We start from the raw sequence: 57,671 nt of genomic DNA on the forward strand, positions 1-57,671 counted from the left end.
CCAGCGGCTAAACTACGCGCCTTCCATGCAAAACGTTGCGCTTTCAACGAGGGTGGCAAAGCGGGGAAATGACTGCATTTAAGGCCTTGCCGCGAAGTCAATCCTGAGTATTGCATCGCTCCAGGTTGGCATTTCACAACGCTTTTCCCACTTCGCGTCCACTCCCAATGGACGACCTGGAATCGGCGTGCAAGCATCCGTCCCGTTGTGTGTTTCCGAACCCGAAACTGCCCACCAGGTTCGCCGTTGAACCTGTAATCGCAGTTCGAAAAAATGCCTCGTTTGAATATTTAAAAGCCCGGAGATCGTAATGAAAAAGCAACTCATCGCATTGGCTGTATCCGCAGCATTTGCCGCCCCTGTATTCGCCCAAAGCAGTGTCACGTTGTATGGCGTGATCGATCAAGGCATTAACTACACGAGCAACGTCGGCGGCAATCATGAGTTTGAGATGGCGAGCGGCTATGCGCAGGGCAGCCGTTGGGGTCTCAAGGGTTCGGAAGATCTGGGTGGCGGCCTGAAGGCCATCTTCCAGTTGGAAAACGGCTTCAACGCGAGTAACGGCGCACTCGCCGAAGGCGGCCGCCTGTTCGGCCGTCAGGCTTACGTCGGGCTGGCGGACAACACGTACGGTACGGTCACGCTCGGCCGCCAGTACGACTCCGTAGTCGACTACTTCGCGCAAACCACGGCTAACGGCAACTGGGCCGGCTACCTGTTTGCCCACCCGTACGATAACGACAACTCCGACAACTCGTTCCGTCTGGACAACGCCGTCAAGTACGCGAGCCCGAATATCGGCGGCTTCCAGTTCGGCGGTGCGTATGCGTTCAGCAACGACACCAACTTCGCCAACGACCGCGCCTATAGCTTCGGCGGCCAGTACACCAACGGCGGCCTGCTGGTGGCCGCCGCGTATATGCAAGCCGACAACCCGGGTGTGACGACCGGCGGTGCGATCACGACCAATGACGCGAGCTTCATCGCCGAGCGCATGCGCGTGTGGGGCGCCGGCGTCAACTACACGTTCGGTCCGGCCACAGTGGGTCTCGCGTACAGCAACTCGAACTACAAGAATCCGACGGCGAACGGTTACATCAGCACGACCGCTCCCCTTGTGACGGGTGCGACGCTCAACACCCTCAAGTTCCAGAACATCGAAGTGAACGGCAAGTACCAGATCACGCCGACGTTCTACGTGGGCGCGGAGTACGTCTACACGATCGAGAGCTTCGATGCGTCGACGGGTAACCTGAAGCCGAAGATTCAAACGGTGGGCCTGATGGCTGACTACAACCTCTCGAAGCGCACGGACGTCTATATCCAGGGCGTGTACCAGAAGGTCGGCGGCGACAAGACCAACTCGGTTCTGGACGATGGCTTCGTGCTCGGTACCGACGCACCGTCGTCGACCTCGAGCCAGACCGTGGTCCGGGTTGCCCTGCGCCACCAGTTCTAAGTTTTTCGCACGACCACGCGGCATCACGTGATGCACTACGTGTGACGTGATGTCTTTTGTTGGCTCATCGGGTATCGCGAGGTACTTGATGAGCTTTTTTTTGCGCAGCACAAAACGCTGACCTTCAATCCGGCAAGCGTTTAATTCTGCTGTACGCGCTTCGCGGCCACCGTCCTCAAAGGCGCACGGCCTGCCAAACCGGGCTCACAACGCCTCGTCGCCCGTCCATCCGCCCGCCGCGGACGCTGCAAAGCCCATCCCACCGGCCTGACAGCCGCATGCCGCCACGCGCGCAGCAATTCATGCTGTGAAGCGCCCTCAAAACGATTCGTTTCGCTTGCGCGCGATGCCGAATCAGGACATTCCGTTAATTTTGCGGTGCTTAAATTCACTCAACCCGCAACGTTCTCGCTTTGACGGGTGAAGCTGCCTACACAAACCGTATTCATTCTTCCCTTGGTCCCAGGAGTAGATTCCATGAACGACGACGAAATCAAACGAGCCGGTTTCAGCCGCCGCGACATGATGCGTGTATTGGCAGCGGGCGGAATGCTCGCCACGGGGGCCACCGGTATGCTTGCAGGCGCAACGAGCGCCTTCGCCGACACGCCGAAGAAGGGCGGCAAGATTCGGGCTGCCTACGAATCCAGTTCGACCGCGGACACGCTGGACCCGGCCAAGGGCTCGACCGGCGCCGACTACATCCGCTTCTTCATGTTCTATAGCGGCCTCGCCCAGTTCGATGCCAGCCTGACGCCGCAGCCGGCGCTGGCCGAATCGTTCACCAGCAGCGACGCGAAGGTCTGGACGCTCAAGCTGCGCAAGAGCGTGACCTTCCATGACGGCAAGGCGCTGACGCCGGCTGACGTGGTGTACTCGCTGATGCGCCACAAGAACCCGGCGACGGCGTCGAAAGTGAAGTCGGTGGCGGACCAGTTCGACGAAGTGAAGGCGAGCGGCCCGGATGAAGTGCAGGTCACCTTGAGCTCGCCGAACGCCGACCTGCCGGCGATTCTCGCCACGCCGCAACTGGTCATCATCAAGGACGGCACCACGGACTTTTCGACGGCCGTGGGCACCGGACCGTACAAGGTGAAGACGTTCAAGCCCGGTGTCAGCACGGTCGGCACGCGCAACGACAACTACTGGCGCCCGGGTAAGCCCTACCTCGACGAGGTGGAGCTGATCGGGATTGGCGACGACTCGGCGCGCGTGAATGCGCTGCTTTCCGGCGACGTCCATCTGATCAGCGCAGTCGATCCGCGTGCGACGCAGCGCGTGGCGGCGACGCCCGGCTACGCGATCAAGGAAACCAAGTCGGGTCTCTATACCGACCTCATCATGCGGCGCGACAACGCGCTCACCGGCAACCCGGATTTCGTGCAGGGCATGAAGTACCTGTTCGACCGCGAGCAGATCCGCACCGCAGTGTTCCGCGGCTATGCAGTGATCGGCAATGATCAGCCGATTCCTCCTGGCCATCGCTACTACTTCGCCGGATTGCCGCAGCGTCCGTACGATCCGGACAAGGCCAAGTTTCATCTGCAGAAAGCGGGCGCCGTGGGTCTGACGCTGCCGCCGATCTACGCGACCTCGGACGCCAACGGTTCGATCGAAATGGCCGAGATGATGCAACTGTCGGCGCAGAAGATCGGCGTCAACCTGACGGTGAACCGCGTGCCGCCCGATGGCTACTGGTCGAACCACTGGATGAAGCATCCGCTCGGCTTCGGCAGCATCAACCCGCGTCCGAGCGCCGACGTGCTGTTCACGCAGTTCTTCAAGTCGGATGCGCCGTGGAACGAATCCGGCTGGAAGAATCCGCAGTTCGACCAGTTGCTGATCTCGGCACGCTCCGAAACGGACGACGCCAAGCGCAAGCAGATGTACGCTGACATGCAGACCATCGTCAGCAACCAGGGCGGCATCGGCATTCCGTCGTTCATCAGTCTGCTCGACGGTTACGACAAGCGTCTCAAGGGTCTGGGTTCGATCCCGACCGGCGGGATGATGGGCTTCTCGTTCGCCGAAAACGTATGGTGGGACGCCTGACCTGCCTGCACCTGTCGATCTGCCAGACAGGTCACGCGTTGACCCGGCTTGCCGGTGGCGAACCCCAGGGTTCGCCACCGGCCTTTGCAATCCTCGTAGGAGGCCCGTGCGATGAACCAGACCATTGCAGCGCTGATTGTGAAGCGCATTGCGCTGACGCTGCTGATTCTGCTGATCGTGTCGATGATCATCTTCACGATTACCAACCTGCTGCCCGGCGACGCCGCGCAACAGGCGCTCGGCCAGGCGGCGACGCCGGAGACGGTCGCGGCCTTGCGGCTGCAGTTCGGCCTCGACCAGCCTGCCTACCTGCGCTATCTGCACTGGCTCGCGGGCCTCGTGCGCGGCGACTTCGGCCTCTCGCTGTCGAGCAATCTGCCGGTCAGCGAGATGATTGCCGGCCGCCTGCCGAAGTCGCTGGAACTGGCTGCGATCACCACGCTCGTCTCGGTGCCGATTGCCATTTCGATGGGGATTCTCGCCGCCGTGAAGCGCGGCTCGCTGCTCGATCGCATCATCAGTCTCGGCACGCTCGCGCTGGTTGCGACGCCCGAGTTCCTGATCGCGACGTTCGCGGTGCTGGTGTTCGCGGTCAAGCTGCATTGGCTCTCGGCCCTCTCGTATGGCGGCGAGATCGACAGTTTCCATGACTTCATGCGCGCCTATGCGATGCCCGTCATCACGCTGTGCTGCGTGATCGTCGCGCAGATGGCACGTATGACGCGGGCCGCGGTGATCGAACAGCTCGGCTCTTCGTATGTGGAGATGGCGATCCTCAAGGGCGCCCGCCCGGCACGCGTGGTGCTGCTGCATGCGCTGCCCAACGCGATCGGCCCGATTGCCAATGCGGTGGCGCTGAGCCTGTCGTATCTGCTGGGCGGCGTGATCATCGTCGAGACGATTTACAACTACCCGGGTCTTGCCCGCCTGATGGTGGACGCGGTCAGCAACCGCGACATGCCGCTGGTGCAAGCCTGCACGCTGATCTTCTGCCTCGGCTATCTGATTCTGGTGCTGCTCGCGGATCTGTGCGCGATCGTTTCCAACCCGAGGCTGCGGACATGAACCTCCATCATCCGTCACCTGTCGATCCTCGCTCGCCGACGCAGGCCGACGCAGGCCGACGCGGCGCTCATAAGGAGTCCTGCCATGCCCGCCTCTCATTCACCCGCACCGTCCGGGGGCGGTGGCTCTGTCCCGCCGCCGCTGGCCAAACGCGCCGCGCGCCGTCGTGTGCCTTCGCTGTCGTTGAGCGGCTGGATCGGCGCGGCCATGGTGGCGCTGGCTCTGCTGGTGGCGATTTTCGGGCCGTGGCTCGCGCCGAATCCGGTTGGCGCGATCGTGACGCAGGACGTGTTCGCGCCGTTCAGCGCCCACCTGCCGCTCGGTTCCGACTACCTGGGGCGCGACATGCTGAGCCGCATCATGTACGGTACGCGCCTCACCGTGCTGCTCGCGCTGGCGGCGGCGCTGTTCGCCGCCGTGTGCGGCACCGGGCTCGGCTTGCTGGCGGCGGTCGCGGGCCGCGCGGTCGACGAGACCATGAGCCGCGTACTCGACGCCGTGAGTTCGATTCCCACCAAGATGTTCGCGTTGATGATCGTCGCGGCGTTTGGGTCGTCGCTGACCTTGCTGGTCCTGACCGCAGGAATCAGCTACACGCCTGGCGCGTATCGCATTGCGCGTTCGCTGGCTGTGAACATCAGCGCGCTCGAATACGTGCAGGTCGCCAAGGTGCGCGGCGAGAACGCGATCTATATCTGCTGCGTGGAGATCCTGCCGAACATGATTCATCCGATGCTCGCGGATCTCGGCTTGCGTTTCGTGTTCGTGGTGTTGTTGCTGAGCAGCCTGAGCTTCCTCGGGCTCGGCGTTCAGCCGCCGTATGCGGACCTCGGTTCGCTGGTGCGGGAAAACATCGCGGGGCTGGGTGACGGTGCGCCAGTCGTGCTGATGCCGGCCATCGCCATTGCGATCCTGACGGTCGGCGTCAACCTGCTGATCGACGGGCTGCCTGGGCGCGGCAAGCGCCTGCGTTTGCGCCGTGCCGCGGAGGCTCGTTGAGATGAACAGCACACCTGCCAATCTGGTTGAAGTGCGCGGTCTACGGGTGGTCGGCAGCAGCGAGGGCCGCCCGGAAACCACCATCGTGAACGATATCGACTTCACGGTCGCTCGTGGCGAAGTGCTCGCGCTGATCGGTGAATCCGGCTCGGGCAAAACGACCATTGCGCTCTCGCTGATGGGACATGCCCGCACCGGCTGCCGGATCGCCGGCGGTTCGATCCGTGTCGGCGAGTGCGACGTGCGGGCATTGTCGCCTGACGCACTGGCTTCGCTGCGCGGCCGCAAGGTGGCCTATATCGCGCAAAGCGCGGCGGCGGCCTTCAATCCGGCTCGCACGATTCTCGATCAGGTGATCGAAAGCGCGCTGATCCATCGGACCATGAGCAAGGCCGCGGCGCAGGCGAAAGCCGTCGAACTGTTCCGTGCGCTGGCATTGCCGGAGCCGGAGCTGATCGGCAAGCGTTATCCGCACCAGGTGTCGGGCGGGCAGTTGCAGCGGCTGCTGGCGGCAATGGCGCTGATCACGGACCCCGAGCTGGTGATTCTCGACGAGCCGACCACGGCGCTCGACGTCACTACGCAGATCGACGTGCTGCAGGCGTTCAAGCGGGTCGTGAAGGAACTCGGCACGACAGCCGTGTATGTGTCGCACGATCTGGCGGTGGTCGCGCAGATGGCCGATCGCATCGTGGTGCTGAGCGACGGCGCGATCCGCGAAGTGGGCAGCACGGCGCAGATTCTCCATGCACCGGCGCATGCCTATACACAGAGCCTGATTGCAGCAGTCATGCCGACGCCGCGCGGGGCGCGTCCCGAAACGCGCGCTGTTACGAGTGCGGAAGCGCGCCCGTTGCTGGAGGTCAAGCGTCTCGTCGCCGGTTACGGCAAGGTCGACGCCAAGGGTTTCCCGGCCGCACGCATTCTGGATGATGTGGATCTGGTGATTCGTCGCGGCAAAACCGTGGGCGTGATCGGCGAATCCGGATCGGGCAAGACCACGCTGGCGAAGGTGATTGCGGGCCTGGTGCCGGTGGCGAGCGGCTCGTTGCTGCTCGATGGCGAGCCGATGCCCAAGCGTCTGAACCGGCGCACCAAGGAACAATTCCGCCGCATCCAGATCGTGTTCCAGAACGCGGACACGGCGTTGAATCCGGTGCATACCGTTGAGCGGATTCTGTCCCGCCCGCTTGCGTTCTATCACGGCATGAAGGGCGAGCGCGCGCGTCAGCGCGTCGCCGAACTGCTCGATCTGGTGCGTCTGCCGGCTGCACTCGCGACGCGCCGCTCGGGCGAACTGTCGGGCGGTCAGAAGCAGCGGATCAACCTGGCGCGTGCGCTCGCTGCCGAGCCGGATCTGATTCTCTGCGACGAGGTGACGTCCGCACTCGATACCGTGGTGGGCGCGGCGATCCTCGATCTGCTCGCCGATCTGCAACGCAAGCTCGGCGTGTCGTACCTGTTCATTACTCACGACATCGGCAAGATGCGTGCCATCAGTGACGACATCGTCGTGCTGTATTCCGGTCATCGCGTCGAGGCGGGCGACCGTGCGGCGCTGTGCGCGCCGCCGTTCCATCCGTATGCGGATCTGCTGATCTCGTCGGCGCCGGAACTGCGCGCGGGCTGGCTCGATGAGGCCTCCATCCGCTGTCACAGCGAGTTGCCGCCAATCGGGCCGCGTGCGGAACACTCGGAACTGTGTACGTTCCTCGGACGCTGCCCGTTGCGTGTCGATGGCTTGTGCAACACCACGGCGCCGGCGCGCCGGCAATTGTCGAATGGTGCTGAAGTACTGTGCCATCGCACGGAGGTCGATCTGACCAGCCTGCAGCAGATCCCGGCGTTGCGGGAAGGCACGGTAGTGTGAGAAAGGACGCCGTGCGTTCATGCTTGAGCCGGATGTGCGACATGGATTGGCGTTACGCATCGAATGGCAAAGTGCAGCGGGCAGCGCCGAACTAAAGGAAAAACTTCATGGGCTTGAGAATCGGTGTGGACATCGGTGGGTCGTTTGCCGACTTCGCAGTACTGAATGACGAAACGGGGGAGCTGAAAACGCTAAAGGTGTTTTCCCGGCCCGACAGCCCTGGCGCCGAGGTGTTGCGCGGCATGGAAGGTCTCGCCGAGCGCTATGGCGTCGATCCGCATGAAGTCGACTATTTCACGCATGGCACCACCGTCGGCGTCAACGCCGTCGTGCAACGCAAGGGTCTGAAGCTCGGCCTGATTACGACGCGGCACTTCGAGGACGTGCTGGATATTGCCCGTCTGAAAGGTCCCGACATGTACAACCTGATGTCGAAGCGACCCGCGCCGCTGGTGCCGCGTGAGCGCGTCTTCGGCATCGTCGGGCGGTTGACGGCGGACGGCACGGTCGAGACACCGGTGGACGAAGCCAGCGTGCTCGACGCGCTCGACAAGCTGAAGCGCGCGGGCTGCGAAGGCGTGGTGGTGTCGCTGCTGCACTCGTATCGCAATCCGGTCCATGAGCACGAGGTCAAGGCGATACTCGAGCGCGCGATGCCGGGCTTCTTCGTTTCGTGTTCGTCCGACGTATGGCCGATCATTCGCGAGTACGAGCGCACCTCGACGGCGGTGATTGGCGGGTATGTGCAGCCGAAGGTGTCGCACTATCTGTCGTCGCTGCAACATGCACTGCGCGAGACGGGAATCGCGGCGGACATGAAGGTCACCAAGTCGAACGGCGGCGTGATGAGCGCTGAGACCGGCAAGACCAACTGCGTGCAGATGATCCTCTCAGGCACCGCATCCGGCGTGATCGGCGCCGCTTACGTTGCACAACTCTGCGGGCTGCGGCACTGCATGAGCCTCGACATCGGCGGCACGACCGCGGACGTTGCGCTGATCATCGACGGCGAGCCGCAATACGCCACTGGCGAATACATCGGCGATTTCCAGATTCATATTCCCTCGGTTTCGGTGTCGTCTATCGGCGACGGCGGTGGCTCGATTGCGTGGGTGGACGACTTCGGCGTGCTCAAGGTCGGACCGGAGAGCGCCGGTTCGAACCCAGGACCCGTGTGCTACGGTCGCGGCGGCACGCGCGCCACCATCACCGACGCCTTTGCTGTGATGGGCGTGATCGGCAACGCGAGCCTCGGCTATAACTCGGTGAAGGTCGATCACGACGCGGCCTGCCGCGCCATCGACGCGCTGGCCCAACGGCTTGGCTCGGATATCTACAAGACGGCGGAAGCGATCGTTAACGTGTCGGTATCCGGCATGTATGCGGGCGTGAGCCGCATTGTGTCGCGCTTCGGGATCGATCCGCGTACTTTCTCGCTACTGCCGTTCGGCGGCGCTGGGCCGATGCTCGCGTGTTATTTCGCGCGGGCGCTCGGCATGGAGCAGGTCGTTGTTCCCACGACGCCAGGTGTGCTGAGCGCACTCGGCGGCCTGATTGCCGATACGAAGAACGATTTCGTCAAGACCACCTACTACGACCTCGACGCAGCCGCGCTCGATGCGCTGCGTGACGATGCGCACTCGCTCGAAACGGCCGCACGCGCGTGGATGGCCGCTGAGACCGCCGCGCCCGGCCATGCCGGTAATGACCGCGCGGCGCGCATCACGGTCTCGGCGGACATGCGCTACAAGGGCCAGTCCTTTGAGATCGACACGCCGCTCGAACTGGCATGGCTGCAGAACCGCGACATTGGCGCGCTGAGCGAGGCTTTCCACCGCGAGCATGCACGACTCTACGGCCATAGCGATCTGAAAGCGAAGATCCAGGTGGTCGCGTTGCGTCTCGTGATTGCATCGGTGACGCCCAAGCCGGCATTGCGGCCTATCGAAGCAAGCGAGCAGCCTCCGGTTCCGGATGCCACGGTGAAGGTCTGGATGGACGGCGCGTTCCGCGATGCGGCGCTGTTCCATCGCGCGAAGCTGCTGGCCGGCCAGCAACTTGCGGGGCCGGCCGTGATTGCGCAGGACGATTGCACGACCTGTGTGCTGCCGGGTTTCTCGGGACGTATCGATGCCTACGGCAATCTGATCCTTACCTATGTTGGCGCGAACTGATACGGAGCGGGGCATGCAATTCGACAAGGCAGTACTGCAGATTTTCGCCAACTATTGCGTCGCGGCAGCGGAGAGCATGGCGTACACGCTGGTGCGCACCGCACACTCGACCTTCGTGAAAGAGACCGAGGACTTTTCGTGCGCGATCACGACGCCGGATGGACTCACGTTTGCTTCGCCGAAGACGTTGGGCGCGACCTGGTATGTCGGCCTCGACTACGGCCCGGTGATTGGCATGATCGACCACTACGAGCCGGGCGATATCGGCATGACGAACGACGCGTACAGCGGCTTCGTCGCCACGCACACGCCGGACATCGTGCTGTGGAAGCCGGTGTTTTACGAAGGCGAGATTGTTTGCTTCGTGGGCGGCCACATCCACAACACCGACATGGGTGGCGCCGTGCCGGCTTCGTTGTCGCGCACGCTGACCGAAATCGAGCAGGAGGGCATCCGCTTTCCGCCCACCAAGATCGTGCGGGGCGGTGTGCTCGATGAAGAGCTGCTGCGCATCATGGCGGCCAATGTGCGTGTGCCGGACCAGAACGTCGGCGATCTGCATGCGCAACTGGCGTCGCTGCATACCGGCGAGCGACGCGTGCTGGAGATCATCGAACGCTTTGGCATTGACGGCTTCAAGGCGGGCATGCAGGCGCTGCTCGATTACTCGGAGGAACAGGCGCGCACCATCATGCGCGGCATTCCAGACGGCGAGTACTTCTTCGCCGAGTATGCGGATGAGGACTCGGTACGCGGCAAACCGATGCGCGTCGCGCTGACGCTGCGTGTCCGCGATGGCAGTGTCGAGTTCGACTATACCGGCAGCGATCCGCAACTGCAGTCGTCGCTGAACATCCCCACGGGTGGCCGCGAACGTCATGCGCTCGCGCTGGTGGGCTTCGTCTATGTGCTGTACACGCTGAATCCGGAGATTCTGCTTAACAGCGGCATGCTGCGGGTGGCGCGTTGCGTGCTGCCGGTGGGCACAGTCGTCAATGCGCAGCGGCCGGCGGCGGTCGGTATGCGCAGCCTCACCTGCAAGCTACTGCACCTGCTGACATTCGGCGCATTTTCGCGCGCGATTCCGGAGCGACTCGCAGCGTGCCCAGCCGGCGGCCTGTCGATTCTCAGCGTAAAGACGATGGACCGGCAGGGCGGTACGGTGATGGCGTCGATCGGACCGATTGGCGGCGGCGCGGGGGGCATGTCATTCGACGACGGCGAGGACGGCTCCGGCGCCAACAATGCGTTTTTGCGCAATACGCCGGTGGAGATCAACGAGGCGGAGGTGCCGATTCGCATCACACGCTATGGCGTGGCACCAGGTTCGGGCGGCGCGGGCCAGTTTCGCGGCGGCCAGGGCCTGGTGATGGAGTTCAAGGTATTCGCACCGAACACGCTTGTGACGGCGCGCAACCGCGACCGCACGCATTTTGCTTCGTGGGGCGTGCGCGGCGGTCATGCGGGCGCGAATGCGCGCTTCACGAAGAACCCGGATACCCCGCATGCGGAGCAACTGGGCAACACGGACCTGGTGATCTGCAATCCGGGGGACGTAATTCGCCTGGTTGGCGCAGGGGCTGGCGGTTACGGCAGACCGATTGATCGCGATGTCCAACGGGTATGCGACGACGTGCGACGGGGTTATGTCACCGAGCAGGAAGCGCGCGAGGTCTATGCGGTGGCGATTGTCGACGGCGAGATCGACGCACGCGAAACGGCGGCGCTGCGCGAGCAGGCGCAGACGTTGGCGCGCGATATTGAAGTGTTGCCATTCGAGTTCGGACCATACCGCGAGGCCTTCGAAGCGAAGTGGACGCGCGAACGTTACGCGGCCCTCACGCGCATTTTGTCGGGCGTACCGGTGCAATGGCGCTATTTCATCAAGCACCGGATCTTCGATGCGCTGGACGCGCATGTTGAAACGGAGGGCGTGAATGCCGAGGCGATCGACCTGATCTTTGCAGACCTCTGTGCATCGTGGCCCGAGTTGCGGCGCGCGAGTTGAGGGGGAGTCGAGAGAGTGGGCCGTCAGCAGAACAAAATTCGTACTACTTCAAAGAGAGTCAATTGATGTCACAAAGCATTTCCACGCATGCTGTACAGAGCGAGTGCTTTAACGAACCGCAGGGCGAGGGCACGTTGCTGTCGTTGAGCCCGGAGCGGCTACTGCGCGGTCAACCCGAGCGTCGGGACTGGCCGGTATTCGAGCGTGCCGATGGCAAGGTCAGCACGGGTATCTGGAGCGGCACGGCGGGCGCATGGCGGATCGACTTCCCGGAGGGGCAGTTCGAATTTTTCCACGTGTTGTCGGGAATCGGCGCAATCGTGCCGGACGAGGGCGAGCGCAAACCGTTTGGGCCGGGCGACGCGGTGATGGTGCCGGAGGGCTTTCGGGGCGTGTTTGAAGTGACGGAGAAGGTCACGAAGCAGTATATGTTTGTGCAGAATATCTGAGCGCGGGCCGACATGAAGTAGAAGCAGCCTGTGATGGCGTTGCGTGCGCGCGGCATTCGATCATGAGCGATTCGCCTCAAGGAACACAGCTAATACGAGATGCTGTAGCGGTTATATTAGCTCTCCCTGAATCAATGCCTGTCGCCCCGGTTGGCGACCCGTTTCCCATGACCTATCACGCCGTCACAGTCACGTTTGAAAACATTGGAGGAGTCGTTATCCAAAGAGACAGAAACGGTGCTGCAAGGACATCGTTTAATGTCACCGTCACGGGCAAACGTCAGTACGCGGTACAGATGCGCGGTGAACCACGGCTTGAAAACGGCATGGTCGTGACTGCGGTATTGCGTGACACGGACAACTGGCAAACGTTGGTGGGCTGGCTGAATCACGCGACGGGCGAGATTTGCGGTATCGATTCGCCAGCGAGGTCTTTCGCGTCATTCGTGATTGCTCTTCTGATATCGGTTCTCCTTTCTATCAGATGGTTGGGCGAAGCTGTTGGGGAAAAACACGGTGCCACCGGCCCTGTCATCTGGATTCTCGCGGTGATGGTCATCGACGCGTGGTTGCTATCCTCCTGGCGGAAGTCGGCGACGGTGTACAAACTTCTGAAACCCTAAGAGAGATGCCCACACGAAGCGGGCGTCACTCTTCATCTTTCATCTGTGCGGATCTGCGACCTATATGCTGCGTCCGACAGTCGCTGTGTCGACCCAATCTCTTGCTGCTTTGCGCCGCAGGATCAGCACTGCACCGAGGCGTAACCACACGCAAAGCGCAATCAGCGCGATAGCCCATAGTCCCAATGCGTGCAGATATGGGCCGCCGGCCACATATCCCTACAGCAACTGCCCAAGCCGAACCACGGTCACCCCTGGCCTAAGCTGCCGCAACGACGGCATCACCAGCACGCAATTGTCATAGGGCGTGACCACAGCCTCACCCTCATTCCAACCAATAACAGTCCCGGCCTTGGCAAACATCTCCAATCCGGTAAACGCATCCGCGAAGCGAAAATCCATACTCTTGGCGACCACAGGTTGAGTAACACGAATCACACGTATAGCATCAGGTTTCGCCGCAAACCAATCAGCCGGAAGATCACCAACATCAAGCGCACCAGCGAGCACGAGAAACCGCGCAGTACAGTCCTTCGCCACAACAACAGCCGACGGCTCCCAATGCTGCCCACACTCCACGAGCAGCGCATTCCGCGAGCTAAGCGGATCACCAAACCCTTCATAGTCCCGCATGCGCCGCCCTTCCGGATGCCCTTCATCACTGATGACAGTACCCGGAGCCCCCAAGGCGCGAGCGAGTTCAATCCCCTTGTCCAGCGGACCCGAAACGATCAGTGGGGCGCTACGCTCATGCATGGAATGCAGATCAAGCAGTAAATCCACTGTATCGATCACCGGACGTAGAGCGCGAGCCCGCCTAAGCTCGCTGGAATCGACGCTAGCGTCATCAAGCTTAGCTGCGGTCCAAACACGATTAAAATCCTGATCGACAAAACGCGACGCATCCGGCTTCGCCGCATCAAAACTCAGGTAAGCGTCGACATTGGAGAAGCCAAGCGTGAGCTTGCCACGCCGCGGCTTGACACCCAGATCGAGCAACGCCTTAACCGCAATAGCGCCGCACACTTCATTGCCGTGCGTGAGCGCGTTGATCATCACATGAGGGCCGTCCACACCGCTGTCAAACGTGTAGACATACGGAATACCGGTGTTACCAGCGGCATAAGGGCGGAGGTCGGGGAATTCGACGTCGACCGGGTAGGCATGGTCCTGCTGCGGGGAAGGGGTTGTCATGAGCGTGTCCATTCGCAGTCGATAAGAAAGTGGCCTTCGCCGAAGCTCAAACCAGGCCACCCTGGCAAAGATATTTGATGTGCTGGTAATCGTCGAGCCCATAGCGCGATCCTTCGCGACCATAACCCGATTCTTTCACACCGCCGAACGGCGCCGCCTCGCTGGCGACGGCACCCTCGTTGATGCCGATCACGCCGCTTTCGAGCCGGCCGGCGACGCGCCAGATCCGGCGCACATCGTTCGAATAGAAGTATGCCGCGAGTCCGAACGGCGTGTCATTGGCTTCGCGCAGCACATCGGCGTCGCTTTCGAAGCGGAACAACGGCGCGACCGGGCCGAAGGTTTCCTCATGGAACAGGGCCATGTCGCGGTTGGCGTCGCCCAGAACAGTGGGTGCGTAGTAATACGGACCGTCGAGACCGTCACCTTGCAGACGACGCCCGCCGGTCAGCACCACAGCGCCATGTGCTAGAGCGTCCTGTACGTGACGCTCGATCTTGTCGACAGCACGCGCATTGATCATGGGGCCGATCTGCGAATCGTCGCGCGTGGCAGGGCCCGCCCGCAGCGCCGAGACCCGCTCAACCAGCTTGCGCGCGAACGCATCGTACACGCTGTTCTGCACGTAGATCCGATTCGGGCACACGCAGGTCTGGCCACCGTTACGAAACTTCGACGCCATCAAACCGTCGACCGCAGCGTCGAGATCCGCGTCGTCGAAGACGATAAACGGCGCGTTGCCGCCCAGTTCCAGCGAGAGCTTCTTGAGCGTGCCGGCGGACTCGCGCGCCAGATGCTTGCCGACCGGCGTCGAACCGGTAAACGTGATCTTGCGTACACGCGAATCGGCCAGCCAGTTCGAGACGGTGGCGGGCGTGTGCTCGCGCGAGGCGCTCACCACATTCAGCACGCCAGCAGGCAGCCCCGCTTCCTCAGCCAGCCGCGCGAGGGCGAGCGCCGTGAGCGGCGTGTCCTCCGCGGGTTTGGCGACCACGGTACAGCCTGCGGCCAGCGCCGGCGCAATTTTGCGGGCGATCATCGCCAGCGGGAAATTCCACGGCGTGATGGCAGCGACCACGCCGACCGGCTCCTTCACCGCCATCATCCGTTTGCCGGGCATCAAGGCGGGGAGCATGTCGCCGTAGCTGCGCACGGCTTCTTCCGCAAACCATTCCACATACGACGCGCCATACGCCACTTCGCCGCGCGCCTCAGCCAGCGGCTTGCCCTGCTCGCGCGAGATGATGCGCGCCAGGTCCTCGGTATTGGCGACGATCGCCGCATGCCAGCGCTTGAGGAATTGCGCGCGTTCGCGGGCCGTGCGCTCGCGCCAGCCGTCGAACGCGGCGTGGGCGGCATCGGTGGCGGCCCGGGCGTCGGCTTCGCTGCTGTCCGGCACGCTCGTAAACTCGACGCCGGAGGCCGGATCGTTGACGGGGTAGCGGGCGCCGTCGACGGCATCGCGCCACTCACCGGCGATGAAGTTGTGTGTGCGAGAGAGTTCGGGACGCTTCAAGGTGAGTGGCATGACGACCGCCGGAATGGGAGTTAAGGATAACGAAAGGATAGATTGATGCCCTGAACCCGACGCGGTCGACACAGACCCCCGCAAGGCCACGCCGCTCAGTCTGTCAACGGAAACAGGCTCTCAATCGGGTAATGATTCTTCACGAACGGCGACTTGATCACGACATAGCTGAAGTACTTCTCAATGCCGATATTGCGTTCCAGCAGATCTTCCATCACGGTCTGGTAATGCACGACGCTGCGCGTGACGAACTTGAGCAGATAGTCGTAGCCGCCGCTCACGAGATGGCACTCGGCGATTTCGTCGACGGTGCGAATGCTGGCCTCGAACTTGGCGAAATCCTCGCGGCGATGATCCTGCAAGGTCACTTCGGTAAACACGAGCTGGATGTCGCCGAGTTTGTTCAACTGCAGATGCGCGCCATAGCCCGCGATATAGCCCGCCTTCTCGAGTCGCTTCACGCGAATCAGGCAGGGACTAGGCGATAGGCCGACCGCGTCCGCGAGGTCGACATTGGTAATGCGGCCCTTCTTTTGGAGCTGGGACAGGATGCGCAGATCGATGCGGTCCAGCTTCATTGAACTAGCATTAGTTGACACGGAGGCGATGACCTATGGAAGCGCAGTGACGGGACTATCGTAGCACGCCCCGTCACGGAAAAATTTCACGGCAAACCCTTACGCAGCAAGCCTTTCGGCGGGTTACACGGCGCGCTGCAAGGCCGTTGGGCGAGGCCCGGGGCAAAATCCCGGGCACTGCTTCAGGCAACGCTGGCCCGCACCTCGGGCGCTTCCAGCACCGTATCGAGCGTTTGACGCAGACGCTCGAACAGGATGTCGAATTCCTCGCGCTGGTAGCACAGCGCGGGCGCGAAGCCGAGGATGTTGTCGTTGAAAGCGCGGAAGATCAGGCCGTTGCGATAGGCGGTCTTGGCGATCCGCTCGCTCAGGTTCAACGCGGGATCGAAGCGGCGCTTGGTGGTTTTGTCCGCCACCAGTTCGAGTGCGCCGAGCAGGCCGCGGCTGCGCGCATCGCCCACCAGCGGATGATCGAGCAGGTCGCGCAGGCCAGCTTCGAAGCGCGGCGTCTGAGCCACGCCGTTCGCGAGCAGCCCGCCTTCGTGATAGAGCCGCAACACTTCGAGGCCAATCGCCGCGCTCACCGGATGCGCCGAATACGTCTGGCCGTGACCCACGGCCGAACCGGTGCCCGCGCCATCGGCGATGCCGTTGTACACGGCGTCGGACATCAGCACGGCGCCCATCGGCGCATAGCCGGCGGTGAGTCCCTTGGCCACCGTCATCAGGTCCGGCTCGACACCTTCGGCGGCACACGCGAACAGCGGACCGGTGCGGCCAAAGCCGGTGATGACTTCGTCGGCAACGAACAGGATGTCGAGCTCGCGGCACGCATTGCTCATCGCCTTGAGCCAGCCCTTCGGCGGCACGATCACGCCGCCCGAGCCCTGCACCGGCTCGCAGAAGAATGCGGCTACGCGTTCAGCGCCAAGCGCTTCAACCTTCGCACGCAGTGCGGCAACCGACGCGTCGATCACCGCCTGCGGATCGTCGCCCACCTCGCTGCGATACAGATACGGCGACGGAATGTGATGCTGGTTAGACAGCGGCACATCGAAGTTCTGATGAAACGAGCTCAATGCGGTCAAGCCCGCGCCCACCGACGACGAACCGTGATAGCCGCGCTCCAACGCAATGAACTGCTTCTTCTGCGGGCGGCCCGTCGCGTTGTAGTAGTTCGTGATGTAGCGGATTGCGGCATCCACCGCATCCGAGCCGCCCAGCGTGAAGTACACGTGACGCAGCGAGTTCGGCGCCAGCTCGACGAGTTGTTCGGCGAGCCTGATAGCCGGTTCGCAGCCGAAGTGGAAATAGCCGGTCGCATAGGGCAAGCGGCTCATCTGCTCGGTCGCTACCCGTACGATGCTTTCGTGACCGTAGCCGGTATTCACGCACCAGAGGCCCGAGAAGGCATCGAGTAGTTCGTTGCCGTCGATATCGCGCAGCCAGGCGCCGCGCCCCGACTCGAGAATCGTGACGCCGCGCTGCTCATGCGCGCGCAGGCTGGCTACCGGATGGATCAGATGTTTGCGGTCGGATTCGATCAGTGAGGACGTGGACATGGTATGGAGTGCGTGAGTTGTGCGCGCAGCAATGCACGAAGTGCCGGGAAGGTGCGCGCAACGCGTGTCGCGGGCGCGAACCGCATGCAAACCATGGTAGCGGGACAGAAACAACGAAGACGCGGGGATTCGTCGCTGCTGGAAGGCGGGAATTGTGTTTTTGCGGGCGGCGCAGCATTTTGTGCTGCGCGCGATAGAGGGATGGATGCGGGCACAACGGTTTGAGACGCGCACCTCCATGGCGGCGCAGCGTGCCTGATGCACGCTGCGGGTGCGTCAATATCCGCGGGCGCGGTCCACCAGACCGATCAACGGCTGGCCCGCACGGTGACGACGCAGATTGTCGAGCACGACTTCGACCGCGCTGTCCGGCTGGGTCATGCTGGCAACGTGCGGCGTCAGCATCACGCGAGGGTGATGCCACAGCGGATGATCTGCTGCGAGCGGTTCGGGGTCCGCCACATCCAGCACGGCCGCGCTGAGTTGCCCGCTTTCCAGCGCCTGCAGCAGATGATCCTGCTGCAGATGACCGCCGCGTCCCGTGTTGATCAGCGCCGCGCCGCGCGGCAACTGTGCAAACAACTCGCGGTTCAGGATATGGCGCGTGGCGTCGGTGAGCGGCAGCAGGCACACCAGAATGTCGGTGCGGGCCAGAAATGCCGGCAGCGTTTCCGCGCCGGCGAAGCATTCGATCCCATCGAGCGTGCGCGGCGAACGGCTCCAGCCGGCACATTGAAAGCCGAAGCTGGCGAGACGCGTCAGCACGGCCTGGCCGAGGACGCCAAGACCCAGCACCCCGACGCGCCGTTCGCTCGCGACGCGTGTGCGCAGCGCCTGCCAGCGGCCCTCGCGCTGCTGCGCGGCATAGGTGAACCAGTCGCGGTGCAGTGCGAGCGTGGCGAGGGTCACGTACTCGACCATCCCCGCTACGATGCCCGGTTCGATCATCCGCACTACCGGCAGATGCGCGGGGATCGCCGAAAGATCGAACTGGTCGATGCCCGCGCCGACCGAGAACACCACTTCCAGATTAGGGAAGCGCGTGGCGAGGTCATGCGGTGCTTCCCAAACTGCGAGGTAACGCACTGCTTCGGCGTCGGCCGAGGCACTGCCGTCCGGCCAGATGCGAAACGGTATCTGCGGCGCTTTTTCGGCAAAGAGGCGCGCCCACTGCGCGCCGCGCACCGGGTCGGCCTTGTAGAGGAAGGTCATTCGCGGCGTCCGTTGAGGTCGGGTAGCGCTTAACCGAGCGCCTGGTTGGTGATGGCGAAGACCCGCGCTACGCCCTCGGGTTGTGGCGCGTCGCCGCGCACCATGGTGACGACGGCGTCCACCTGTTGCAGGCCGAGGTCGTCGAGCCAGTCGGAGAGGCCGGAATCGCCGGTGACGTCGATACGCACGAACTTTCCTTCGTTCGACCCAACCAGGTGACTGATCAACGCCTGGGCGCCTTCGATATGCGGCGCCACCAGCGGCCCGATCACCTGACCGCGGCCGAAGCGGCGCAGCAAGGCGAAGCCGACCGGCTCGCCATCGCGATCGAGCACCACGCCCTCTGCGACGTTCAGCAGTGCGGCGAGCACCTGGGTGCGGTCGTAGCCGGCCGCGCGGTTCAATAGGGCCGAGAGCCGATCTGGGTCGCGTGCGCCGAGCGGACGGATGCGCTCACCGGGCGCCAGTTGCACGGCCGGCGGATGCGCACCGCCCGTCCCCTGGTGTTGATGGATGCTGCCGACCGCCTTGAAGCCGAACTTTTCGTAGAGCGGCTGGCCGGCGCGGGTGGCGTTCAGGAAGGTGGTGCGCGTGCCGAGCGCATCCATGGTGCGCGTCATCAGATCGCGGCCGATGCCGCGGCCTTGCTGCTCGGGCGCGACGATCACCATGCCGAGCGAGGCGTGGTCCGCGCCGAATTTCCAGTGCAAGGCCGTGCCGAGGAGGCCGTCGTCGTCCTCAGCGCCGACGCCCGAGCCCAGATTGAGCGCGAATTCCCAGTCTTCGCGGCGATGCGGCCATTTGACCGCCACCGACAGTTCGTGCGCGGCAGGCAAATCGCCCGCCGTCAGCGGCCGAAACCGGACGGGTACTCCAGCAAGCGGTTGAGTCACTTTCCACTCCTCTTCAATATGCCTGCGTAATGTCGCACTGCGTGGACGTGGCGGCTAGGACGATCTTATTGCGGGAGGGATACGGCATCCTCCACTGCGCCCACCCCCCACAACGCACACATCGCACGGTCGCCCCCGGCCATCATGGCAGCAAATGCTGCGGCATCGCCCGTACCATGATTCGCATCTCGTCTGCGAACTGGAATGGACACAATGGACAGCTTCGATCCCGCTCTGATTGCCGTGCGCAGCGCGCACTTTATTGGCGGCCGCTACGTGGATGGCGCCGCCGCGCTCGATGTGCTGCGCCCGTCGGACGGCGCGGTGTACGCCGATCTGCCGGTGGCCGACGCCGAACTGGTGGATCGTGCTGTCGAAGATGCGTGGCACGCCTTCAAAACCAGCGACTGGGCCCGCCGCGCGCCGCGCGAACGGGCCCGCACGCTGCGCCGCTGGGCCGATCTGATCGAGGCGGATGTCGAGACGCTGGCGCGTCTGGAGTCGGTCGGCTCCACCCGGCCGATTCGCGATGCGGCGCAGTGGGACGTGCCGTTCACCGCCGAAGGCATCCGCTTCTACTCGGAGTTCGCCGACAAGATCGGCGGCGAGGTCGCGGCGACGCGCCCGGATCATCTCGGCATGATCGTCGCCGAGCCGTACGGCGTGATCGGCGCCATCGCCCCGTGGAATTTCCCGCTGGTGATGGCGTCGTGGAAGATCGCGCCGGCGCTGGCAGCAGGCAACGCGGTAGTGCTGAAGCCTTCGGAGATGACGCCGTTCTCGGTGCTGCGGCTCGCTGAACTGGCTATCGCTGCCGGCATTCCGCCGGGCATCTTCAACGTCGTGCAAGGCGATGGACGCATCACCGGCGACGCGCTGGTGCGTCATCCGAAGATTGCCAAGGTGACCTTCACCGGCTCGAGCCAGACCGGCGCGGCCATCATGACGGCGTGCGCGCAAACCGGCACCAAGCCGGTCACCCTCGAACTCGGCGGCAAGAGCCCGCAAATCGTCTTCGCGGATGCCCCCGACCTCGATCTGGTGGCACGCCGCGTCGCTGGAGCGATTGCGGGCAATGCCGGGCAGGTGTGCGTCGCCGGCTCGCGGCTGATCGTCGAGCGCTCGGCCGCGCCGCGCCTGATCGACGGCATCGCATCCGCGTTCGCCGCGTTGAAGCCTGGCCACACCTGGGCCGCCGGCACCACGCTGCCGCCGATCATCTCCGCCAAGCAGGCGCAACGTATCGAAGGCATCGTCGCACGCAGCGTCGAGCAGGGCGCGCAGATCGCAGCGGGTGGCAAGCGGCTGCCGGTCGATGGCGAAGGCGCTTTCTACGCGCCCACTATCCTGACCCATGTGAGCGCGACGTCCGAAGCGGTGCGCGAAGAAGTGTTCGGCCCGGTCTTGACCGTACAGACCTTCGACAGCGAAGACGAAGCACTCGCACTCGCCAGCCACGAAAAATATGGACTCGCCTCGGGTGTGCACACGGCGGACCTGAGCCGTGCGCTACGGGCGATGCGCAGTATCGAAGCGGGCACGGTGTGGATCAACCGCTATGGACGTACCGCCGATTTCGTCATTCCCACCGGCGGCTATAAGCAGTCCGGGCTCGGCAAGGATCTGGGGCGCCAGGCGTTTGAAGCGAATCTGCGTTTCAAGAGCGTGCTGATCGATCTGAACCAGGGCGCTTGAGCTTGCTACATCTCTTCGCGCTGGAGAGCCTGGCGCGCATGCTTGCCAAACCTCATACATAAGCCGGCGCAGGTGCAGCACGATCTGCTGCTGAAAGCGCGGTTTCCAGCGTGCCAATACGGCCGCGTCGCTTCCCGACGCGGCCGTTGTCGTTTCTGCCGGCCGTCGCGCCGACCCATCGGACGCCCCGCAAAGCCTTGCATCGTCTCGCTCCGGACGTCCGCACCAGGGCATACCCGCACCATGGGAACGCATCGCGGGCACCCCCTGAGTGCCGCCGCATAGTGTGCTGAGTGAGCAGCAAAAAACGGCGGATTGTGTGTTCGGCGGCGTCCATAACACGACAACCCCGATTTTTTGGGGTGGTGTAATTCATTTCAGTAGCCGTTGCGGCGCCAGCAACGACCGCTTCTTCGCTCTGCCCAACGCTGATACTTGCCGACCACAGGACATAGACATGACCCGCTTCAGGCCCAAATACATCACCTTCGATTGTTACGGCACGCTGACCCGCTTCAGGATGGGCGACATGGCCCGCGAAATCTTCGCCGACCGCGTCAACGCCGAGCAAATGGATCAGTTCGTGCGCGACTTCGCCGCCTTCCGCTTCGACGAAGTGCTCGGTGCATGGAAGCCGTACCAGGAAGTCGTGAAGAATGCCGTGCGCCGCACGCTCAAGCGCTGGAAGCTCGCCTACGACGACGCCGAAGCTCAGCGCTTCTACGACGCCGTGCCGACCTGGGGTCCGCATGCCGACGTGCCGGAAGGCCTCGCCAAGGTGGCGAAGGAAATCCCGCTGGTGATCCTGTCGAACGCTTCGAACGACCAGATCCAGAGCAACGTGGACAAGCTCGGCGCGCCGTTCCATGCGGTGTACACCGCGCAAATGGCGCAGGCCTACAAGCCGCGTCTGCAAGCCTTCGAATACATGCTCGATAACCTCGGCTGCGGCCCGGAAGACATCCTGCACGTGTCGTCGAGCCTGCGCTACGACCTGATGTCGGCCAACGATCTCGGCGTGAAGAACAAGGTGTTCGTCGCCCGCGGTCACGAGCCGTCCACGCCGTACTACAACTACACCGAGATCAAGGACATCGGCGGCCTGGCCGGCGTCGTCGGTCTTTAAGCAACGAAGCGCGAAGGCACCTGATGAAGCTCGATTCGTACTGGCTCGATACCGCTCCGCCGTTTTTGCACGGGCAGCAAGGCCCGGTTGAGGCCGGCTCCGATGTGGTGGTGATCGGCGGCGGCTTTACGGGCCTGTCCGCGGCGCTCGAGCTTGCGAAGCGCGGCATTCCGGTGACCGTGCTGGAGGCCGGGCGCATCGCCGGTGAGGCGTCGGGCCGCAACGGCGGCCAGTGCAACACCGGCCTTGCTCACGACTACGCAGCGTTGGCCGCGCGCATCGGCGCCGACCACGCGCGCGATTTCTATCGTGCGTATGAAAGCGCCGTGGCGACGGTGGCCTCGATCGTCAGCGAAGAGAAGATCGATTGCGACTTCGTGCGCGGCGGCAAGATCAAGCTGGCGGCGAAACCGCAGCACTTCGACAAGCTCGCGAAGACCTACGAATCGCTGCTGAAAAACGTCGATTCGGAGGTCGAACTGATTCCGCCCGAGCGGATTCGCGAAGAGGTCGGCTCGGACGGCTTCTACGGCGGCCTCGTGCAGCGTAACGGCGCGCAGATGCATATGGGCAAGTTCGGCGTGGGTCTCGCCACGGCTGCCGCCCGACACGGTGCGCGCATTTTCGAGCACACGCCGGTGACCGGCCTGAAGCGTCTCGAAGACGAGCGTTACGAAGTGACGACCGAGTTCGGCACGATCCGCGCCGGACGTGTGCTGGTCGCCACAGGCGCTTCGCAGATCGGGCCGTTGCAATGGTTTCGGCGGCGCATTGCGCCGGTGGGCAGCTTCATCGTCGTCACCGAACCGTTGACGACGGCCCAGCTCGACGAGTTCGTGCCGAAGCGGCGTGCCTATGTGACTACGCGCAATATCGGCAACTACTTTCGGGCGACGGCGGACAACCGTCTGCTGTTCGGCGGCCGGGCGCGCTTCGCGATGTCGAACCCCCGCTCCGACGAAAAGAGCGGCCGGATTCTGCGCGCCGGACTCGCCGGCTATTTCCCGAAACTGGCCGACGTGCGGCTCGATTACTGCTGGGGCGGTCTCGTCGACATGACGGCCGACCGGCTGCCGCGCGCGGGCCAGCACGAAGGACTGTTTTACTCGATGGGCTATAGCGGCCACGGTGTGCAGATGTCGGTGCACATGGGTCGCGTGATGGCCGACGTGATGTTCGGCGCTGCGACGCGCAATCCGTGGCGCACGCTCGAATGGCCTGCGATTCCAGGCCATTTCGGTCACGCGTGGTTTCTGCCGCTCGTCGGCGCGTATTACCGCTTGCAGGACATTCTGCATTGAAGCGATGCAGGGGCAATACCCGTTGTTGGCTGCTACGCGCGCGGCGCCGTAGCAGTTGCAGTGTTCACTACCCACTCTGAGGATGACCATGTTGCGTTTCACCCGTGAGCTTCGCCCCGCAGCACGCCTGCAAGCCGTTCAACGCTTCGCTCTCCAGGCCGGCGTCGCCCTCTCCGTCATGCTCGGTGCCAGCCTGAGCCACGCTGCCGACACGCCGACGCTCACCGCCGGTTCGCCGCCGTCGAGCGCGCCGACCACCTTCATGGATGTGAAGACGCAGAAGATCGAAGGCCTGATGCCCGATGTGGTGGACGCCATCGGCAAGCGCGAAGGCTTTAACGTTTCGTTCGATGCGGTGCCGTTCTCGGCGCTGATCCAGTCGGCGGTGTCGGGCAAGATCGACATCATCGTGGCCGGCATGACGCCGACCGAGAAGCGCGCTGAAGTGGTCGATTTCTCGCAGCCGGTCACCGCGTTCGGCGAAGGCATCATCGTCAAGGACTCGAACAAGACCAACTACAAGTCGGTGCAGGACCTGAAGGGCACCGTGGTCGGCGCGCCGACCGGTACCGATTACGGCGACCAGTTGGTCAAGCTCGGCATCTTCAAGGAAGTGAAGATGTACGACAGCCCCGCCGACATGACGCGCGACGTGGTGCTGGGTCGCATCACCGCGGGCTTTAGCGACTATCCGATCCTGAAGGCGCAGGAAGCCTCGGGCGGTTTGCGCGGCGCACGCGTGGTGGACGATTACGTGCCGATGCAGAAGTTCGACATCGCGATTGCCGTGAAGAAGGGCAATGCCGCGTTGCTCGCCAAGATCAACGACGCTCTGACGAAAATGAAGGCCGACGGCTCGCTCAACGCGATCCTGAAGAAATGGAATCTGGCGAGCTGATCGCGTTCTGAAGAGCACACTATGCATTGGCGCGATATAACCGATTTTGTTCCGATTCTGTTCAGCGGCGCCCTGATGAGCATTGTCATCACGCTGGGCTGCCTGGTGTTGAGTACCGTGCTCGGGCTGGTCTGGGCGCTGTTGAAGATGTCGCGCCACCCGGGCGTGGTCACGGTGGTCAGTGCGATGATCAACGTGGTGCGCGGTTTGCCGATGATCGTGCTGCTGTTTTATATCTACTTCGTGCTGCCGGACGTCGGCATTCAGATGACGGCGCTCGAAGCGAGCGTCATCGGCCTGGGGTTCGGCTACTCGACCTATGTGGCGGAAATCATCCGCTCGGGGATCGAGGCCGTCGACCCCGGCCAGTTCGAAGCGGCCCAGTCGATCGGCATGGGCCGCGTGAAGACGATGTACCGCGTGATCCTGCCGCAGGCCGTGCGCGTTGCCTTGCCGCCGTATGCGAATACGCTGGTGATGATGTTGAAGGACTCGTCGCTGGCCTCGACGATCACCGTCGCCGAGATGACGCGCGAGGGTCAGTTGATCGCCGCATCCACGTTTCAGAACGTGACGGTGTATACGCTGGTGGCGCTGGGTTATCTGGCGATGAGCCTGCCGCTGATGAGCCTGACGCGCCGGCTGGAAAAGCGTTTCGGCAAGCACAAGGCCAAATAGCCTTAAGCGAGGATGCCATGATCGAGATCGTTGATGTGCACAAGAGCTTCGGCGCCACCCCGGTGCTGAAGGGCATTTCGTTGAATATCAAGCAGGGCGAAGTCGTGTGCCTGATCGGCGCATCGGGTTCCGGCAAGTCGACCCTGTTGCGCTGTATCAATGCGCTCGAGTCCTACGACACCGGCGAGATCAAGCTGCTGGACCAACGCGTCGAACAGCGTTCGCGTCAGATCAACCGCTTGCGCACCCAGGTGGGCATGGTGTTCCAGCGCTTCAATCTGTTTCCGCACCGCACGGCGCTCGAGAACGTGATGGAAGGCCCCGTGCATGTGAAGGGCGAGCCGACGCAAGAAGCGCGCCGCGACGCCATCGAGCTGTTGGGCAAGGTGGGGCTGGGCGAGAAGCTGCATGCGTATCCGCATCAACTGTCCGGCGGACAGCAGCAACGCGTGGCCATTGCACGCTCGCTGGCAATGAAACCCAAAGCCATCCTGTTCGACGAACCCACCTCGGCGCTCGATCCCGAGCTGGTCGGTGAAGTCCTCGCGGTCATGCGCACCCTGGCGCGCGAAGGCATGACCATGCTGGTGGTCACGCATGAGATGGGCTTTGCGCGTGAGGTGGCGGATCGTGTCTGCTTCCTGCATGGCGGCCAGATTATCGAAGAGGGTAGCGCGCAGCAGGTGTTGTGTACGCCGCGCGAGGCTCGTACGCGCGAATTTCTGCGCCATGTGCTGACTAACCGGATGGACGAGCGGATGGACGAGCGAGTCGACAGCGCGGCGGTTACGGACCACAGCGGCGCGCACGGAGCTACAGCATGAATGGACGATTTATCCGGCTCGGCGAGACCGGACGCAAGACCGTCGCGATTCGCGTGGACGGCAAGGATGTCGAGGCGCTGGCGGGCGATACGCTGCTGGTTGCGATGCTCTGCTCGGTGGATCATGTGCGTCAGTCCGAATTCGGCAACGAAGTGCGCGCGGGCTTCTGCCTGATGGGCGCCTGCCAGGACTGCTGGGTCTGGACTGCGGAGGGCGAGCGGCTGCGCGCCTGTACGACCGTGGTCAGCGAAGGCCTGCAGATTGTCACCACTCAAGCGGAGGCGCAATGGGCCAACCTGTGACGGGTCAACCGCGCGTCGTCATCGTGGGCGCCGGGCCGGCCGGCGTGCGCTGCGCGCAGACGCTGCTGGCCGCCGGCATCAGCCCGATCGTGATTGACGAAAGCCGTCGCGACGGCGGGCAGATCTATCGCCGGCAGCCGGAGAACTTCGGGCGTCCCTACGCAAAACTGTACGGCACCGAAGCGGCTCGCGCCGAAGACCTGCATACGACGTTCGAGCGGCTGCGCCCGAAGATCGACTACCGGCCCAACACGCTGGCGTGGAATGTGGCTGAACGCAAGCTGCATCTCGTGCACGAAGGGCATGCGAGTGCGCTGCCCTACGACGCGCTGATCCTGTGCCCCGGCGCCACCGACCGCCTGATGCCGGTAAAGGGCTGGCAATTTGCCGGCACCTACAGCCTTGGGGCGTCGCAGATTGCGCTGAAGTCGCAGGCGGTTTCGATCGGCCGCAAGGTGGTGTTTATGGGTTCGGGGCCGCTGCTGTATCTGGTGGCGAATCAGTATGTGCAAGCCGGCGCGCAAGTGGCGGCCGTACTCGATACCTCGAAGTTCGCTCAGCGCCTGCGTGCGTTGCCGAAACTGCTCGCGCGTCCCGATGTGCTGAAGAAGGGCGCGGCGCTGGTGTCGTCGTTGAAGAAGGCGGGCGTGAGCGTGGTGAACGGCATCGAACCGCTGGAGATCGTCGGCACTGACGCGGACGGTGTGCAAGGCGTGACGTATCGCGACGCGAGCGGCCGCGAGCAACGGATTGTCTGCGATGCGGTGGCGCTCGGCTATCACTTGCGCCCGGAAACGCAACTGGCCGATCTCGCGCGCTGCGCGTTTCGCTTCGATGAACCGACCCGTCAATGGTTGCCGCAGATCGACGAACTGGGTCGCAGCTCGCAAGCGGGCGTATATCTGGCGGGAGACGGCGTTCGCGTGCTCGGTGCGGATGGCGCGGAGCTGGCAGGGCGTCTTGCCGCCTATGCCGCCTTGTCCGACCTCGGCCACACAATCGACGCGTCGACCCTGGACGAATTGAAACGCCAGCAGCAGAAGATGGATCGTTTCCGCCTGGGCCTGGTGGAGGCCTTTCCGTGGCCCGCCGCGCAGGCGGCGCGTCTGTCGGACGACACGGTGGTGTGCCGTTGCGAAGGGATTACCGTGGGCGAATTGCGCCGCGTCACGCGCGACGAAGGCGCTTGCGAAGCGAACCGCGCGAAGGCCTTTAGCCGCGTCGGCATGGGACGTTGCCAGGGACGTTATTGCGGCCACGCGGCCGCGGAAATCATCGCGGATGCGGCAGGCGTGCCGGTCGAAATGGTCGGCCGGTTGCGCGGACAAGCGCCCGTCAAGCCGCTTTCGATCGCGACTGTTGAGGAGGTCGAATGAGCCGCTCACAAGCAGATGTGGTCATTGTCGGGGGTGGCTTCATGGGTGCGGCCACCGCCTTTTTCCTGCGCCAGCGTGGCCGTTCGGTGATTCTCCTCGAGCGCGGTCTGATAGGGCAGCAGGCCAGCGGCACCAACTTCGGCAACGTGCGGCGCCAGGGGCGCTTCCTGCCGCAATTGCCGCTGGCGAATCGTTCGCGTGAGATCTGGGGCAAGCTGCCTGAACTGATCCAGCACGACGCGGAATTTTTGATGTCCGGTCATATTCGCGTGTGCTATCGCGACGAGCAGGCCGATCAATTCGAAGTCTATGCAAAAGAGGCCAGCCAGTACGGCCTGAAACTCGACCTCTTTCGCGGCGCGGAAATGAAAGCGCGCTTTCCGTTTCTTGGACCCGAAGTGCTGTCCGCATCGTATTCGGAGAAGGACGGTCACGCGAATCCGCGACTCGCGGCGCCCGCATTCGGCCGCGCTGCTGCGCGTCTTGGCGCGCAGATCGTCGAGAACACCGAGATTGCCACCGTCGAAAAGGAAGGCGCGGAGTTTCGCGCCACCAGTACGGACGGCCGCACGTTTCATGCGCCCGTGTTGCTGGTGACGGCGGGGGCTTGGGGCAGTTTGCTGAGCGAACAGTTCGGCGAGCCGGTGCCGATTGCCGTGCACGGTCCGCAAATGGCCGTGACCGAACCGACCACGTATGGGATTCAACCGGTGGTGGGCGTCTCGTCGCCAAATATCGAGGAAGTGCTGTATTTCCGCCAGGTCACGCGCGGCAACATCGTGATCGGCGGCTGTGCTCGCGGGCCGGCTTATCCGGACGTGCGGCGTGCGTACGTCTTGCCGCAGAACACGTTGCTGCAGTTCAAGCAGATGCATCGGCTGGCGCCGGCGCTCGCGAAGCTCAACATCATTCGCGTGTGGAGCGGCATTGAAGGCTATATGCCGGACGACCGGCCCATCATGGGCGCGAGCGGCAATGTCAGCGGCCTCTACTACGCGTTTGGTTTCTGCGGACACGGCTTTCAGCTTGGACCGGGCGTCGGCGATACGATGGCCGAGCTGATCGATACCGGCGCGACCAGCACGCCGCTGGAACCCTTCGATATTCGCCGCTTCGCTGCGGTCGCTACCCAGGCGCAGCAGGCCGCATAGGGAATCGAGATCATGCTGACCGCTCAACTGGACGCTGATGTGGCCCATTTTGCAGGGCTGTTTGCAGACGAGGACGAAGGCGCAGACACGCACGATACGACCGGCGACGCGCCGGCCGCATCGCTCACGCTGTCCACGGCGCTCGGCCAGCCGCGTCGCGCGACACGGCCGATCGAGCGGGCGATCGAATTCATCGAAACCTCGTTCTCCCAACCCGTGACGCTCGCGACGCTGGCTGCGAAGGCAGACCTGAGCGTATCGCGCTTCGCCGCGCTGTTCCGTGCGGAGGTGGGGATCTCGCCGCATCGCTACGTGTGCCTCGTCAGGATCCGCCATGCGCAGCGGCTATTGCGCCGGGGCTTGCCGCCGTCCATCGTGGCGACGGAGGTGGGCTTCTTCGATCAGAGCCATCTGGGGCGGCATTTCAAGCGCACGGTGGGGACCACGCCGAGTGCGTATCTTGCGGCGAGTAGCTGAGACCACGCGCATCCTGCACGCGGTCATGGCTTAAGCAAGGCGACCAGCTCCATCAGAAAGAAGCCGGCTCCTTCGCAACCTCAAACGTGGTTCCCAACCCGCTCCGCAATCGCCGCACCAATCTCGTCCGTCGACGCCGTACCGCCCATATCGCGCGTATGCGGTCCCTGTTTCAACACCTCGGAGATCGCCGCGACAATCGCTTCATGCGCGTCGTGTTCAGCGCCCGCGCCTTCGCCGAGGAAATCGAGCATCATCGCCGCCGACCAGATCATGGCCACCGGATTGGCAATCTGCTGTCCGGCGATATCCGGCGCCGAGCCATGCACCGGTTCGAACAGGGACGGAAAGCGCCGCTCCGGATTCAGGTTCGCGGACGGTGCAATTCCGATCGTGCCCGTGCAGGCCGGACCGAGATCCGAGAGGATGTCGCCGAACAGGTTGGAGGCCACCACGACGTCGAAGCGCTGCGGCTGCAACACGAAACGCGCACACAGGATGTCGATATGCTGCTTGTCCCATGTGATGTCCGGGTAGGTGGCCGCTATTTCGGCCGCGCGTTCGTCCCACCACGGCATGCTGATGGCGATACCGTTGCTCTTGGTGGCGACCGTCACGTGACGGCGCTCGCGGCGTTGCGCGAGATCGAAGGCGAACTTCAGGACGCGATTCGTGCCATGGCGCGTGAAGATGGACTGCTGCATCACCACTTCGCGCTCGGTGCCTTCGAACATCGTGCCGCCCACCGATGAATATTCGCCCTCGGTGTTTTCGCGCACGACGAAGAAGTCGATACCCTGCGCGTTGTGGGCGGCGAGCGGCGAGCGCACGCCTTCGAAGGTGCGCGCCGGACGCAGGTTGACGTACTGGTCGAATTCGCGGCGGAACTTGAGCAGCGAGCCCCACAACGAAATGTGATCGGGCACGGTGTCGGGCCAGCCGACCGCGCCGAACAGGATGGCATCGCAATCGGCGAGCTGGGCTTTCCAGTCGTCGGGCATCATCTGGCCGTGCTGCGCATAGTAGTCGCAACTGGCCCAATCGATCTGCTTGTATGAAAGCTCAATGCCGAAGCGGCGGCTCACTGCGTCGAGGACACGGATGGCCTCGGGCATGACTTCCTTGCCGATGCCGTCGCCGGGGATTACGGCGATACGGTGCTGTTTGCGGGTCATGTCGAACGTCCGGGAAAGTGGCGTTGCGCCGTTGAAAGAGGACAATGCGCGGGAGGCCGCGCGACTGAATCCATTCTATTGATGCGAACGAGGCGCGACAGCCTGCTACCGGTTAATCCACTTTCCACGAATCGTGAATAAAACTCCCAATCTCGCCGACCTGCGCGTGTTTTGCGCGGTGGCCCGGCATGCCAGTTTCAGTGCGACGGCCGAGCTGCTGGGCGTGTCGCCCGCCTTCGTCAGCAAGCGCGTCGCGATGCTCGAAGCGGACCTCGGCACGCGCTTGCTGCATCGCTCCACCCGCCGCGTGACGATCACCGAGGCGGGCGCGCAGGTGTTCGCGTGGGCCGAGAAGATTCTCGACGACGTCGAACATCTGGTGGAAGACGTGTCCACCGCTCGCCGCACACCGAGCGGCACGCTGCGCATTTCCAGCAGCTTCGGCTTCGGCCGGCACGTGGTCGCGCCTGCGGTGGCGCGCTTGTCGGCGGCGTATCCGCAGTTGAACGTGCGGCTGGATCTGTTCGACCGGATCGTCGATGTGGCGGCCGAAGGCTTCGATCTGGACGTGCGGATCGGCGACGACATCGCACCGCATCTGATTGCGCGCAAGCTGGCGTCGAATCATCGCGTGCTGTGCGCGGCGCCGGCGTATCTGGAGCGTCATGGCAAGCCACGCGAGTTGGGCGATCTCGCGGCGCATCGTTGCCTCGTCATCAAGGAGCGCGATCACCCGTTCGGCGTGTGGCGGCTGACGGTCAACGGCAAGGAGTCGCAGTTGAAGGTCACCGGGCCGCTGTCGACCAATCACGGTGAGATTGCCGTGCAATGGGCGGTGGCTGGTTACGGCATCGTGCTGCGTTCGATCTGGGACGTGGCGCCGCTGCTGGCGAACGGCACCTTGGTGCAGGTGTTGCCGCAGGCGTCGCAGCCGGCCAACGTATGGGCGGTCTACCCGGAGCGACGTGCGAGTTCGGCGAAAGTGCGGGCCTGTGTGGACTTTCTGGTGGAGGAGTTCAAGGGGTGGAACGGCGAGGCGGGATGAGACGCTGTCTTCCTGTACGGCCTGCGTCGCGCCATGGCCGAACCAGGCACTTGCTTACGACGCGTCGTGAAAGATCACGCCCAGTGTGTGCCGATGGCCCGAGTGCAGCCGGCTGACACCGTGCCGCAAATTGACCCGATAACTGCCGCGTGTGCCTTGCACGGGCCGGTGATGAACGGCAAACACCACGGCGTCGCCTTTGGTCAGCGGCACAACTTCCACGCGCGACTGCATGCGCGGCCGCTGCTCGGTCATCACGAACTCGCCCCCCGTGAAGTCCTGCCCCGGCTCCGACAGCAATATGGCGAGCTGCAGTGGAAACACATGTTCGCCGTACAGATCCTGATGCAGGCAGTTGTAGTCGTCTTTGGTGTACTGCAGCATAAGCGGCGTCGGCCGGATCTGACCGGCGTCGTGGCAGCGTTGGATGAACTCGGCGTGCTGGTCCGGATAACGCACGTCGATACGCATGATCTGATTCCAACGGTTCGCCACCGGCACGAGATGTGGATAGACGGAGGTCCGCAACGTATCGACGAGATTCGGCAGCGGATAGCCGAAGTATTTGTATTCGCCGCGGCCAAAGCCGTGCCGCGCCATCACGACGCGGCTGCGATACAACGCGTCCTGTGCATAGAGCGCGGCGAGCGCGTCGCATTCCTGCCCCGACAGCAGACCGCGCAGCATCGCGCTGCCGTGCTGGTTCAGGTCGTCTTCCACCGTGTGCCAATCTATCGCGTCGACGCGTTGCGTCATTTCTGCGCGAGGGGCTTCGGTCGCAACGCCTGTGGTGTCCATGATGGGCTCGCGGCCGGGAAGGGGCTTCAATACGGTATTCATGCTCGGCTCCGAAATCTGCTTCAATAGACTCAGTGTACGGACGCGCGCGACGCTAGACACTCCGGGTCTTGCTCTCCAATTCGACAGAACTCCGGCTTGAGTGCCTGGTCTCGAACGTGTAAGCCTGCCTGCCGTCTTAACCAAAGCCAAAGACCCGCTTCAGAAATGCGAACTTCGCGGATGACACTGCAAGGTTCATAGTGAGGCTCTATTTGGCGTCTCCGGAGTACCGCGCATGTCTGCTTCCACCCAGAATCTCGACGCCTGGCTCGACAAACAGGACGTGGTCAAAGACAACATCACGGCTTTTCCGTTGCAGGCAATGGCGGCGACGCTGGACTGGAACGAAGCGGGCGATCTCGTGCCGCCGCTATGGCACTGGCTGTACTTCCTGCCCATTTCGCCTCTCGCGGAGGCCGGGCCGGACGGGCACCCGAAGCGCGGCGCGTTCCTACCGCCGGTGCCGCTGCCGCGCCGCATGTGGGCCGGTGGCCGCCTCACATTTCATATGCCGCTGAAGGTGGGCGAGCGCGCCGTCCGCACTTCGACGATTGCGAATATCGAGGACAAAACCGGTCGCTCGGGCCGCCTCGTGTTCGTCACCGTGCAGCACACCGTTGAAGTTGCCGGCGAACTGAGGATCGAGGAAGAGCACGACATTGTCTATCGCGACGCGCCGCATCCCGACGCGCCGCCGCCGAAAGCGGCCCCGGCGCCGGAAGGCGAAACGTGGCGCCGCACCGTTCATGCCGACCCCTTGCTGCTGTTCCGCTACTCGGCGCTGACCTTCAACGGCCATCGCATCCATTACGACTATCCGTACGTGACCGAGGTCGAGGGTTATCCGGATCTGATCGTGCATGGTCCGCTGATTGCAACGCTGCTGGTCGACCTCGTGCGCCGCGAATTGCCCGAGGCCACACTGCAAAGCTTCGCCTTCAAGGCGGTGCGTCCCACCTTCGCCAACCGGCCGCTCACGGTGTGCGGCAAGCCGTCTGAGGACGGCAAGACCATCGACCTGTGGGCCAAAGACCACGAGGGCTATCTGACGATGCGTGCCACTGCTGCGCTGGCCTGAGCGTTGGGAGGTTCCGTCACCGGACCGCCTGAACGCCGGATGGCCGGCCCCTTGATCACCACCGTTTTCTTTCGAACCCGATTTCCATGCAAACGACGCAACAGGATTCTTTCCAGGACATTCGCGAAGCCGTTCGCGATCTGTGCCAGCAGTTTTCCGGCGAATACTTTCGCAAGATCGACGAAGCGCGTGGCTATCCCGAAGCCTTTGTCGATGCGCTGACCAAAGCGGGCTGGCTCGCTGCATTGATCCCGCAGGAATACGGCGGCTCGGGACTCGGTCTGACCGAAGCCTCGGTCATCATGGAGGAAATCAATCGCGCGGGCGGCAATTCGGGCGCGTGCCACGGCCAGATGTACAACATGGGCACGCTGCTGCGGCACGGTTCGGCTGAACAGAAACGCAAGTATCTGCCGCAGATCGCGAGCGGCGAATTGCGTCTGCAGTCGATGGGCGTGACCGAACCCAGCACCGGCACGGACACCACGAAGATCAAGACTACCGCCGAGCGCCGTGGCGACCGTTACGTAATCAACGGTCAGAAGGTATGGATCTCGCGCGTGCTGCACTCGGATCTGATGATCCTGCTGGCGCGCACCACGCCGCTCGCCGACGTGAAGAAAAAATCCGAAGGCATGTCGATCTTTATCGTCGATCTGCGCGAGGCGATCGGCCACGGCCTGACCGTGCAGCCAATCCTGAACATGGTCAATCACGAGACCAGCGAACTGTTCTTCGACAACCTGGAAATCCCCGCGGAAAACCTGATCGGCGAGGAAGGGCAGGGTTTCAAATACATCCTTGATGGGCTGAACGCGGAACGCACGCTGATCGCGGCCGAGTGTATCGGAGATGGTTACTGGTTCGTGGACAAGGTGTCCGCGTATGTGAAAGAACGCGTCGTGTTTGGCCGTCCCATCGGGCAGAACCAGGGCGTGCAGTTTCCGATTGCGCGCTCGTTCGTCAACGTCGAAGCGGCAAGCCTGATGCGTTTCGAAGCCGCGCGCCGCTTCGACGCCCACGAGCCCTGCGGCGCCCAGGCGAACATGGCGAAGCTGCTGGCCGCGGATGCGTCATGGGAGGCGGCCAACGCCTGTCTGCAATTCCACGGCGGCTTTGGCTTTGCGTGCGAATACGACGTGGAACGCAAGTTCCGCGAAACACGGCTGTATCAGGTTGCGCCGATTTCGACGAACCTGATCCTGTCGTACGTGGCCGAACATATTCTCGGCTTGCCGCGTTCGTTCTGATGGTGAAGGTGAAGGAAGCATCGATGAGACCTCTCGACGGTATCAAGGTCGTCACCCTGGAGCATGCCATTGCGGCGCCGTTCTGCACGCGTCAGCTCGCCGATCTCGGCGCTCGTGTGATCAAGGTGGAGCGTCCCGGCGTGGGCGATTTTGCGCGCGGCTACGATGAACGCGTGCAGGGTTTGTCGTCGCATTTCGTGTGGACCAATCGTTCGAAGGAAAGCCTCGCACTCGACCTGAAGCAGCCGGCGGCCGCGAAGATTCTCGACGCGCTGGTCGCCGACGCGGATGTGCTGGTGCAGAACCTCGCCCCGGGCGCAGCGGACCGGCTGGGTCTGAGCTACGAGAAGTTGAGCGAGAGGTATCCGCAACTGATCGTCTGCGATATTTCGGGCTACGGCGCGGACGGTCCGTATCGCGACAAGAAGGCCTATGACCTGCTGATTCAAAGCGAATCCGGTTTTCTGTCCATTACGGGTTCACCCGGTGAGCCGGCCAAGGCGGGTTGCTCGATCGCGGATATCGCGGCGGGCATGTACGCGTATTCGAACATCCTGAGCGCGTTGTTGCTGCGTCCGCGTACGGGACGGGGTTGCCGCATCGATGTGTCGATGCTGGAGAGTATGGTGGAGTGGATGGGGTATCCGCTTTACTACGCCATCGACGGCCAGACGCCGCCGGCACTTTCCGGGGCTGCGCACGCGACTATCTATCCGTACGGTCCGTTCCCCGCCGGCGATGGCAAGACGGTGATGCTCGGTCTGCAGAACGAGCGCGAATGGAAGCTGTTTTGCGATCAGGTGCTCGTGCAACCCGAACTCGCGACCGATCCGCGCTTTGCCTCGAATTCCAAACGCACCGCGGCGCGCGAAGCGCTGCGCGGTGTGATTGTCGAGGCGTTTGCGCCGCTGACGGCGGCGCAGGTGATCGAACGGCTCGAGGCAGCGGGCATCGCCAATGCGCAAATGAATACGCTCAGTGACGTGTGGGTGCATCCGCAACTGGCGGCGCGCGAGCGCTGGCAGGAAGTCGACACGCCGGCCGGGACGATTCCGGCCTTGCTGCCGCCGGGTCTGCCCACGAGCTTCGAGCCGCGCATGGACCCGGTGCCGGCGCTCGGCGAGCATACCGACGCGATCCTGCGCGAACTCGGCTACGACAGTGTGCAGATCGATGCGCTGCGCGCAGCCGGCGCGATCTGACGCAATACGCTCATGACGCCTGCCATGCCGACGCCGCTGACCTGGAAGTCCGACTACCCGGATCCACGGCGCGATGGCGCAAGCAGCGTCCCCTACGAACCTCACGGTACTCCGCTCCTATCATGACCGATCACCCAAGCCTCACGCTGGCGACCTTCGCCGCACAACTGGACTTCGACGCCATCCCTGCGGCGGTTGTCGAGCGCACCGTCAATCTGTATGTGGACTGGCTGGGCTCGGCGCTCGCCGGGAAGGGCGCGCGGCCCGTCGAGACGATTGCGCGCTTCGCGCGCCAGGCGGGCGGCGGGTTGCCGGATGACCCGTGCGAAATTCTGATCGACCGTAGCTGCACGACGCCGTATTTTGCCGCGATGGTGAACGGTGCCGCGTCGCATTTCGCCGAACAGGACGATGTGCACAACGGCTCGGTGTTCCATCCGGCGACGGTGGTGTTTCCCGTCGCGCTGGCGCTGGCGCAGGCGAACCGCGCGTCGGGGCGCGACTTCATCGCGGCGGCGGTGGCGGGTTACGAGGTGGGCATTCGCATCGGCGAGTTTCTCGGCCGTTCGCACTACAAGGTGTTCCACACCACCGGCACGGTCGGCACCGTGGCCGCCGCCGCGACCGCCGGGCGGCTGCTCGGCCTGACGCCCATGCAGATGCTGGACGCGTTCGGCTCGGCGGGCACGCAGGCGAGCGGCCTGTGGGAATTCCTGCGCGACGCCGCCGATTCGAAGCAACTGCATACGGCGATGGCCGCCGCCAACGGTCTGATGTCCGCCCAGCTCGCCGCGGACGGCTTCAAGGGCGCCACCCATATCCTCGAGGGCGCGCAGGGGATGGCGGCGGGCATGTCGAGCGACGCCGATCCCGCGCGCCTGGTCGATCGGCTCGGCAGCCGCTGGGCTATCGCCGAGACGTCGTTCAAGTACCACGCGGCCTGCCGCCACACTCATCCGGCGGCGGATGCGTTGCTCGCGGTGATCCAGCAACATCGTCTCGCGCCACGCGATATCGTGAAAGTGACGGCTCACGTGCATCAAGGCGCCATCGATGTGCTGGGTGCCGTGGTGACGCCGCGCACCGTGCATCAAGCGAAATTCAACATGGGTACCGTGCTGGGACTGGTCGCGTATCACGGCTATGCCGGCGTCACCGAGTTCGAGCAGGGCTTCGACACCGACGCGATTGCCGCCTTCCGCGACAAGGTGGAGATGGCCTTCGACACCGAAGTGGACAGCGCCTATCCGGCCCGCTGGATCGGCAAGGTGACGGTGCTGACCGGCGACGGCCGCACGCTGCATGGCCGCGTCGACGAGCCGAAGGGCGATCCGGGCAATACGCTGTCGCGCGATGAAATCGAAACCAAGCTGCGGCGGCTGGCGGCGTTTTCCGGCGCCGCCTCGGACGAGGAAGCGTCGCGGTTGCTGGAGACGGCGTGGCAAATCGCGTCGCAGGCGCGCGTCGAATCCGTGTTCGATGCCGAGGTCACCGCATGAGTGCCGCGCTGCCCCGTTCGTATCTGTTCGTGCCGGGCAACCGGCCGGAGCGCTTCGAGAAGGCGCGTGCGGCGGGCGCGGATGCGGTGATCCTCGACCTCGAGGACGCCGTGCAGCCCGACGAAAAGCCGGCCGCGCGCGCCGCCGTTCTAGCTGCGGCGGATGCGGCGCGACCGGCGTGGGTGCGCATCAACAGTTCCGATACCCGCTGGTTCGCCGACGACATCGCTGCGCTTGCCGGCCATCCTGGCATAGCGGGCGTGGTGTTGCCGAAGGCCGAAACGCAGGAGCACATTGCCGCCGTGCTGGCCCATGCGCATGCCGCGCTCAGCGTGCTGCCGATTGTCGAAACCGCACGCGGCTTTGCGAATCTTGCGGCGTTGTGCGCGGCGTCACGGGTGGGCCGTATCGTGTTCGGGACGCTCGATTTCCAGATTGACCTTGGCATCGACGGCGACGGTGAAGAACTGCACCTGTTTCGCTCGCAGATCGTGCTGGCCTCGCGGCTGGCGGGCATCGGCGCGCCGGTCGACGGCGTGTCCACCACGATTACCGACACCGACGCGATCGAAGCCGAGGCGCGGCGCGGACGCCGCTTCGGCTTCGGCGGCAAGCTGTGCATCCATCCGAAGCAGATCGAGGCGGTGCATCGCGCGTATGCATGGAGCGATGCCGAGCAGGCCTGGGCGGCGCGTGTGCTGGAGGCGGTGGAGGCGAGCCATGGCGCCGCGGTGGCCGTCGACGGCAAGATGGTCGACCTGCCGGTGATCCTGAAGGCGCGGCGGATTGTCGGTCAGAGCTGAGCGGGCGCTTCTGGGCGCGTTGTCAGCGCCGCGGTGGCCCTCACACCTGCCTCGCGTAGCCGGGGCTGCCGGGCGTGGTTCGCTTCGTCCCCCTCATTAACGCCAGCGAAACACCGGCTTCCAATAATGCCAATTCCCACGTTGCGCCGGGTACTGCACTCTTAGTCTGTTAGGGCGATGGCCAATCGAGGCCGCGCCACCCAGGAGCTTGCGCCAGAGCCGTCACACCTCCAAAGACGGCCATGCAGCTCTGTTGATCGCGGACGCTTCCGCGTGTGCGTTAAGGAGACACAGCTTGGCAACCGTCAATTCCGGCGCGCGGCTCGACCGCCTGCCTATCAGCCGTTTTCACTGGCAAATCCTTGGCCTGATCGGCGCCGGTGCGTTTCTCGACGCGTTCGACATCTATCTCGCCAACGGTTCGCTCGCCGCGATGGTCAAGAGCGGCTTTACCGACCTACGGCTCGGCTCGTTTTTCATCTCTGCCACGTTCATGGGCATGATGATCGGCGCGGGGCTGTCGGGCTATCTGGGCGACCGCTTCGGGCGGCGCTATTCCTATCAGGCCAATCTGGCGATCTTCGGACTCGCCTCCCTCGCGGCGTGCTTTGCGCCGAACATCTACTGGCTGATCCTGCTGCGCTTTTTGATGGGGATCGGGCTCGGTGCGGAACTGGTGGTGGCGGCCGGCACGCTCTGCGAATTCGTGCCGCCGGCTACGCGAGGCCGTTGGACCTCGCTGCTGGCGCTGATCATCAACTCGGGTCTGCTTGGGGCAACCGCAGTGGGCTACTGGGTGATCCCGCATCTGGGCTGGCGTTATATGTTCGCGATTGCCGGTATTGGCGCGTTGATCGTCTGGTTCCTGCGGCATCGGATGCCGGAATCGCCGCGCTGGCTCGAAACGGTCGGCCGTCTGGACGAGGCGGAAGCGACGGTCGCGGCCATCGAGCGGCAGGTCGAGGCGCGCGTCGGCAAGCTGCCGCCGGTGGCGCGCGTGGTGAGCCACGAAGTGCCCGCCGCGCCGTTGTCGGCACTGTTCGCGCGCGGCATGATTGGCCGCACGCTGGTGGCCGCGCTCACCTGCATGGCGATCAATATGTCGCTGTACGGCTTTGTCGCATGGCTGCCCACCTTCTTCGTCAAGGAAGGGCTGACCATCGTGCAATCGCTGGGCTTCGTGCTGCTGATGTCCTTCGGTGCGCCGATGGGGGCGGTGGTCGGCTACCTCGTGACGGATCGCATCGGACGCCGCAACGGCATCGTGCTGTTCTCGCTGCTGACTATCGTACTCGGCTTCTTCTATGTGCAGATGCGCGCGCCGGCGGCGATTTCGATTATGGGCTTCGCGCTCGTTACGACGATCTACACGGTGTGCACGCTAGGTCTGTTCGGCTATATTCCCGAACTCTTCCCGACCGCACACCGTTTGCGCGGCACGGGTATCGCCGGGACGTGCGGGCGCGCCGCTTCCATGACTACGCCTTACGTCGCGTTGCTGTTGTACACGCATTTCGGCGTGACGGGTGTGGTGGCGATGGTGGGCGGCGTGCTGCTGTTGCTCAGTGTGGCGATTCTCGCGTTGCGTATCGAGACGAGTCAGCAAACGCTCGAAGAGATCTCGCCGGATCTCAGTGTGCCGGAGACTGGCGAGAGCCAGGCGCTGGGGAGTGGGGCAGTGTAGCGGCTGCTATGAGGTAAGGGCATAGGCCGTTCGGCCGACTTTCCGGCTCGGTGCCGCGGAGATAAGCTAGGGTTTCCAGACACGCATATCGCGTGTTGTGAGGAAGGGGAGCCTGGCTATGTCTGAGAATACGAACGCGGCAATGACCGAAGGCGCAACCGGCGCAACCGGCGCCACGGGCGGCGCAAAATCGAGCACCTATGTGCTCGTCCACGGCGCCTGGCACGGTGGATGGTGCTGGGACGCGGTCGCGCAGAACTTGCGCTCGCACGGTCATCGGGTGTTCACGCCGACCCTCAGCGGGCTCGGTGACCGGGCCCATCTGATTTCGCCGGAGATCGATCTTCAGGTGTTTATCGAGGACGTCGTTCATGTACTCGAGCGGCACGATCTGTCCGAGGTGATTCTCGTTGGGCACAGCTTTGGCGGTGTGACCCTGCTCGGCGCGGCGGACCGTGTGCCGCAGCGAATTCGTCAACTGGTGTTTCTCGATGCCGTAGTGCTGTCTGCTGGAGAGACGGCATTCTCGCGGCTCCCTCCGGAGATCGTCGCCGCTCGCAAGCAACAGGCAACGGAAACCAGCAATGGGCTAACCATTCCGGTGCCGCCCGCGAGTGCATTTGGTGTGGTCGAGCCGGAGCAGGTGGCGCTGCTCGAGCGTCATTGCACGCCCCATCCATTGAAGACCTTCGATGACCCCATGGTGCTAAAAGGCCCGCCGGGCGGCACGCTGCCGAAGGTGTATATCCAATGCGTCGATCCCGTCTATGGGCCGCTGCAAAGCAGTCGCGACTTCGTCAAATCGCAAAACGATTGGGCGTGGGATGAGATCGCGACCGGGCATGATGCCATGATTAGTGCGCCGGACGCGCTGGCTGAGAAGTTGTTGGCGTTTGCTTGAGGGCCGCGGCGCAGGGCACGTCGCTTCGGTCGGGGGCATTCGCCTTTTTCGAACGCATGGTTCGCCTCCGGTTAAGATTGCCGTTCAACAGCGTCGCGTGTGCCGCCCTGCTTGCACGTCCGCCGCCCACCTGCCGGTCGCGACCAGCTATCCCCTCCGCGCTCACTTCTTCGGCTTTCATCATGCATTTCGATTTCGTAGACCTGCGGCTCATCGTCAATATTGCCGACACGAAGAACCTGGCGCGTGCAGCAGAACGCTCCCATCTCTCTGCGCCGGCTGCGAGCAACCGGATCAAGAACCTCGAAGAGCAACTCGGCTTCAAGCTGCTCTATCGAACCAGCCAGGGCGTGACGCCCACGCCCGCCGGCGACGCGTTTGTGCACCATGCGCGGCTGGTGCTCGAACGCGTCGAGCATCTGGCCGGCGACATGCAGGAGTACGGCGAAGGCATCAAGGGTCACGTGCGGATCTGGGCCAATACCACCGCCATCAGCGAGTTTCTGCCTACGGTGCTCAGTCACTTCCTGCGCGATCACCCTGACGTCAACATCGACCTGCGCGAGGTGCTGAGCGGCGAGATCGTCAAGGGCGTGGCAGACAGCGCCACGGATATCGGCATCGTCGCCGGCAACGTGCATGCGGAGCACCTGGAGATGCTGCCTTATCGCGACGACCGGCTGATCCTCGTCACGTCGAAGGATCATGCGCTCGCGCACGAGCGCTCGGTCGATTTCGCGCAGACGCTCGAAGACAACTTCGTCGGCTTGCCCACCTCGAGTGCGATTCATGCGTTCGTCATGAGCGCCGCGGATACCCTCGGGGTGCGGCTCAAGCTGCGTATCCAGGTGGGCAACTTCGAGGCCGCCTGCCGGATGATCGAAGCGGGCGTGGGCATCGGCATCGTGCCGGAATCCGTCGCGCTGCGTCATGTGAAGACCATGCAGATCGCGCTTGTGCGCTTGAATGATGGTTGGGCTGAGCGCAAGCTGAAAATCTGCGTGCGTAGTGTCAAGGATTTGCCGCCGTTCGCGCGGGCTTTGGTCGACCGCTTGATGATGGGTGTCTGACAGGCTGGAGGGCTCGGGTCGATGGGGTGCGTCGCAAGGGTGGATACTTTCCAATAAGAAACAAGACCAACCCTGATCGAGGCGCTGCCCGCGGCCAGTTCCGGCTGGTGTAAGCGCTTGCCCTTCATATGCTTCAAACCCCAGATGGACCTATGAAAGGACGAATATGAAGAAATCAGCCCCAACCCGCCGCCGCGATTACGCTTGCCCCCATAAAACCCCGCGTGTATAGTTTCCGAACTTACTCTTGTTTCGCATTGGAAATTAAAGGGATTCTTCATATGAACGCTTCGACTATCCTCGCCGATCTCGGCATCGCCCAGGCGGCGCAAGCCGGCGACATCGCGGTTCATTCGCCGATCTCCGGCGAGCTCATTGGCCGTGTGGCCAGCAATACCGTGGCCGACGTCGACGCGGCGCTCGCCAATGCGCAGCAGGCTTTCAACGCATGGCGCAACGTCCCGGCCCCGCGGCGCGGCGAACTGGTGCGTTTGCTCGGCAACCGTCTGCGCGAGAAAAAGCAGGCGCTCGGCAGCATCATCACGCTCGAAACCGGCAAGATCCTTCAGGAAGGTTTGGGCGAAGTGCAGGAAATGATCGACATTTGCGACTTCGCGGTCGGCCTGTCGCGTCAGTTGTACGGCCTGACCATTGCCTCGGAGCGTCCCGGTCACCGCATGGCTGAGTCATGGCATCCCATGGGCACTTGCGTCGTGATCTCCGCGTTCAATTTCCCGGCCGCCGTGTGGTCGTGGAATGCCGCGCTCGCGCTGGTGTGCGGCAACGCCGTGATCTGGAAGCCGTCCGAAAAGACGCCGCTCACCGCGCTCGCCGTCAATCAGATCCTGCTCGACGCGCTGAAGGAATTCGGCGACGCGCCGCAAGGACTGACGGCGCTGATCAACGGTGGTCGCGACGTCGGCGCAAAGCTGGTCGCCGATCCGCGTGCGTCGATCGTCAGCGCAACCGGCAGCACCGAAATGGGCCGTACGGTTGGCGTCGAAGTGGCAAAGCGTTTCGGCCGCTCGCTGCTCGAACTGGGCGGCAACAACGCCGGCATCGTCACGCAGAGCGCCGACCACGAGCTCGCGTTGCGCGGCATCCTGTTCTCGGCGGTGGGTACGGCGGGCCAGCGCTGCACGTCGCTGCGCCGCCTGTTCGTGCACGACAGCGTGTACGAACAGACCGTCGAGCGTCTGAAGCAGCTCTACAACAAGGTGCCGATCGGCGACCCGCTCGAAAAGGGCACGCTGATGGGCCCGCTGATCGACAAGCAATCGTTCGCCCGCATGCAGGAAGCGCTGCAGCAAGCTGTCGCGGAAGGCGGCAAGGTGTTCGGCGGCGAGCGTGTCGAAGTGAAGGGCTACGAAGGCGGCCACTATGTGCGCCCGGCGCTGGTGGAAATGCCGTCGCAAACGGCTGTGGTGCTGAAGGAAACCTTCGCGCCGATCCTCTACGTGCTGCGCTACACGGATTTCGCGGATGCGGTCGAAGCGAACAACGCGGCGGTGCATGGCCTGTCGTCGTGCGTATTCACCACCGATCTGCGTGAAGCGGAGCGTTTCCTCTCGGCAGCCGGCAGCGACTGCGGCATTGCCAACGTGAACATCGGACCGAGCGGCGCGGAAATCGGCGGCGCCTTCGGCGGCGAGAAGGAAACGGGCGGCGGCCGCGAGTCGGGTTCGGATGCGTGGAAGGCGTACATGCGCCGCGCCACCAATACGGTCAACTACTCGTCGGCATTGCCGCTGGCGCAAGGTATCGACTTCAACATCGGCTAAAGGCGGAACGTCGTGCGCTCAGCGAGTTTAGTACGCGCTGAGCGCGCGTCGTAGCGCGAGATGAGGGACGTGCGGGTGCACCATCCTTCCGCGCGCCGCGCCGCCTTGCGATGAAGCCGCTAGCCCCTATCAACCTGTGTTCGACTGGCCGCCACTCTGAGGCGGCCGGCGCCTGCTTCCGGTGAGCCGATCATGAGTGCCCCCAACCCTGCCGCTTCGCACCAGCCCCTCCACGCGGATTCGTCCGCCACGGGGACTTCCTATGGGGTGGAAGACTTGGGGGCGGCTCGGCGTGTGCCTGGGAGTTCGAAAGTGGTCGTCGTCGGTGGCGGCGTGATCGGCAGCTCGATCGCGTATTTTTTGCGTGCCTCGGACCCGACGGTCAGCGTCACCGTGATCGAGCGCGATCCCACCTATGCACGCTCGTCGTCGGCGTTATCGGCGGCGTCGATCCGGCAGCAGTTCTCTACGCCGCTGTCGATCCAGATGTCGCTATTCGGCATCGAGTTCTTGCGTTCGATCGGCGAGCGGCTCGAGATCGACGGGGCCAGGCCGTCCATCGATCTGCATGAAGGCGGTTATCTGTTCCTCGCCACGCCGGCCGGCGAGTCGACCCTGCGCGAAAATCACGCGCTGCAGAAGAGCCTCGGCGCCGACATCAGTCTGCTCGACAGGGTGGCGCTGCAGGCGCGCTTTCCCTGGCTCAATACCGAGGACCTGGTGGCGGGTGCCTATGGCGAGAGCGGCGAGGGCTGGTTCGACGGTTATGGTCTCGTGCAGGCCTTGCGCAAGAAGGCGCAGGCGCTCGGTGCGCGCTACGTGGCCGATGACGTCGTGGCGTTGCAGCGTGACGGCAAGCGTGTCACCCAGGTGGTGACGGCGGGCGGCGAGACGTATGCCTGCGACGTGGTCGTCAATGCGGCCGGCGCGTGGTCGCGGAAGGTGGCGGAGATGATCGGCATCGACATTCCGGTGTTTGCACGCCGCCGCAGCATTTTCAACGTGAGCTCGCCCGCTCAACTCGAACGCTGTCCGCTGCTGATCGATCCGACCGGGGTCTATTTCCGCCCGGAAGGCAAATCGTTTATCTGCGGCACGTCGCCAGGCGCCGACAACGATCCGGACGATCTGCCGCTCGACGAGGTCGATCACGCGTTGTTCGACGAGGTGATCTGGCCGACGCTGGCGCATCGCGTGCCGCAATTCGAGGCGCTGCGCGTGCAGAACTGCTGGTCGGGCTATTACGAGTACAACGTGCTGGACCAGAACGCCATCATCGGACACCACCCGGATGTCGATAATTGCATCTTCGCCAATGGCTTTAGCGGGCACGGTCTGCAGCAGGGGCCGGCAACCGGTCGCGGCGTCAGCGAGCTGATCTTGCAGGGCCGTTATACGACGCTGGATCTGTCGTCGCTTGGTTTCGGGCGTGTGCTCGAGAACCGGCCTATCGTCGAAAAGAATGTGGTTTAGAGGCTGCTAACGCGCTTGCCTAGCGTACTGCATGTCCAGATGATTCCGAAAACTCAACAGGTAGTGACTAGATATCGTTTGCCGCCTGTGCCGTTGCTGACCACAATCGACGCCAGTCACGGATCGTGAGTCGCGGACCGCCGCATGTCACATGCCGCATGCCGTTCAGGCCACACCCCGTAAGCCAGTTACTATCGGCCGCGTTAGCGGTCAAACGCCAACCGCCAATCATGTTCAAGTTCACCCCTCCGTTCGAAGCACCGACCGGCTCGCCGATCCGTGAACTGTTCAAGTACCTGGGCCAGCCGGGCATGATCTCGTTCGCGGGCGGTTATCCGGCGAGCGACCTGTTCGATCGTGCGGGCCTCGATGCGGCTGCTGCGCGCGCGTCGCAGCAGCCAACGCTCTGCCTGCAATACGGTCCGACCGACGGCTTGCCGGTTCTAAAAGACGAACTCGCCCGGCTGATGACGCGCCGCGGCGCGCCGTGTAGGCCGCAGGAGTTGCTGGTAACGACCGGTTCGCAGCAGGGCTTCGATTTGCTGCTGCGGGTGCTGGTGGGTGCTGGGGATGTGGTGCTGGTCGAACAGCCGGCCTACCCGGCTACATTGCAGGCGCTTAAGCTGCAGCAGGCCGAGGTGGTGACGGTGCCCGTCGATCAGGACGGCCTCGATGTGGCCGCGCTGGCCGCACTGCTCGAAGCGGGCACGCTCGAACGTCTGCCAAAGCTGCTCTACACGGTGCCGACTTTCGCGAATCCCACTGGCGCGACGCTCTCGTATGAGCGGCGTATCGCATTGCTGAAGCTGGCGGCGCGCTACGGTTTTCTGGTGGTCGAAGACGATCCGTACGGCGATCTGCGTTTTGCGGGCGAGCCGTTGCCCTCGCTGCTCGCCTTGAGCGCCGAGGTGCCGGGATCGCGTGACTGGGTCGTGCATTTCTCGAGTCTGTCGAAGATCGTGGCGCCCGGTTTGCGGGTGGGCTGGACCATCGCGCATGCGGAAATCTTGCGGCGCTGTGTCGTCGCCAAACAGACCGTGGATCTGTGCAGTTCGCCGTGGACTCAGGCGATCGCCGCGGAGTATCTGGCGAGCGGCGCGCTCGAATGGCATCTGCCGAAGATCATCGCCGCCTACGCGCTGAAGTGCACGACGTTATGCGATGCGTTGCAAACGCATCTGAAGGACGACGTTGCGTTTCATCGTCCTGCCGGCGGGATGTTCGTGTGGGGCCGGCTTGCGGGCGGCGGCGACGCGTCGGCTTATCTGAAGGCGTGTATCGAGCAGAACGTGATGTTCGTGCCTGGGGTGGCGTTCTTTAAGGACAACGTGGATCTTGCGTCGCTGCGGCTGTCGTTTGCGGCGCCTGGCGTGGGTGAGATTGAAGAAGGTGTGCTGCGCTTGAAACGGGCGCTGGGGATGTGGGGCGCGGCTTGATTAAGGTCATGGCGGTGACGTACCGCTAGCAATGCCGCGAATGCCAATGGGTTCAAACACTTGCGTGACGAGTCCGCAGGATATCCACAGGCTTGCGAACATTATCTGTGGAGAACTACCCCACCCGCAAATGCTGCAACACCCCAAACCCATGCACGCCATGCAGCCAGACATGGCCGGCCACAAACCACGCCGCGATCCACGAAGCCCCCACCACCAGCAGATCGCAATGCCCGCTATTCCACCAGTTAAGCGAGTGCCGTCCAGCGATCCACGGCACGCCGAGCGGGTTGGGCCAGTCCGCGAGTAAATGCATCAGACCGCCGCAGGCGAACCCGAACGCAAGCGCCGCGAGCGTCTGATGATGCGCAAGCTCGCGATAAGAAAACACCAGCAGCGCGATCCAGCCAATCCCCCAATGCGTGACGGTGCGATGGGTGATCCACAGGCGCCGCTTGCGCGACCACCACGCCACTTCAAGCCAGTCCGGCGCAGTACCGCCCGCGACGGCGGCAATGAAACTCAGCAACACCCATACATGGAAGGGGCCGTTCGCGCTGCTGCGCGCGACGATGGCTGCGGCGATGACGCCGGCCGCGAAGCCGGTGGCGTGATGTGCTTTGTTGGAGGCCATCGATAGTGCGCGGCGCCACGTGCGCCGTCTGAATGCAAGGGGCGGTTATGTTCGCAGATGCCCGCGCAAAAAGACAGCGCCGCGCGTGCTGTGCAGGCGCGGCGCCGGTCACTCGACGCTCAGTGTTCATCACAGCTGCCTAAATAAACCACACGACGAACACCCGGCTAAAACTATTCCTAAGTCGCGCAACGCGCGATATCAAAGCGCATTTCCGGTTCCGGCGGATCGTCCGGTGCATTGGCCGGTCGCATGACCTTGATCACCGAGCCGGCGCTGACCGGCGTCAGCGTGACGAAGTATGCGGTGTCCGAACCCGAGCCGACGGCCAGTTCGGTTGCGCCGCCCACCGACGACGCCTGCACTCGCGACAAGCGGCTTTGGAGGCATTCAGCGATGTAAGACGGCGTGCGCTGCGATGTCACGAACACCAGTGGCTGTGAAGCATCCCGCGTAGGACCGGACGAGCCGCACGCGGCAAGCGCGAGAGCGGCGGGAGCGAGCAAGAGAAGTTTTTTCATGATCGGATCGTCGATGTTCCCGATTAGCGACGGGAACAGGGGCACGGGCGGAACAGGGTGCTCCGCGACGAAGCCGCCGTTCAGCCGCGACGAACTCATGGTGAAATCGCCGCGCGGAAGGCAACTGGCCCGAGTATACCTGCGCGCACGTGGCCGTTCGAAGCACGCAACAATGAGTTACGCATAAAAAAACGCGCGCGTGATTGTGTCACGCGCGCGTTTCTCAACAGGCCGGATCGGTCGATCCGGCCTGCAGCTTCATTAGAAGCGGTGACGCAGACCCACGGTCGCTGCGACCTGGTTGCCGCTCGACGACGGCGACAGCGTGTTGATCATAGCGACGTTCTGCTGGCCATCGCCCAGTTGGCCCGAAGCGTGCTGGTACACGCCTTCCACGTAAACGTCGGTGCGCTTGCTGAGCGAGTAGTCAGCTTGCAGCGAAACGGTGTGCCACTTCGGATCACCCGAGGTCGTGCCGCCCGTCGCCTTGCCGTCCGTGAACGTGTACGCGCCGTTCAGGCTCAGCGCCGGCGTCAGAGCGTACTTGCCGTTGATTTCAAAGTTGTCGAGGTGCAGGTTCGTACCGGTCGGAACCGTGAAGCCCGAGATCGAACCGCCGCCCTGGCCGCCGGCAATCAGGTTGTCGTCTTGCGTGTGGGTCCACACGAAGCCCACCGTAGCCGGACCGTAGGCGTAGTTCGCGCCCACGCCATACGTGCGCTGCAGGGCAGCCGTCAGGTTGGCGTTGTTGCCGTCGCCTGCCGACACTGCACCGTTGCTCAGGTTCGAGCCGCCCAGCGAATTGTTCAGTTGCAAGTACGCAGCAGCAACGTTCAAGCCACCGTTGGTGTACGAAGCGCCGGCGCTATATGCACGGTTGTTCGCGAACTGGCCAGCGTCGTTGCTGAAACCGTACAAGCCGCCAAAGCGGAAGCCGGAGTAGTTGGCGCTCTGGTACTTGACTGCGTTCTTGATCGAGAACGAGTTGTCCAGATTGTCGTTGTCGAACGGGTGGGCGGCGAGGTTGTTGCCGTAGCCCGAACCTGCTTCCGACAGCGGGCCGAGGTAGTCGACCACGGAGTCATATTGACGGCCGAGCGTCAGCGTACCGTACTGGTCGCTTTGCAGACCGACGAAAGCCTGACGATTGAACATCGTGTTGCTTTCGGTGAACTTGCCGCTGTTCAGGTTGAAGCCGTCTTCCAACGTGAAGATGGCATGCAGGCCGCCGCCGAGGTCTTCGCTGCCGCGCAGGCCGAAGTACGTATCCGACACCGTGCCGCTACCTTGCTGCCAGTTGTTGTGGCCGCCCTGGTTGTTCGAATAGACGAGGCCGGCGTCCAGCGTGCCGTACAACGTAACGCTGCTTTGTGCATGAGCATTGATGGCGAACGCGCCCATGATGCCCGCGATGATGAGGGTTTTTTTCATGCTTTATAAACTCCGAGACAGTCCGTAGAGAATCGCCTGACAGGACTTAACGCCGATGCCACTGGCTGCCTGAGGATTCGCAGCGAAGTGTATTCCCCCTGATGAATTGATTAACCTCATCCCGCACAACAATGCTTTCCAGAATCAGGAATACCGGATTTTATTTTCGTAAGTGCAGGTAAATAAAGCGATTTTGTGTGTCGCGGAGAATCCATCGCGGGTATGTCAATCTTTTTCCTGTTGCACCTGCGCGACGCCCACCCATTAAGGCTGAGCGGCTTTCGAATTACAAATGAAACATTAACTTTAAATTCTTTTGTTTTTTGAAATAGACTATTCCGGATAGTGTGGTGATTGCGGCCGGTCAGTGGCTTTACAATTCGGCTGCCCCTTGACCAAGGGTGTCTTTTTTTTCATCTGTTTATACGCGGCCTGCGGGCCGCGTTTTTTTATTCTGTATTAAATTCGATTATAAGTTCCAACGGATCGCGAAAAATATTTTTTTGAAATTGGCAATAATCCATGGGCTCTGCCGTTCGGCATAGGCCGTACCCCGGCGCAGCCGGGGCGGGTAGAATCGGGTCCTAGTTGACGAATCCGATCCGAACCTGAGCGACCCGCAATGACCGATACCCCCCTTCCATCGCCCGACACCGCTGCCGATCCTGCGACGGAAGATCTCCCCGAACTGCCCGAAACCCAGCACGACCCGCGTTTGTGGCGCGACGACGGCTGGACGGCGCGCGTCATCAAGAATGAAGACGACGACGGCTGGGCGGTGGAGATGATCAAGGACGGGGAGCCGGAGCCCGCTCTGGTCGGACCGTGGACCATGGGTCGCGACAAGAAGAACCCGAAGCCGCTCGATACGGGCGCTTTCAATACGCTTGTGAAGACCGCGTCGGAGGTGCTGCGCCGGCACGAGCAGCAGTTGCACGCCATGCTGCATAAGCGCGTGACGGTGGAATCGCCCACCGGCGACGAACTGGCGGTCACGCTCGACATCGTCCCGAGCGAGGACGACCCCTACGCGCTGCTGACGGCGTTCGACGCCTTCGGCGAGCAACTCGCCCAGGTGAAAGTGGCGCCCAGCTTCAAGTTAGGCAAGGCGAATGCCGCGGCCTGGGTCGAAAACGGGTTCCGCCGGCCGGGTTGAGGCCCCCGCGGGGCGCCGTCCCCGCTTGCCTCAGTTCCGTTTGCAGAAAATCGCGGTGATATGCGGCCCGACGTGATGCACGATCGCCGTGCTGCCGGCCTGGGTGACGGCGTCCTGCACGCTCGAGTCGCTGCCGAACACCACCGCGCCGTACGCCGAGTTGGCAAGCGGTTCGCCGTCGCCGGTGCGGAACATCGGATCGTCCTTCTCAAAGCCCACCACTGCGAACACATGGAAACCGAAGGCGCTCAGGTCGGCGCCTTTGGCGGGCCGGAACGCGTTGATCGAATTGCTTTCGACGCGCATCGGCGTCGGATCGATCAGTTGCTGCTGGGCAAGGTCCGCAATGAACTGATGGCCCGATTCGTTACAGGCAAGCGGCGCGTCGAGCGCGCTCGCGTGGCAGGCGAGCGGCAAGACCCCTGCGGACAGGGCGAGCAGAACGGAAGAAAAAACGTGCTTCATAAGCTTCAGATCACGTGTGCACAGTGGCAAGTTCGCAACGGGGCAGGTCAGGGAGAGACGCTGGAAACGCCGCCACGCGAGGTCGTGAATCCTCGGTGAATTTGCCGCGAATCCGATTACGCGGCGTTACAGGCGTAACTGGACTCGCACTTTACCAACGTTCGGGTATTTTTGCTTCGAACGGTATCTGTCAAGGGTTCGCGAGGAAATTGGCGCGGAAAACAGCAAGGTTTCCCGTAACCGTATATATTTCCGGGTTATGAATTCTCGACCATCATCTTTAAAAAACGTTCCGGTCCCGAAAACATGGGACGCGAGGCTCGCTCGCCGGCTTGTGACGCCGCTTGTGGACACGTTTGTCACGCCCAATCATCTCACCACGCTGCGCCTGCTGATCGGCCTCGCAGGTGCGCTGTGCCTCGCGCGGGGCGGGTTTTCCTGGACCAACGCGGGCGCGCTGCTGATCGTCCTGTCGAATTTCGTCGACCACACGGACGGCGAGCTCGCGCGCATCAGCGGCAAGTCGAGCCGGATCGGTCATTTTTACGACCTGGCCTGCGATGCGCTGGTGACGATCCTTCTGTTCGTGGGCATGGGACTCGGCACGGGCGGGGTTCACGTAGCCGAGCGGGTCGTGCCGGGCGTATTGCTCGGCAGCCTCGCCGGCGTAGCGGTCGCAGTGATTTTCTTCCTGCGCATGCGGATCGAGGAGATGGAAGGCAAGGCCGGCACCAGGCAGGCCTCGGCGGCCGGCTTCGAGACCGAAGACGTGTTGTATCTGCTGCCGCTCGTGACGCTGACCGGCGTCGTCACGCCGTTTGTGGTGGCCGCCTCGATCGGCGCGCCGCTCTTTGCCGTATGGGTGATCGTGGACTTTCGCCGGGCGCTGCGCCGCACGGCGCAGCCCGCCGCCGAAACCAGTCAAATGCAGGTTAGTCCATGAGTACGCAGGCCGAAGATGATGTGATTGCCCAAGCCTCGTCCGACCGCGTACCCGTCACGCCCGCTTCGGTAGAGGCCTTCGGGGCCGTTCCCGAGGCGGACCGCGCCGTTGCCGGCCGCACGCGTCAGTTCGACACGGCGCGCCTCTCCAAAGACTTCGCCGAGCAGGGCGCCTTCCTCTACATGGAAGACTTCCTCGCGCCCGAGGTCACCGCGCAACTCGTGCATAGCGCCCGCGCGCTGCTCGACGAAGTGAATCGCAACTACCTGCCGGGCCACAAGCAGGGCGGCAGCGTGAGCCGTCATACGATCGACCGCCTCGCGCCGTTCATTGCCGAGCTGTATCGCTCGAAGGAACTGATCGGCTGGCTGGAGAAGTTGAGCGGCGACAAGCTGATGGTGTCCCCGCCCGACGACCCGCACGCCTATGCGCTGTATTACTACACCCGGCCGGGCGACCATATCGGCTGGCATTACGACACCTCGTACTACGACGGCCGCCGCTATACGCTGCTGCTCGGCGTGGTCGACGAATCGTCGTGCCGTCTCGACTACGAGTTGCATACGAAGAATCCGGATGTGCCCGATGTACCCGGCTCCGTGCAGATCCCGCCGGGCGGTCTGGTGTTCTTCGACGGCGACAAGCTGCGCCACCGCATCACGCCGGCGGGCGCCAATGAATTCCGCGTCTCGCTGACGTTCGAATATGTCACGGATCCGAACATGCGCCCGTGGCGCCGTTTCATCTCGAACATGAAAGACGCGATTGCCTATTTCGGCTTTCGCCAGGTGTTCCGTCAGATGATCCAGCGCAAAGGGGCGGGGCAATGACTCGCGCGGCCATGATCCTGCTGTCGATCGGCGTCGCGCTGTTCGTCGCGCTGCTCGCCTGGCAGGGCCTGGGTTCGGTCACCTCGACGCTGCTGGTCGCCGGTTGGGGCCTCGCGCTGGTGGCCGCGTTCCATATCGTGCCGCTGGTACTGGATTCGGCGGCGATCGCCGTGCTGATCGACCGGCGCCGCGACCCTGTCGCCGCGCACGATGCCTTGCTCGCGCGCTGGGTCGGCGAGTCGGTGAATAGCCTGCTGCCGGCCGGTCAGATCGGCGGTCCGGTGGTGATGGTGCGGCAACTCTCGCAGCGCGGCATGCGCATGCGCGACGCGGCCGCCGCGATCACGGTCAGCACCACGCTGCAGGCGCTTGCGCAGATCGTCTTTGCCGTGCTCGGCTTGCTGCTGTTCGGCGCTTACGCGGCGCAGGGCGCGCTGCACGACTTGCGCACCGCGACTTTTATTGCCACCGCTATACTCGCCGGGCTGATCGCACTGTTCTTTTTCGCCCAGCGGCGCGGCCTGTTCGGACGGCTCCTGCGGGTCGTCTCGAAGGTATTCGGCAAGCGCGACTGGTCGACCCTGACAATGCGCGCCGACGCCGTCGACGGCGCCGTGCAGGCGCTCTATCGCGAGCGCGGCCGGGTGCTGGCGAGCTTTGCGCTGAGCCTCGTCGGCTGGGTCGTCGGCACGGTGGAAGTGTGGCTCGCGCTGCGCTTCCTCGGCCATCCGGTTGGTTGGGTCGACGCGTTGCTGCTCGAGAGCCTCGGTCAGGCGATTCGCGGTGCCGCGTTTGCGATCCCCGGCTCGCTTGGCGTGCAGGAGGGCGGCTATCTGCTGCTCGCGCCGCTCGTTGGCCTGCCGCCGGATGCGGCGCTGGCGTTGTCGCTCGCCAAGCGCGCCCGCGAGATTCTGCTGGGTCTGCCGGGCCTGTTGTACCTGCATTTCAGTGAAAGAAACTGGCAGCGTCGGCGTGCGACGCGCGTGCCGGCTGTCGACTAACCCTACTTTTAGAAAGGGACCACGCATGCGTGCCATTATTCTCGCTGCGGGCCTTGGCCTGCGTCTTCAGCTCCCGCCGGGCGAACAGTTCCCGAAATGCCTGCTGCAGTTCGACGGCGTCAGCCTGCTCGAACGGCATCTGCAGATGCTCGAAACCGCCGGCGTCACGGATGTCGTGTTGGCGCTCGGTTTCCAGCCGGGGCTGGTCGAGGCCGAGCTGAAGCGCATCAACTGGCCGCATCCGGTCGAGATCGTGATCAATCCGCGTTTCGACCTCGGCAGCGTGCTGACGGTGCACACCGTGGCCGATCCGCTGACGCGCGGCGGCGACGTGCTGCTGATGGACGCCGACGTGCTGTACGACGAGCGCATCCTGAACGCGCTGGTGGCGGGCGAGACGGTCAACCGCCTGCTGATCGACCGCGACTTCGAAGCGGGCGACGAGCCGGTCAAGCTGTGCCTGAAAGACGGTGTGCCGGTCGAACTGCGCAAGCAGCTTGCTGTGAATCTGGAGTACGACACGATTGGCGAGTCGGTGGGCTTCTTCCGCTTCCGTGAGGAAACTGCACAGCGCTTTGCGCAGATCGTGGCGGGCTACATCGACAGCGGCCGTTCGAACCTGCCGCACGAAGAAGCGGTGCGCGATCTGCTGCTGGAGCGCAGCCAGGTGTTCGATACCGCCGACGTGACCGGTGCGCCGTGGATCGAAATCGACTTCCCGAACGATGTCGTGCGCGCTCGCGCCGAGATCCTGCCGCAATTGCAGCCGCTGGTGACTGTGCCGCGCTGAGCGCCGCATCTCGCTTCTGCTTTGACGCACATGTGCCGGTTGTTGACGGCACATGTCGCTCCCAAAACCTGCGCATGGCACACGCCAGAGCCGCGGCGTCATCACTTCAAATAAAGCCCCGGTGTCCAGGCGCCCGAACGGGACGAAAAGCTCACGGTCTGGCTGACCGGATTCTTGATGCAGATGCCTATCTGCGACGCACCCGCGGCCCTTTGCGACGCGATATAGCCGCTGATGTCGTTGAGCCGGACCTGCTGAACGTTATCCAGGTAGATCCCACCGATGCGCTGGCTCAGATCGCAAGACGCAACGGTAGGGGCATGCCCCGTCTCGTCCCAGTCCGTATGTGCCGCGTATAGCTGGATCGTGATGGCGGCGGTATCCGTAACGTTTCCGCCAAATGACTGCAAGTACGACTTGGCGTACGGATAGTCGTTGAGATTGGCCGGCATGGGAAACCGGATGAAAACCAGGTTGCCCGGCGCCGCGACCAAGGTTGTGCCTGCGGGCTGGGCAACGCCATTGCTATCCAGTTGAACGTTCGCGGCGGCCGCCGAATAGTAGGTGGGGATGTTTTTGTCGCAGGTGCTTCCCGGCGTGGCGGGCTTGTTCATGCAGGTATCGATCAGGTATTGCATCGTCTCCGGGCGCCACGCGTTCATGAAGTCGCCGTGCGCGGTGTACAGGCTGCCCCATTGCGGTACCCATTGACCGTTCTGGAACACCGGGTCCATCGAGAGTTGCATATCCGACATGTCGGGATTGGTCCCGAGATCGTAGGCAAGGTTCATCTGCAACTCCGGGATCTTCACCGGATAGGCGCTGGGACAGGTGCCGTCGCTGTTTCGGTAGGCCACGTTGAGCTGGCCGCTTCCCGCTTTTCTCGCGGCCTGCATACGGGCTGCCCTGCTGTTCCCCAGGATCGGTACCAACGTCTTGCCGTCCCAGCAATCCGGAAAGTGCACGGAGATATTGAATTGCGAATGTTCGCCCGGCGTTTTCGGCGGACAGGTTTTCGGCGGCTCCTTGACGTAGCCCTGACCGGCGCACAGGAAATCGATGTGCGGGTTCTGCTGGGTGCCCATGTGATCTCCCGCCAGCATTTCCAGACCGGCCGGAATCACGTTGACGGGCACCACGGGCTGGTCGTTCCTGTAGTAGGTCTTCTCGTACATCGGCGGGATGATCTCGGCGCCACGCTTTAACTGCGGCGACCAGTAAGCCGAAGGATCTGCCGGCGAATCGCAGGTGGTAGCGATGTCTTGGGTCAATGAATCGGGCGTGCTAAAGGCGTTCGTATGCGTGTTGCCAAAGAAGTCGTGCACCATCGCTTCTCCTGGCTTTCCGGGGTAGACGATGGCGTCGTCAGGCAGCGTATGCGAGTAGGCGCACTGCGTATTGAACTGGTTGGCATGCGCAGCGCCTGCCGCAAGCAGCAACGTCAATCCAACAATGACATGGGTTTTCATGAGCGACTCCGGCGAGGCTGAATAGAGCGGCGTCCAACGAAAATTGTTTCGTTAAACTAAATAAATAATGAAATTGAATGTGCGACGGTTTCAGTGCGCACGTCAACGAATCACGGGAGGGTAAAGGGAGTCTAGTTCATGATCGGCGTCGCAAATCGCCGGCGGGCATTTCGCGCCAGGTGAACGAAACGATGTGGATCAAACGAAGCGAGGACGAAACGATGAACGGCTGAAGTGCGCAGACCTATATGTACGAAAACGCACATGCGCAATACGCGTGACATATAACCGCGAGTGCGATTCCCCGTCTTTATCGGACATTCATCGAAGCCTTGACCTTTCTTGACCAATTAGCGGCGTGATCCAGGTAAATTTCGCCTAGCATACTGAAAGCATGCGTTCCGGAGCGGTCTGGTGTGGCCGCTCGCCATCCACCCCATAGGAGGTTTCAACATGAGTATTTTTGGTGAGATTGTGAACAAGCTGTTCGGCAAGGCGAAGCCGGATCAGCCGCCGCCCGCCGCGGAGCCCACGCCGGACCCTGCGGTTGCGCAGGCTGCCGCGCAGGCCGCCGCCCCCGACGCCGCGCCGGCGCCCGCGCCGCTGACGGATGTCGACGTCGCTGCCGTGCTGGACCAGCTTGTGAGCGAGAGCGGACAAACGCTGAACTGGCGCGTGTCGATTGTCGATACGATGAAGGCCCTCGGCGTCGACAGCAGTCTCGACCATCGCAAGCAGCTCGCCACGGAGCTCAAGTACAGCGGGGACATGAACGATTCAGCCAGCATGAACATCTGGTTGCACAAGCAGGTCATGCTTGCGTTGGCCGCGAACGGCGGCAAGCTGCCGCCGGATCTGGCTTCCTGAATGCGCTGATGCGGGTGCCGCGCCAACGCCCGGTGGCCTCGGGCGTTGCGCGTTGAGCGCCACGAGGTCTGTCCGCGGAGAGACGAACACGCGGGGAGGCCGTATCTTATGCTGCTGCTTTAGCCCAATCTGACAACATCTGTTGCCGGGTCGATGCCATAATTGAGGCTTTATGCCGACGGCTTTGCCACCCGTCGTCCTGCCAATGCCTCTTGCCCTGGGTGCATTCATCGTTCCGCTGATCGTCGCGTGTGCGATGTTCATGGAAAACGTGGACGGCACGGTCATCGTGACGTCGCTTCCCGTTCTGGCGCGTGACCTCGGTCAGAGTCCCATCACCCTCAAGCTTGCCATCACCAGTTATGTGATCGGCCTCGGCGTCTTCATTCCTATCTGCGGCTGGGTGGCCGACCGCTTCGGCTCCCGCACGGTGTTCCGCACGGCCATCGGCATCTTCATGACCGGCTCGCTGATGTGCGCGGCCTCTACTTCGCTCGGCACGTTTGTCTTTGCGCGCTTCGTGCAGGGCTTGGGGGGCGCGCTGATGGTGCCGGTCGGGCGCATCATCATTTTCCGCTCGATGCCGAAGTCGCAATTCATTCGCGCGGTCAACTACCTCACGGTGCCCGCATTGCTCGGGCCGGTGCTCGGGCCGCCGCTCGGCGGATTCATCACCACGTATCTGCACTGGCGCCTGATCTTCTTTATCAACATTCCGATCGGTGTGCTCGGCATCTGGCTCGCGAACAAGCACATCGCCAATGTGCGCGAGGCGCATCCGGGGCGTCTCGACTGGGCCGGTTTCGTGTTGTCGGCGGGTGGGGCTTCGTCGT

The 57,671-nt window shown here is 63.3% G+C and carries 51 protein-coding genes (1 of these 51 cut by a window edge); 38 read left to right on the forward strand and 13 right to left on the reverse strand.

The window, feature by feature from the left end:
- Positions 1–310: 310 nt before the first annotated feature.
- The 9 genes from P3T42_RS07860 to P3T42_RS07900 all read left to right on the forward strand — a co-directional run bounded on the left by P3T42_RS07860 (position 311) and on the right by P3T42_RS07900 (position 12,699).
- Positions 311–1,459, forward strand: coding sequence for a porin (locus P3T42_RS07860; RefSeq protein ID WP_074294316.1), 1,149 nt, complete (start codon positions 311–313; stop codon positions 1,457–1,459).
- 477 nt (positions 1,460–1,936) lie between these two features.
- Complete coding sequence (locus P3T42_RS07865; RefSeq protein WP_429305657.1) at positions 1,937–3,511, forward strand: ABC transporter substrate-binding protein; 1,575 nt, start codon at positions 1,937–1,939, stop codon at positions 3,509–3,511.
- A 111-nt stretch (positions 3,512–3,622) separates the two neighbouring features.
- Positions 3,623–4,576, forward strand: coding sequence for an ABC transporter permease (locus P3T42_RS07870; RefSeq protein ID WP_074294318.1), 954 nt, complete (start codon positions 3,623–3,625; stop codon positions 4,574–4,576).
- Positions 4,577–4,660: 84 nt separating this feature from the next.
- Positions 4,661–5,575, forward strand: a complete 915-nt coding sequence (locus tag P3T42_RS07875) for an ABC transporter permease (RefSeq protein ID WP_429305658.1) — start codon at positions 4,661–4,663, stop codon at positions 5,573–5,575.
- Position 5,576: 1 nt separating this feature from the next.
- Entirely contained in the window at positions 5,577–7,445 is a 1,869-nt protein-coding gene (locus P3T42_RS07880) for an ABC transporter ATP-binding protein (protein WP_429305659.1), read from the forward strand.
- Positions 7,446–7,552: 107 nt separating this feature from the next.
- Positions 7,553–9,619 (forward strand): hydantoinase/oxoprolinase family protein, encoded by a 2,067-nt coding sequence (locus tag P3T42_RS07885; protein ID WP_429305660.1) that lies wholly within the window; start codon positions 7,553–7,555, stop codon positions 9,617–9,619.
- Between the two features lie 13 nt (positions 9,620–9,632).
- Complete coding sequence (locus tag P3T42_RS07890; RefSeq protein ID WP_429305661.1) at positions 9,633–11,627, forward strand: hydantoinase B/oxoprolinase family protein; 1,995 nt, start codon at positions 9,633–9,635, stop codon at positions 11,625–11,627.
- A 65-nt stretch (positions 11,628–11,692) separates the two neighbouring features.
- A complete protein-coding gene (locus P3T42_RS07895; RefSeq protein ID WP_083640233.1) occupies positions 11,693–12,076 on the forward strand; it encodes a cupin domain-containing protein in 384 nt (127 codons plus the stop codon).
- A 167-nt stretch (positions 12,077–12,243) separates the two neighbouring features.
- Positions 12,244–12,699, forward strand: coding sequence for a hypothetical protein (locus P3T42_RS07900; protein WP_429305662.1), 456 nt, complete (start codon positions 12,244–12,246; stop codon positions 12,697–12,699).
- Positions 12,700–12,918: 219 nt separating this feature from the next.
- Here the strand turns inward: P3T42_RS07900 and P3T42_RS07905 are convergent, their stop codons facing one another.
- From P3T42_RS07905 to P3T42_RS07930, 6 genes are all read right to left on the reverse strand, one after another.
- Complete coding sequence (locus tag P3T42_RS07905; RefSeq protein WP_429305663.1) at positions 12,919–13,893, reverse strand: M14 family metallopeptidase; 975 nt, start codon at positions 13,891–13,893, stop codon at positions 12,919–12,921.
- A gap of 46 nt (positions 13,894–13,939) precedes the next feature.
- Positions 13,940–15,421 (reverse strand): NAD-dependent succinate-semialdehyde dehydrogenase, encoded by a 1,482-nt coding sequence (locus P3T42_RS07910; RefSeq protein ID WP_429305664.1) that lies wholly within the window; start codon positions 15,419–15,421, stop codon positions 13,940–13,942.
- Positions 15,422–15,516: 95 nt separating this feature from the next.
- A complete protein-coding gene (locus P3T42_RS07915) occupies positions 15,517–15,999 on the reverse strand; it encodes an Lrp/AsnC family transcriptional regulator (protein WP_074294327.1) in 483 nt (160 codons plus the stop codon).
- A gap of 182 nt (positions 16,000–16,181) precedes the next feature.
- Positions 16,182–17,561 (reverse strand): aspartate aminotransferase family protein, encoded by a 1,380-nt coding sequence (locus P3T42_RS07920; protein WP_429305665.1) that lies wholly within the window; start codon positions 17,559–17,561, stop codon positions 16,182–16,184.
- A gap of 276 nt (positions 17,562–17,837) precedes the next feature.
- Entirely contained in the window at positions 17,838–18,773 is a 936-nt protein-coding gene (locus tag P3T42_RS07925) for a 2-hydroxyacid dehydrogenase (RefSeq protein WP_429305666.1), read from the reverse strand.
- 29 nt (positions 18,774–18,802) lie between these two features.
- The gene (locus P3T42_RS07930; protein WP_074294330.1) at positions 18,803–19,666 is read right to left on the reverse strand and encodes a GNAT family N-acetyltransferase; all 864 of its coding nucleotides are present in this window, start codon (positions 19,664–19,666) and stop codon (positions 18,803–18,805) included.
- Between the two features lie 213 nt (positions 19,667–19,879).
- Here P3T42_RS07930 and P3T42_RS07935 point away from each other — a divergent pair, with 213 nt between their 5' ends.
- The 10 genes from P3T42_RS07935 (at position 19,880) to P3T42_RS07980 (ending at position 29,494) form a co-directional block, all read left to right on the forward strand.
- Positions 19,880–21,361, forward strand: coding sequence for an aldehyde dehydrogenase family protein (locus tag P3T42_RS07935; RefSeq protein ID WP_429305667.1), 1,482 nt, complete (start codon positions 19,880–19,882; stop codon positions 21,359–21,361).
- Between the two features lie 457 nt (positions 21,362–21,818).
- Positions 21,819–22,487 (forward strand): haloacid dehalogenase type II, encoded by a 669-nt coding sequence (locus P3T42_RS07940; protein ID WP_074294332.1) that lies wholly within the window; start codon positions 21,819–21,821, stop codon positions 22,485–22,487.
- Positions 22,488–22,510: 23 nt separating this feature from the next.
- Positions 22,511–23,788 carry an NAD(P)/FAD-dependent oxidoreductase gene (locus P3T42_RS07945; protein WP_429305668.1) on the forward strand — a complete coding sequence of 426 codons (1,278 nt, stop codon included), beginning with the start codon at positions 22,511–22,513 and terminating at the stop codon, positions 23,786–23,788.
- 88 nt (positions 23,789–23,876) lie between these two features.
- Positions 23,877–24,686 (forward strand): ABC transporter substrate-binding protein, encoded by an 810-nt coding sequence (locus P3T42_RS07950; protein ID WP_074294334.1) that lies wholly within the window; start codon positions 23,877–23,879, stop codon positions 24,684–24,686.
- A 21-nt stretch (positions 24,687–24,707) separates the two neighbouring features.
- Entirely contained in the window at positions 24,708–25,364 is a 657-nt protein-coding gene (locus P3T42_RS07955) for an amino acid ABC transporter permease (RefSeq protein WP_074294335.1), read from the forward strand.
- A 17-nt stretch (positions 25,365–25,381) separates the two neighbouring features.
- A complete protein-coding gene (locus P3T42_RS07960; protein WP_429305669.1) occupies positions 25,382–26,188 on the forward strand; it encodes an amino acid ABC transporter ATP-binding protein in 807 nt (268 codons plus the stop codon).
- A complete protein-coding gene (locus P3T42_RS07965; protein WP_074294336.1) occupies positions 26,185–26,490 on the forward strand; it encodes a (2Fe-2S)-binding protein in 306 nt (101 codons plus the stop codon). Before P3T42_RS07960 ends, P3T42_RS07965 begins: the two co-directional genes overlap by 4 nt.
- Positions 26,475–27,866, forward strand: coding sequence for an NAD(P)/FAD-dependent oxidoreductase (locus P3T42_RS07970; protein ID WP_074294337.1), 1,392 nt, complete (start codon positions 26,475–26,477; stop codon positions 27,864–27,866). Before P3T42_RS07965 ends, P3T42_RS07970 begins: the two co-directional genes overlap by 16 nt.
- Positions 27,863–29,017 (forward strand): NAD(P)/FAD-dependent oxidoreductase, encoded by a 1,155-nt coding sequence (locus P3T42_RS07975; RefSeq protein WP_074294338.1) that lies wholly within the window; start codon positions 27,863–27,865, stop codon positions 29,015–29,017. The genes P3T42_RS07970 and P3T42_RS07975 overlap by 4 nt, the downstream gene beginning before the upstream one ends.
- 129 nt (positions 29,018–29,146) lie before the next feature.
- Positions 29,147–29,494, forward strand: a complete 348-nt coding sequence (locus tag P3T42_RS07980) for a helix-turn-helix domain-containing protein (protein WP_074297062.1) — start codon at positions 29,147–29,149, stop codon at positions 29,492–29,494.
- Positions 29,495–29,574: 80 nt separating this feature from the next.
- Here P3T42_RS07980 and P3T42_RS07985 read toward each other — a convergent pair whose 3' ends face one another.
- Positions 29,575–30,669, reverse strand: a complete 1,095-nt coding sequence (locus tag P3T42_RS07985) for a tartrate dehydrogenase (protein ID WP_074294339.1) — start codon at positions 30,667–30,669, stop codon at positions 29,575–29,577.
- Positions 30,670–30,802: 133 nt separating this feature from the next.
- Here P3T42_RS07985 and P3T42_RS07990 point away from each other — a divergent pair, with 133 nt between their 5' ends.
- Positions 30,803–31,714: a LysR substrate-binding domain-containing protein gene (locus tag P3T42_RS07990; RefSeq protein WP_429305670.1), complete on the forward strand. Its 912-nt coding sequence runs from the start codon at positions 30,803–30,805 to the stop codon at positions 31,712–31,714.
- 54 nt (positions 31,715–31,768) lie between these two features.
- Here P3T42_RS07990 and P3T42_RS07995 read toward each other — a convergent pair whose 3' ends face one another.
- A complete protein-coding gene (locus P3T42_RS07995; protein WP_429305671.1) occupies positions 31,769–32,554 on the reverse strand; it encodes a 2OG-Fe(II) oxygenase in 786 nt (261 codons plus the stop codon).
- Between the two features lie 235 nt (positions 32,555–32,789).
- On the opposite strand from P3T42_RS07995, the gene P3T42_RS08000 reads away from it, so the two are divergent.
- The 11 genes from P3T42_RS08000 to P3T42_RS08050 all read left to right on the forward strand — a co-directional run bounded on the left by P3T42_RS08000 (position 32,790) and on the right by P3T42_RS08050 (position 46,731).
- A complete protein-coding gene (locus P3T42_RS08000) occupies positions 32,790–33,632 on the forward strand; it encodes an FAS1-like dehydratase domain-containing protein (protein ID WP_074294341.1) in 843 nt (280 codons plus the stop codon).
- Between the two features lie 86 nt (positions 33,633–33,718).
- On the forward strand, positions 33,719–34,882 hold the full coding sequence (locus P3T42_RS08005; RefSeq protein WP_429305672.1) for an acyl-CoA dehydrogenase family protein: 1,164 nt from the start codon (positions 33,719–33,721) through the stop codon (positions 34,880–34,882).
- Between the two features lie 23 nt (positions 34,883–34,905).
- Positions 34,906–36,084 carry a CaiB/BaiF CoA transferase family protein gene (locus P3T42_RS08010; RefSeq protein ID WP_429305673.1) on the forward strand — a complete coding sequence of 393 codons (1,179 nt, stop codon included), beginning with the start codon at positions 34,906–34,908 and terminating at the stop codon, positions 36,082–36,084.
- A gap of 122 nt (positions 36,085–36,206) precedes the next feature.
- Entirely contained in the window at positions 36,207–37,583 is a 1,377-nt protein-coding gene (locus P3T42_RS08015) for an MmgE/PrpD family protein (protein ID WP_429305674.1), read from the forward strand.
- The gene (locus P3T42_RS08020; RefSeq protein WP_429305675.1) at positions 37,580–38,386 is read left to right on the forward strand and encodes an HpcH/HpaI aldolase/citrate lyase family protein; all 807 of its coding nucleotides are present in this window, start codon (positions 37,580–37,582) and stop codon (positions 38,384–38,386) included. The genes P3T42_RS08015 and P3T42_RS08020 overlap by 4 nt, the downstream gene beginning before the upstream one ends.
- A 295-nt stretch (positions 38,387–38,681) precedes the next feature.
- Positions 38,682–40,070: an MFS transporter gene (locus P3T42_RS08025; RefSeq protein WP_429305676.1), complete on the forward strand. Its 1,389-nt coding sequence runs from the start codon at positions 38,682–38,684 to the stop codon at positions 40,068–40,070.
- 118 nt (positions 40,071–40,188) lie between these two features.
- Positions 40,189–40,971, forward strand: coding sequence for an alpha/beta fold hydrolase (locus P3T42_RS08030; RefSeq protein WP_429305677.1), 783 nt, complete (start codon positions 40,189–40,191; stop codon positions 40,969–40,971).
- 182 nt (positions 40,972–41,153) lie between these two features.
- The gene (locus tag P3T42_RS08035; protein ID WP_074294347.1) at positions 41,154–42,041 is read left to right on the forward strand and encodes a LysR family transcriptional regulator; all 888 of its coding nucleotides are present in this window, start codon (positions 41,154–41,156) and stop codon (positions 42,039–42,041) included.
- A gap of 281 nt (positions 42,042–42,322) precedes the next feature.
- The gene (amaB, locus tag P3T42_RS08040) at positions 42,323–43,822 is read left to right on the forward strand and encodes an L-piperidine-6-carboxylate dehydrogenase (protein ID WP_429305678.1); all 1,500 of its coding nucleotides are present in this window, start codon (positions 42,323–42,325) and stop codon (positions 43,820–43,822) included.
- A 192-nt stretch (positions 43,823–44,014) separates the two neighbouring features.
- Positions 44,015–45,295, forward strand: coding sequence for an NAD(P)/FAD-dependent oxidoreductase (locus P3T42_RS08045; RefSeq protein ID WP_429305679.1), 1,281 nt, complete (start codon positions 44,015–44,017; stop codon positions 45,293–45,295).
- A 230-nt stretch (positions 45,296–45,525) separates the two neighbouring features.
- A complete protein-coding gene (locus P3T42_RS08050; RefSeq protein ID WP_429305680.1) occupies positions 45,526–46,731 on the forward strand; it encodes a PLP-dependent aminotransferase family protein in 1,206 nt (401 codons plus the stop codon).
- A 115-nt stretch (positions 46,732–46,846) separates the two neighbouring features.
- Here the strand turns inward: P3T42_RS08050 and P3T42_RS08055 are convergent, their stop codons facing one another.
- From P3T42_RS08055 to P3T42_RS08065, 3 genes are all read right to left on the reverse strand, one after another.
- A complete protein-coding gene (locus tag P3T42_RS08055) occupies positions 46,847–47,365 on the reverse strand; it encodes a metal-dependent hydrolase (protein ID WP_429305681.1) in 519 nt (172 codons plus the stop codon).
- Positions 47,366–47,544: 179 nt separating this feature from the next.
- On the reverse strand, positions 47,545–47,886 hold the full coding sequence (locus tag P3T42_RS08060; protein WP_143788253.1) for a sugar ABC transporter ATPase: 342 nt from the start codon (positions 47,884–47,886) through the stop codon (positions 47,545–47,547).
- 261 nt (positions 47,887–48,147) lie between these two features.
- Positions 48,148–49,317, reverse strand: a complete 1,170-nt coding sequence (locus P3T42_RS08065; protein WP_074294352.1) for a porin — start codon at positions 49,315–49,317, stop codon at positions 48,148–48,150.
- A gap of 622 nt (positions 49,318–49,939) precedes the next feature.
- On the opposite strand from P3T42_RS08065, the gene P3T42_RS08070 reads away from it, so the two are divergent.
- Positions 49,940–50,473, forward strand: coding sequence for a hypothetical protein (locus tag P3T42_RS08070; protein ID WP_074294353.1), 534 nt, complete (start codon positions 49,940–49,942; stop codon positions 50,471–50,473).
- 30 nt (positions 50,474–50,503) lie between these two features.
- Here the strand turns inward: P3T42_RS08070 and P3T42_RS08075 are convergent, their stop codons facing one another.
- Positions 50,504–50,938, reverse strand: a complete 435-nt coding sequence (locus tag P3T42_RS08075) for a hypothetical protein (protein WP_074294354.1) — start codon at positions 50,936–50,938, stop codon at positions 50,504–50,506.
- Positions 50,939–51,197: 259 nt separating this feature from the next.
- Here P3T42_RS08075 and P3T42_RS08080 point away from each other — a divergent pair, with 259 nt between their 5' ends.
- Genes P3T42_RS08080 through P3T42_RS08095 form a run of 4 tightly spaced genes read left to right on the forward strand, consistent with a single transcriptional unit; the run spans position 51,198 to position 54,502 of the window.
- Positions 51,198–51,881, forward strand: a complete 684-nt coding sequence (locus tag P3T42_RS08080; protein ID WP_429305682.1) for a CDP-alcohol phosphatidyltransferase family protein — start codon at positions 51,198–51,200, stop codon at positions 51,879–51,881.
- Positions 51,878–52,711, forward strand: coding sequence for a HalD/BesD family halogenase (locus P3T42_RS08085; RefSeq protein ID WP_429305683.1), 834 nt, complete (start codon positions 51,878–51,880; stop codon positions 52,709–52,711). Before P3T42_RS08080 ends, P3T42_RS08085 begins: the two co-directional genes overlap by 4 nt.
- Positions 52,708–53,712: a flippase-like domain-containing protein gene (locus P3T42_RS08090; protein WP_429305684.1), complete on the forward strand. Its 1,005-nt coding sequence runs from the start codon at positions 52,708–52,710 to the stop codon at positions 53,710–53,712. The genes P3T42_RS08085 and P3T42_RS08090 overlap by 4 nt, the downstream gene beginning before the upstream one ends.
- 25 nt (positions 53,713–53,737) lie before the next feature.
- Complete coding sequence (locus P3T42_RS08095; protein WP_074294358.1) at positions 53,738–54,502, forward strand: NTP transferase domain-containing protein; 765 nt, start codon at positions 53,738–53,740, stop codon at positions 54,500–54,502.
- Positions 54,503–54,603: 101 nt separating this feature from the next.
- On the opposite strand, the gene P3T42_RS08100 is transcribed toward P3T42_RS08095, so the two are convergent.
- Positions 54,604–55,971: a DUF1996 domain-containing protein gene (locus P3T42_RS08100; protein WP_429305685.1), complete on the reverse strand. Its 1,368-nt coding sequence runs from the start codon at positions 55,969–55,971 to the stop codon at positions 54,604–54,606.
- A gap of 453 nt (positions 55,972–56,424) precedes the next feature.
- Here P3T42_RS08100 and P3T42_RS08105 point away from each other — a divergent pair, with 453 nt between their 5' ends.
- On the forward strand, positions 56,425–56,838 hold the full coding sequence (locus tag P3T42_RS08105; protein ID WP_074294360.1) for a DUF3597 domain-containing protein: 414 nt from the start codon (positions 56,425–56,427) through the stop codon (positions 56,836–56,838).
- 205 nt (positions 56,839–57,043) lie between these two features.
- A protein-coding gene (locus tag P3T42_RS08110) for an MFS transporter (RefSeq protein WP_074297070.1) crosses the window boundary here: on the forward strand, positions 57,044–57,671 show its start. It continues 776 nt past the right edge of the window; 628 of the gene's 1,404 nt are visible here — the first part of the coding sequence; its start codon is at positions 57,044–57,046; its stop codon lies beyond the right edge, outside the window.

The sequence above is a fragment of the Paraburkholderia sp. GAS38 genome, assembly GCF_050434965.1.
GTDB lineage: Bacteria > Pseudomonadota > Gammaproteobacteria > Burkholderiales > Burkholderiaceae > Paraburkholderia > Paraburkholderia phenazinium_A.

Bases quoted from the DNA above. Each gene is read 5' to 3' on its own strand.
- P3T42_RS07920 (WP_429305665.1), bottom strand. From the start codon at position 17,561: ATGTCCACGTCCTCACTGATCGAATCCGACCGCAAACATCTGATCCAT.
- P3T42_RS08065 (WP_074294352.1), bottom strand. From the start codon at position 49,317: ATGAAAAAAACCCTCATCATCGCGGGCATCATGGGCGCGTTCGCCATC.
- P3T42_RS08035 (WP_074294347.1), top strand. From the start codon at position 41,154: ATGCATTTCGATTTCGTAGACCTGCGGCTCATCGTCAATATTGCCGAC.
- P3T42_RS08045 (WP_429305679.1), top strand. From the start codon at position 44,015: ATGAGTGCCCCCAACCCTGCCGCTTCGCACCAGCCCCTCCACGCGGAT.
- amaB (WP_429305678.1), top strand. From the start codon at position 42,323: ATGAACGCTTCGACTATCCTCGCCGATCTCGGCATCGCCCAGGCGGCG.
- P3T42_RS08075 (WP_074294354.1), bottom strand. From the start codon at position 50,938: ATGAAGCACGTTTTTTCTTCCGTTCTGCTCGCCCTGTCCGCAGGGGTC.
- P3T42_RS07935 (WP_429305667.1), top strand. From the start codon at position 19,880: ATGGACAGCTTCGATCCCGCTCTGATTGCCGTGCGCAGCGCGCACTTT.
- P3T42_RS08095 (WP_074294358.1), top strand. From the start codon at position 53,738: ATGCGTGCCATTATTCTCGCTGCGGGCCTTGGCCTGCGTCTTCAGCTC.
- P3T42_RS07910 (WP_429305664.1), bottom strand. From the start codon at position 15,421: ATGCCACTCACCTTGAAGCGTCCCGAACTCTCTCGCACACACAACTTC.
- P3T42_RS07890 (WP_429305661.1), top strand. From the start codon at position 9,633: ATGCAATTCGACAAGGCAGTACTGCAGATTTTCGCCAACTATTGCGTC.
- P3T42_RS07895 (WP_083640233.1), top strand. From the start codon at position 11,693: ATGTCACAAAGCATTTCCACGCATGCTGTACAGAGCGAGTGCTTTAAC.
- P3T42_RS07915 (WP_074294327.1), bottom strand. From the start codon at position 15,999: ATGAAGCTGGACCGCATCGATCTGCGCATCCTGTCCCAGCTCCAAAAG.
- P3T42_RS08000 (WP_074294341.1), top strand. From the start codon at position 32,790: ATGTCTGCTTCCACCCAGAATCTCGACGCCTGGCTCGACAAACAGGAC.
- P3T42_RS08005 (WP_429305672.1), top strand. From the start codon at position 33,719: ATGCAAACGACGCAACAGGATTCTTTCCAGGACATTCGCGAAGCCGTT.
- P3T42_RS07995 (WP_429305671.1), bottom strand. From the start codon at position 32,554: ATGAATACCGTATTGAAGCCCCTTCCCGGCCGCGAGCCCATCATGGAC.
- P3T42_RS07965 (WP_074294336.1), top strand. From the start codon at position 26,185: ATGAATGGACGATTTATCCGGCTCGGCGAGACCGGACGCAAGACCGTC.
- P3T42_RS07950 (WP_074294334.1), top strand. From the start codon at position 23,877: ATGTTGCGTTTCACCCGTGAGCTTCGCCCCGCAGCACGCCTGCAAGCC.
- P3T42_RS07860 (WP_074294316.1), top strand. From the start codon at position 311: ATGAAAAAGCAACTCATCGCATTGGCTGTATCCGCAGCATTTGCCGCC.
- P3T42_RS08015 (WP_429305674.1), top strand. From the start codon at position 36,207: ATGACCGATCACCCAAGCCTCACGCTGGCGACCTTCGCCGCACAACTG.
- P3T42_RS07885 (WP_429305660.1), top strand. From the start codon at position 7,553: ATGGGCTTGAGAATCGGTGTGGACATCGGTGGGTCGTTTGCCGACTTC.
- P3T42_RS08105 (WP_074294360.1), top strand. From the start codon at position 56,425: ATGAGTATTTTTGGTGAGATTGTGAACAAGCTGTTCGGCAAGGCGAAG.
- P3T42_RS08070 (WP_074294353.1), top strand. From the start codon at position 49,940: ATGACCGATACCCCCCTTCCATCGCCCGACACCGCTGCCGATCCTGCG.
- P3T42_RS08090 (WP_429305684.1), top strand. From the start codon at position 52,708: ATGACTCGCGCGGCCATGATCCTGCTGTCGATCGGCGTCGCGCTGTTC.
- P3T42_RS07945 (WP_429305668.1), top strand. From the start codon at position 22,511: ATGAAGCTCGATTCGTACTGGCTCGATACCGCTCCGCCGTTTTTGCAC.
- P3T42_RS07880 (WP_429305659.1), top strand. From the start codon at position 5,577: ATGAACAGCACACCTGCCAATCTGGTTGAAGTGCGCGGTCTACGGGTG.
- P3T42_RS08080 (WP_429305682.1), top strand. From the start codon at position 51,198: ATGAATTCTCGACCATCATCTTTAAAAAACGTTCCGGTCCCGAAAACA.
- P3T42_RS08010 (WP_429305673.1), top strand. From the start codon at position 34,906: ATGAGACCTCTCGACGGTATCAAGGTCGTCACCCTGGAGCATGCCATT.
- P3T42_RS07865 (WP_429305657.1), top strand. From the start codon at position 1,937: ATGAACGACGACGAAATCAAACGAGCCGGTTTCAGCCGCCGCGACATG.
- P3T42_RS07970 (WP_074294337.1), top strand. From the start codon at position 26,475: ATGGGCCAACCTGTGACGGGTCAACCGCGCGTCGTCATCGTGGGCGCC.
- P3T42_RS08030 (WP_429305677.1), top strand. From the start codon at position 40,189: ATGTCTGAGAATACGAACGCGGCAATGACCGAAGGCGCAACCGGCGCA.
- P3T42_RS07905 (WP_429305663.1), bottom strand. From the start codon at position 13,893: ATGACAACCCCTTCCCCGCAGCAGGACCATGCCTACCCGGTCGACGTC.
- P3T42_RS07940 (WP_074294332.1), top strand. From the start codon at position 21,819: ATGACCCGCTTCAGGCCCAAATACATCACCTTCGATTGTTACGGCACG.
- P3T42_RS07925 (WP_429305666.1), bottom strand. From the start codon at position 18,773: ATGACCTTCCTCTACAAGGCCGACCCGGTGCGCGGCGCGCAGTGGGCG.
- P3T42_RS08060 (WP_143788253.1), bottom strand. From the start codon at position 47,886: ATGAAAAAACTTCTCTTGCTCGCTCCCGCCGCTCTCGCGCTTGCCGCG.
- P3T42_RS08085 (WP_429305683.1), top strand. From the start codon at position 51,878: ATGAGTACGCAGGCCGAAGATGATGTGATTGCCCAAGCCTCGTCCGAC.
- P3T42_RS07955 (WP_074294335.1), top strand. From the start codon at position 24,708: ATGCATTGGCGCGATATAACCGATTTTGTTCCGATTCTGTTCAGCGGC.
- P3T42_RS07960 (WP_429305669.1), top strand. From the start codon at position 25,382: ATGATCGAGATCGTTGATGTGCACAAGAGCTTCGGCGCCACCCCGGTG.
- P3T42_RS08050 (WP_429305680.1), top strand. From the start codon at position 45,526: ATGTTCAAGTTCACCCCTCCGTTCGAAGCACCGACCGGCTCGCCGATC.
- P3T42_RS07900 (WP_429305662.1), top strand. From the start codon at position 12,244: ATGACCTATCACGCCGTCACAGTCACGTTTGAAAACATTGGAGGAGTC.
- P3T42_RS07975 (WP_074294338.1), top strand. From the start codon at position 27,863: ATGAGCCGCTCACAAGCAGATGTGGTCATTGTCGGGGGTGGCTTCATG.
- P3T42_RS07870 (WP_074294318.1), top strand. From the start codon at position 3,623: ATGAACCAGACCATTGCAGCGCTGATTGTGAAGCGCATTGCGCTGACG.
- P3T42_RS08020 (WP_429305675.1), top strand. From the start codon at position 37,580: ATGAGTGCCGCGCTGCCCCGTTCGTATCTGTTCGTGCCGGGCAACCGG.
- P3T42_RS08100 (WP_429305685.1), bottom strand. From the start codon at position 55,971: ATGAAAACCCATGTCATTGTTGGATTGACGTTGCTGCTTGCGGCAGGC.
- P3T42_RS07985 (WP_074294339.1), bottom strand. From the start codon at position 30,669: ATGACCCGCAAACAGCACCGTATCGCCGTAATCCCCGGCGACGGCATC.
- P3T42_RS07875 (WP_429305658.1), top strand. From the start codon at position 4,661: ATGCCCGCCTCTCATTCACCCGCACCGTCCGGGGGCGGTGGCTCTGTC.
- P3T42_RS08055 (WP_429305681.1), bottom strand. From the start codon at position 47,365: ATGGCCTCCAACAAAGCACATCACGCCACCGGCTTCGCGGCCGGCGTC.